This window comes from Shewanella sp. SM87, from assembly GCF_025653705.1.
Classification (GTDB): domain Bacteria; phylum Pseudomonadota; class Gammaproteobacteria; order Enterobacterales; family Shewanellaceae; genus Shewanella; species Shewanella oncorhynchi.
The window spans coordinates 1-57,671 of record NZ_JAKKSC010000010.1; the positions used below are offsets into that span (position 1 = coordinate 1).

The window sequence follows — 57,671 nt, forward strand, 5'->3', positions numbered from 1 at the left end:
TGAAAAAGTATGATGATGGTCATCACTTCGCTCATCGTCATACGGCCAGGGCGTTGACGCTTGCGTGTACCATCGGTTAACAGCGTTTTTTCCCATTCTGGAATGAAAACAGCGCAAAAATCATCGACATCGCAAAACACTTCCACTAATTTATGCATAGGCCCTCCGGTGTGATGGGGTTTCTCTTGGTCGAAAGATCCGATCACTTGGAGGGCTATTAGTTCAACATTTCTTATCCCGAGTTCAGGTAACCTATGCCGAAGGTGCACTTTATCTTCAGGTATTAAGTCGACGGCCTTCTTGCTGGCAGTGAGGTTTTTATGGGCGTAAATTCAGTTAATAACGGAATTTTTTAATCATATTTTCATAAATAGGCCTCAAGATTGAAAATAGCTAGCATGCCATATTCCATTCGACAGAAAGTATGCTAGATTCTGGCGAATTGTTGCTGATCGCTGTATTGTTACCTCTGTCATCAACAGTTCTCCACAGGGCCATCGCTGCAATTGAGTCAGATTTGCAGGGAAGTGTCAGGAAGTTACACCAATTCAGAGTCTGCTTATGCAACCCAATTTATTTCCCGAACAAAGAAACGTTTATCAAGAATCGAGGGCGACACTACCCTCGATTGAAGCCCAATCTTCCTCTCGTCGCGGCCGTTTGCAGCGTATGGTTGGCGGCGTATTGTTAACCTGTAGCGTATTGCTGAGTCTTTCAGCATGTGCGGCAGGTAAGCAGGCGTCACCACAAGAAGGTGAAGAGTTTAGTTACGCTTGGCTTAAGGGTTATGCCCGTACTATGGCTGCACAACCCTATGAGAGTCATAAAGGCGAATTACCTAAAAGTCTTCAGGGCATGAGTTGGGATGATTACCAACAATTCCACTTCAAGAAGAAAGCCGCACTATGGCGTGATCAAGATTCGGAGTTTCGTGCCGAACTGTTCCATCTTGGGCTGTTTTTCGATACCCCTATTCATATTTATGAGCTAAATGAGGGTAAGGCTAAGTTAATCGAATATTCACCTTCAATGTTCGATTACGGCAAGTCAAAGGTTAAAGGTAGTCAGTTGCCTAAGGATCTTGGTTTTGCGGGTTTCCGTATGCAATTTAATACCGATTGGCAGCGTGACATTGTTGCCTTCCTTGGCGCTAGTTATTTCCGCGCAGTGGGTCAAGAAATGCAGTACGGTTTGTCGGCTCGTGGCTTAGCGGTTGATACTGCACTGCCAAAACCCGAAGAGTTTCCAATGTTCACCAATTTCTGGTTAGAAAAACCTAAACCAGGATCGAATATCACCACTGTGTATGCCTTGCTAGACTCTCCGAGTGTCACTGGGGCTTATCGTTTTGATATCGAACCGGGTGAACGTTTAAAAATGAAGGTGGATGTGGCAGTTTATCCACGTAAAGCGATTGAACGTTTAGGCGTTGCGCCACTGACCAGTATGTTTATGGTGGGTGAGAACGATCGCCGCACCGGTTATGACTGGCGTCCAGAAATCCATGATACCGATGGTTTAGCCATGCACACGGGGAATGGTGAATGGATTTGGCGTCCGCTAGGTAACCCTGAAAACTTGCGATTCAACGCCTATAGCGATGAAAATCCAAAAGGTTTTGGTTTACTGCAACGTGATCGTAACTTCGATCATTATCAGGACGACGGCGTGTTTTATGATAAACGCCCAAGCCTATGGATTGAACCAACCAGCAGTTGGGGTAAAGGTTCCGTGCAGTTGGTTGAAATTCCAACACTGGATGAAACCTTTGATAATATAGTGGCTTTCTGGAATCCTGCTGAGCCGATTGTTCCTGGTCAAGAGCTGCTGTACAGCTACAATATGTACTGGGGTGGCATTCCACCGGTTCAATCACCCCGTGCTCGGGTTGTCGATACCTTCACCGGGATTGGCGGCGTAGTTGGCCAGAAACGCAAATACTACAGTAAGCGTTTTGTGGTTGATTTCGCGGGCGGAACTTTACCTATGATAGGTAAAGACACCCAAGTTAAAGCCGTGATCACAGCATCTGAAGGCAAAGTGGAAATTGAATCTGCCCGTCCTTTAGCCTCGATTAATGGTTACCGCGCTATGTTTGACGTAGTGCCCCCCGGAGACGGTACTGAGCCGATTAACCTGAGGGTCTATTTGGAGGTCGATGGTCAGCCATTGTCTGAGACTTGGATGTATCAGTGGAATCCGCCTGCTAAGGATGATCGTGAATTGCACAATGCAGGTCATCTGCAATAAGCGATTAGTGAGTCATTAATCTAAAACGCCAGCTAACTTAGCTGGCGTTTTTGTTTTGATGATTAACAAGATGCGGGGAATGCCGCTCATTTGACATCTAAAAAATCAAGCCAGTTGTAATTGCAAGCATGCTACTGAGTTATTGGGGGCTAATTCACTTTTTGACAATCTAAACAATTTTTCACTGTAAAAGACCCCAAACTTGGGCGTAACCTGTGGGCGTTCTCGCCATGGGTAAATATTTTATGTTTGAAATGTTCACAACGTTAGGCTTTGCGTGGTCGGTGGGTTTAGTCCTTGCCGTACTTTTTGTACTGGCATACGAATTTATTAATGGCTTCCACGACACAGCAAATGCGGTAGCGACGGTGATCTATACCAAGGCAATGCCGGCAAATCTGGCGGTCGTTACCTCCGCACTATTTAATTTTGCGGGTGTGCTGTTAGGGGGGTTAGGGGTGGCCTATGCGATAGTGCATTTATTACCCGTAGACTCCTTGCTAGGTATGGACTCAATCCAAGGCTTGTTGATGGTGTTTTCCCTGCTATTTTCGGCAATTATCTGGAACTTAGGCACTTGGTATTTTGGTATTCCGGCATCGAGTTCCCATACCTTGATTGGTTCGATAATGGGCGTGGGTGGCGCGTTCGCTTGGATAAATCATCAGCCTATCTTGCAGGGCATTAATGTCTCTAAAGCAACGCAGATCATGCTGTCCTTGATTATTTCGCCGACCTTAGGGTTTGTGATGGCAGGGATTTTTTTGCTCATCATGAAATACGTTTGGCAGAAACATAAAATTCACCGTACCCCAGATGAGCAGATGCAGATTAATGGTAAAAAACACCCTCCATTTTGGGCAAGGGCGAGTTTAATTATCTCTGCTATGGGGGTGAGTTTCGCCCATGGTTCTAACGATGGACAGAAGGGGATAGGTTTAGTGATGCTAGTGCTGATTTGTATGGCACCGGCTTATTTTGCCTTGGACATGGGCAGTCAACCCTATGATTTAGAAAGAACTCAAGATGCTAATCGTCGCATTATGGCGATTTATGACCGTAACCAAGCCGTTATCGCGGATGTTATCGACTTTAAAGCCTTAGTCAACGTTCCCGAATATATGCTGGCCCATTGCTCATCTGCCAATGTATTACCGGCGATGTCGTTGCTTGACCGTCGCTTAGCAAAAGTCTCGACTTACAAAGATATGGATGTAGAAGAGCGACGCGAGGTGCGACGTTTATTGTTGTGCATCGATGATACTGCTCGCCAAGTGGCTAAATTGGATCTTCCTGCTAAGGATTTGAGTTCATTGGCTAAATGGCGAAAAGATCTCACTAGAACTACTGAGTATGCGCCCATTTGGGTGATTATTGCCATTGCTACTGCGCTGGGGTGCGGCACGTTGGTGGGTTGGCGGCGGATTGTATATACCGTGGGGGAAAAAATTGGTTCATCGAGTATGACTTACAGCCAAGGCATTGCCGCGCAGGTCACCGCTGCCGTCTCTATTGGGATTGCCAGTATGACGGGGATGCCGGTATCGACGACTCATATTTTGTCTTCCGCTGTAGCGGGCACTATGGTGGCTAATCGTTCAGGGCTTCAGATCCAAACCATTAAGCAGATCATGCTTGCTTGGCTGCTGACACTACCTATTACTATGTTGCTCTCCGCGAGTGTGTTTATCCTTGCCAATGCACTTTGGGGTTAGCCAAGAATACTCAAGTTGAATGCTCACATAGCCAAGCCTTGAGGGCTTGGTTTTTCGGTTCAGTGCCGTTTCCCGCGATAATTACCTAAGCCATCTTGTTAGAGTTGAGCCTTCAACACCAACAAGGACATAAGATGGCTGAGCTATCTAGAATACTTTTCAAAGCATTACATCAACAATCAGAGCCGCTGATATTAACTAACGCTTGGGATGCCGCCAGTGCGGCCATCATCCAAGCATCGGGCGCCCGTGCGATTGCGACCAGTAGCGCGGCATTGGCTTGGTCGCTCGGTTATCCCGATGGCCAAGCGCTACCTAAAGCGGCTTTATTGGACGCAGTGAACCATATCCTACGGTTGAGCCGAGTGCCTGTGACGATAGATATTGAATCTGGTTATAGCCAAGATCCCGATGAAGTTGCTGCTTTTGTTGCGCAGCTCGCTGAGCTTGGCGTAGCAGGGATTAATATTGAGGATGGCAGTGCAGGTGTTGCTGAGATGGTGGCAAAAATTCAGGCTATTCGCACACATCCTCGTTGCCAAGGATTATTTATTAATGCGCGAACCGATGTGTATTTACTGGGCTTAGCCAGTGGTGATGCCGCGGTCGCTATGACAATCGATAGGTTAACTCAATATCAGGCTGCGGGCGCTGATGGCGGCTTTATCCCTGGCGCTAATCAGGTCGAGACCGCTAAGCGCTTGTCTGCCGCTGTGGATATGCCACTGAATTTTATGCTATTGAATGAGCAGATGGATATCGGCGAGTTATTTGCCGCAGGTGTGCAGCGTTTTTCCACCGGTCCGGCTTCATTTTTACAAGCCTATGACACTTTGTTTAATCCAATTTTGTTAAATTCAATTAAGGCAAAGCCGTTTCAGCTGCAGCCAAAAGATGCGGTTATTGCCGTTGATAACGGTTCAATACCTAAAGCCATTGCCCTTGATTTTGAGCAAATGAATAACTTATTTATCCCGAGTTAAAGCTGTTTTTAATCTATACCCAAGCTACCTGAAGATACGAGTTTCAGAGCGCCCAGGGTGCTTCAATTCAAGGTGCATTAATGACAGAATGTCGGCCACCTTTTGAATTGATGCAACACGGAAGTGGAGTGCCCTGGGCGCTCCGTCCCGGCGGGTTTTAACGCACGTTATGCTGCGTTGGTTATTTTTAACTTAGCCCGCTAGGCCTGCAAATAACCGCAATCGCCATGGATGGCGTGAATGCCATTTATGCAGGAGCAATAAATGGCCTTGCCTAAAGTGCGTTAAATTCCCGCTGAATCCTGCATCTTCAGGTTGTTTGGGTATATACCCACGGCGAGTTTGCCGTGGGTTTCTTCTTACGTCCATTTTACTTAGCGTCCGTTTTACCAAGAAAGTCCCATCTGCGTGCTTGTCTCCTCAGGTTTCTTATCAAGCAGGCGTAGCTCGGCGAGTTGAATGTGCGCTGCAATTTGGCTGCGCATTTTTTGATAGAGACGGATGGCTAGTTCAGGCGCGGCTTCATTGTCGGGAGTATGGATAAACAGATAGGGTTCACGACCTTCTGCGAGCCACTGCGGGAGTTGGGTGAGCCAATTATCAAAAAAGGTATCGTTATCCTTAGGTAAAACAGCAACGCCTTGCTGTGCGAGTTGTGCGACGGCATCGTCTGGTTGGCCGATAAAGCGCACCACTGGATTATTGGCGGTGGCAATTGCATGCACTGGCACTCGAGGTTTTTTCTTGTGAGCGTCGATAATCGCGACATTGCAGGGCGGCAGTGCAAACAAGGGCCTGCTGTCCATGATGATGCGATTCACTTTTTTATCGATGAGTAATCGATTAAGCGCACGCTCGGCATCTCCCTTAGCAAAAAACGCAGCATGCCTGACTTCGACGCCATAGGTTAACCCTTGGGGGATTTGATCTAGAAATTGCGCTAACGCAAGCAAGTTTTCTGGGCCGAAATGGGCGGGCAGTTGAATTTTCCAGATCCCTGTTTTATCGATTAATGGTGTCATTATCTGGAAAAAATCTTTCAATTCTTGGCCGCAGTGTTGCAATAATCTTTGGTGAGTGATGGTTTGCGGTAGTTTGAAGGTAAAACGAAAGCTCTCTGGCGTGGCACTGTGCCAATTCATTACCGTTTGCTGTGCAGGCGTTGCGTAGAAGCTGGTGTTCCCTTCGACAGTATTGAATATTGTCGCGTAACGGGCGAGTCGCTCCGCTTGTTTAGTTCCGTGACCATACACACTTTCTTGCCAATTCGAGTGCGACCACATGGCAAGCCCAAGGCGAAAATGGTTGGGTTGATGTAACGGAGAGCACAATCGGTCCAAAAATAAATTCCTTTAATGCGATTTGCGCGTACCAAAGCAGCGCCCTGATGTTGACCAACATTTTAGGGCATTGTGCCGATATCTGTCGTCCATAGTCAAATAGTGCCACCGATGGCCTTAAGTATTGTGTTTGATTTTGTTTGAATTTAACTCTGTAAAAGTCGGACTTAACTGAGCCAACTCTGGAATGACATTGAAAATTAACCTACTCTAATAGTGCGTTATTATTATTTTTATGCTTATGATCAAACTTAGGACTTAGCCAAAGACGGACGTTTATTGGAGAATTACGTGAATAATGATGGCTACACTTCCTTAAGCAATTTTATCGACCTTCTCTTGGATGCTATTTGTGTCGTCGATAAAACGGGGAGGTTTGAATTTGTGAGTGCTGGGGCAGAACGTATTTTTGGCTATACCCCAGAAGAAATGATGGGTATGCAGATGCTAGATCTTGTCATTCCAGAGGATAGGGAACGCACTCTCGCAACGGCCAATGAAATTATGGCTGGTCGCTTTAAAGTCGATTTTGAAAACCGTTATGTGCGTAAAGATGGTGTTATCGTCGATATTCTTTGGTCTGCACGTTGGTCCGATGCTTATCAACAACGTGTCGCAGTCGCTAGAGATATTTCTAAGAGCAAAAATGCCGAACGTAGACAAGCAGCCTTATATGAGATTTCAGAGGCTGTGCATGTCGCTGAGGACTTGCTAGCCCTATATCGTAGAATTCATGAAATTATTGCTAAATTATTGCCTGCAGCAAACTTTGCTATTGCATTGTACGATCAAGATTTAAATGAATTAAGTTTTCCTTATAAAGCCGCTACTGGCGAGGATTCGCTTATTGATATTGCAAGTTTCAGTGTGTTCACTGACCAAGTGATCCGCAGTGCTGAGTCTTTACTCCTGTGTCCCGTGACCTTAACTGATTATCCCCAAGCGATTCGTGAAGATTTGGGTAATGGCTGTTTAAGTTGGCTGGGTGTGCCGCTAAAGCTACAGAAAGGCGTTATCGGCGCTTTGATTATGCATAGCTTGCCCACTTCGGCTTCATATACACATCAAGACCGTGAGTTATTGGAGTTTGTTTCTACGCAAATAGCCTTTGCGATTGAGCGTCGACAAATGCTCGCGCGATTAGAGCATATTGCACTTTATGATCAGTTAACCTTGTTACCCAATCGTGAGCTTTTTTACGATAGATTTCAAAAGGCGCTATCTCGAGCCCATAGGGAATCAAGTTATTTCTCTTTGCTTTATTTAGACTTAGATAAATTTAAGTGGGTTAACGATACTTTTGGTCATAGCGTGGGCGATTTATTACTGCAAGTGACAGCGCAGCGAATAGTCAGTTGTGTGAGGGGCTCAGATACCGTTGCGCGTTTTGGGGGGGATGAGTTTGTCATCTTACTTGAGCGAGTTGATTCAGCACATAATACCCTGCTGGCCGCGCAAAAAATATTGCAAGTATTCGAGCACCCCTTCGAGCTTGCCGAACAGCAGATCCATATTCTGCCGAGTATCGGTATTGCTCTGTATCCAGAGCACGGTGAAAATGAGAAACAGCTTATTTCCTGTGCCGATGCCGCTATGTATAAAGCTAAAAAGAATGGCGGAAATCGAATTGAAATGGGTTATCAAGGATTAAGAAACGTACATGCTGAGCTTCGACCTGAGGCCAATATTCCTGAAAATAAAGCGATGAAGATCATTTAAGCTTGCTTTAGGTAAGCCATTGTAAGTCTATAAAGAAATAATATGTAAAGAAATGCCCGCAAATGTCACTGACACTTGCGGGCATTATTGTATGGAACTGTTGATGTAATCTTTATATAAAATAAGGCTTTTGATTACAGTTTGAAGCGATTAACTTCCTGCTGCAATGATGCGGCTAAATGGGCGAGCTCTTGAGCTTGGACCATAGACGTTTGTGCCTCAATCGAGAGATTCTCTGACACTTCACGAATCGACTCTGTATTACGGTTGATTTCGCTGGTGACTGAGGTTTGCTCCTCGGCTGCAGTGGCAATTTGGCTCGCCATATCTGAAATATCATTAATGGCTTTGCTGATTTGCAACAGACTTTCACTGGCTGAATTAGCATCGGCCACACTGGTTTCTGCCATTTCATGACTTTGAGTCATAGACTTAACGGCTTTGCCTGCGGTTTGTTGTAGGGTTTCGATCATCGCTTGAATTTCTTGTGTCGATGAATGCGTACGTTGTGACAGTACACGCACCTCATCAGCAACTACAGCGAAGCCACGACCTTGTTCTCCTGCACGTGCCGCCTCAATGGCTGCATTGAGTGCAAGTAAGTTGGTTTGCTCTGCGATGCCACTAATTGTCAACAAAATGCTGTTGATCTTTTGTGAGTGCTCGTTCAGTTCACCGATAATTCGCCCTGCAGTTTCGACTTCACTGGCTAAATTACGGATAGATTGCTGGCTTTGCATTACCTGTTTATGGCCATGGTTTGAAAGTCCGACCGCATTTTGAGCGGTCTGCGCTGTATGCTCAGCATTACTGGCAATTTCCTCGGTGGCGCTGGCCATTTCGGTCACCGCAGTGGCAACCATAGTCACTTCATCTTGCTGTACTTCAATGCGCTGACTGTTATCCGTTGCCGACGCACTACTTCCTTTGGCTTGATATTCCAATTGACCCGCAATCTTGTGCATGCGGGAAATCATACCGTGTAGACGTTCTACAAAGCGGTTAAAACCCGAAGCTAACATACCAATTTCATCGTGACTGTTGGCAGTATGAATGCGCACAGTGAGATCGCCATCGCCTTCGGCAATATCATTGAGTGCTTGGGCAACGCGTTCGAGATCTTTAAATTGGATTTTAAAGATGGCGATTAAAATCAAACCAAACAGCACCAATAGTGCAACACCTACGGCTGACATCCACCAAGCAAGATCGGTTGCCTGTGACATGATTTCTTGCTTATCCATCACGAAAATCAGTGCCCAGTCAGTTGATGGAATTGCCGAAACGTAAACTAATTTAGTGGCACCATCGAGGTTTCGCTCTTCCATCGTATTGGCATTAGTGCGCTGTGATAACCAGCTATTACTAAAATCACTATCAATTTTAGTGAGTTGTTGAGTATTTAGCTGGCTATTGGGATGACTAATAATGAGCCCTGCATTATCGACCATCAGAGTATAACCTTCGCCCGGCACTACGAGGCGCTGCACCGCATCGGTTAGCTGATCTATGGTTAAGTTCGCTGCGGCAACGCCTATCAATCGGCCAGAACTCATTACAGGTTCGGCAATGGTCACGACTTGTTTTTTCAGTGTGGCGCTGACGTAGGGCGCCGTCATGATCATTTTACCGGCAGCTTTAGCGTCCATATACCAAGGGCGAACGCGGGGATCATAATTCGCGGTATTTAGCGACGGATCTTGGCGATACATGTTGCCTTGTTCGTCGCCATAGTAAGTGAGGGCAAAGTCAACCGCAGTATGCGCCTGCAGCAAATGAGGGGTAACGTTTGTACTCGGATCGGCTTCAACGACTTGTTTTAGGCTGGTAATGGCCATTTTTCTGTCTTGCATCCACTGACCTATGCCGGATGAAAAGGTAATCGCTAGTTGGTCAATTTCATGTTGAGTGTTTTCTAACGCATTATTTCTAATGAAATAACTAGAGATACTTACGAGTACAGCAATAGTGATCAGTACAGCGGAAAGACTGCTGAACAGCAGCCGTGTTTTGAGTGTCGATCGCATAATCTATATCCTTTATATTCCGTTAGCTCTCTAACGTTGTTTTAGTATAGCGGCAGTACGGGGCAAAACATTAAATCATTGAAGAATTATAGTAATAAATTTAGAAGTGACGCCCATAATTTATGAATTTAATAATTACATGATTTTTATATCAATAACGATTGCGTCAGCGGTTGTTTATTTGATGAGCTGATGGAACTTAGTAGACTAAACTGAAGAGATGAATAATATTTTACAGGTGATAAATAACATTGGTTATCGTCAGTAAGCCGTTAAAACACATAAGCTCAAGCTAACAATTTAATTAAATATGTCACTGGTTGTGAGTGTGATTAATTCATTATTCAGAATGCTGGCTTGTTTATATCAAAGGTTAGTGAGCATAATTTCGCGCGGGTAGCATCTTGTGTGCTGGTTCAAGTTTAAGACTCATCTGTAACAGAACATAAAAAAGGGACTCCTAGGAGCCCCTTGTTAATTTTAAAATGACCTTAATATTAGTGAGTCATCTTATTTTTGATCAGCACACAACGCTGCTCTATTTGACGGGTTTCCAGTAGATTACGGCGGGTAAGGTTAGATAGCCCAGTTTGGCGATCAAGTACTTTGTCCAATGCCGCTATGCTAGTGTAATTACAATCGGTTGGGATGAGGAAATGGCTATAATTACGCATAAATACTGGCCCTTTTTTGTCCATATCCATTAAGCTCGCCAGACGCTCTTCCGCTGTAGCTGCGCTTAATAGTTTTTGCTCAGCAGGATAAAGATTTTGCATAATAATCCGCTGTTTGGAGAAAGGCAGGCTGTCTAGATGGACTTTACTTAACCAACGACGTTTTGCGGCCGCTTCAGGGCGGATCACTTGTGCCGCAAGTGCCGCTTTTTCACCAGAGTCTGAATTATCCTTGGTGGCCTCTTTGGTTAAGCGCTGCAGCGCGTTAGGAAAATCATAGCGATTAAGCTGGGTGATGATTGCCCATCGTAAATCTTGGTCTAAGGTTAATCCCTTTATTTTTGTTTCACCGTCAATGAGTTGTGCTAAATGACGCAGTGAATCTCTGTCGCTTGCTAAACTGACATACGCATTGAACCAGATCCGTTGGAAGTCATTATCGCCTTTATTTTCCATTGCTTTTCTCAGACTCATTTGGCTTAAGCCTTTAATTGCATTTTCAGCGTAGTTTTGCTGAATAGGGGCGATCTGCGCGAGATATTCCTTTGAGCGCAACATGCTATCGATGATCTGACCAACAATCGTGTAGTCCGTCTCAGCAGGCGCGTTAACAAACACTGTGCTTAGGTATTGATCTAAGCTCAATTTACCTTCGCGGACGCTGTCCCACAGACTTTGCCACAGCATAGATCGCAGTAGTGGATCGGAAATATTACTCAGTTGTTGTTTTGCGGTATTAAATGACTTGTCATCAAGCTCGACTTTCACAAAGCCCCAATCATCAAAGTTTGGATAGACTAGGTCTGGGCAGCGCTCACCAATCAGTTGTTTAACTTCAGTACGCTCGCCTTTGTAAGTCACTGGCACTGTAATGTCATTTCGCAGATCAAAGCGACCTTGGGTAAATAAAGCCACTTGGACTTTTTGTTCACGTAATGTGGGTAGCTCTGCGCTTGCAGGGAGCTGTCGTAGGCTAAATTCGCTGATTCGGTTGCCCTCACAACGATATTCCGCCTTGATGGTGTTAACGCCCGCGCTGTAGAGCCATTCTTGAGTCCATGCACTTAAATCGCGGCCAGCGGCTTTCCCTAGGCTATTGATAAAATCGTCTAACTCAGCGTTTTGATAACTGTATTGTTTTAAATAGTTACTGACGCCACGACGAAACACCATGTCGCCGAGTAAATGGCGTAATTGTTTCAGCGTTGATGCGCCTTTTTGGTAAGTGATAGCATCGATATTGTCGAAGGCGTTCTGGGTTGTTGCTACGGGTACTTCAATGGGGTGCGTGGTGACTAAGCTGTCTTGCTCATAGGCTTTTTGCTTGCCTTTAGCGTAGAAGGTACGCCAAGCATTAGTGAACTCTGTGGCTTCTTGAGTCGCAAGTGTACCCATAAATGAAGCAAAACTTTCATTTAACCACAAGCCGTTCCACCATTTCATGGTGACGAGATCGCCAAACCACTGGTGCGCCATTTCGTGCATGATCACGCCCGCAAGATTTTGCTTCTGATCCGCTGTCATAGCCGCTTTATGAAGGAAGATATCTTCGGAAAAGGTCACTGCGCCCGCGTTTTCCATCGCGCCATAAAGGAAGTCTGGCACTAGAATTTGATCGTATTTCTTAAAAGGGTAAGGAATACCAAAGTAATTATCGAAAAAAGTTAACCCTTGTTTCGTATAGGTAAACCAATCTTGCTCCGTGACTTGATTTGCAACGGATTGACGGGCGAACAGGCGCATAGGATAGCGGCCTGAGTTGTCTTGCCACATGTGATAAGGGCCCGCGTGCATCGAAAAGTTATATGGGCTTAGCTTAGGTGTTTGTGGGAAAGTCCAACGATTGTAAGCACCTGCTGGGGTGATTTGGCTTTCACGCATTGAGCTAATGACTTGCCAGTCTTTGGGTGCTGTTACCGTAATTTGATAGTTAGCCTTGAGATCCGGTTGGTCGAATACTGCGAACATCTGCTGAGCTGCAGCGGGTTCAAAATGAGAGTAGAGGTAGACCTTGCCATCGATTGGATCTTTAAAACGGTGTAAACCTTCACCATTGGTGCTGTGGGCACGGCTAAATTGCACTTCAATGGTATTTTCACCTGAGGTGAGCAAACGCGTATTTAAGCTGATGTAAGCGCCATTGTAATTGGGGTATACGGCGGTACCGTTGATGATAAAGCGTTTTATCTGCGCCTTGTTTAAATCTAAGCTCAGTTGTTTTGGCACTTCACTTAATTGAAATGTCACTTTGGAGGTGGCGGAAAACTCGGCATCCCCTGTGAGCTGAAAATCCAAGTCATAGTGAATATCGGAGATGACCTGCGAGCGAAGCGCAGCCTGATATTGGCTAATATAAGCGCTAGCATCACGTGGACCCGTATTGAGTGTACTTTGGGTTGCACACGACATTAATGTGCCGCAGGTAAGGGCAACGAGACTGGCTTTAAACAAGTTCACAACTTAAATCCTTCAACGATTTGTTTTGTTTTCTGCTTGGATGTTTGCATTCAATATCGTGTGTGTAGGTTTGCCTTTGTGGCAAATTATCCCTCGCGCCAGCGCCAATTTTGAGCATCATCATCGCAGTGTATTTTGGCCGAGTACACTACCTTATTTACCTTGGATTACCAATGTTAAAAATGTAAAAAAAAGCCAGCGTTAACGCTGGCTTCTTGAGATTACTGTTTGGCAGAATTAAGTGCCAATAGGACAATTACATGCCTAAGAAAGACTTAGACTTCATCTTACGGATTTCTTTTTCATCAGACCATTCGATAAGGCCTGTTTCTAAATCCATTAAACGCATTGTCATCTTATAGTAGACGTCTTTAGTGCTACCGTCTTGCTTCACTATGCTAGATAAATTGCCATATAACATGTATTGAGCGCCAATTTGACGACCAAACTTGATGGCGGTTGATGGGTCAACCATGCCAGTGTTGTTTTGGTAATCCAGTTGTTTACGGACTGAATCTACTTTAGTCATGTCGATAAAACGGAACTTGCCTGAGCGCAATAATTTGTTACTGATAGAGTCAGTGACAGACTCAGTGTCGATATGTTCTGAGGTTTTGTTTTTGATGCTGTCAACAAATAAAATCGGGCGGTCATTGGCTGTTATTGCCACGATAGGAGGGAAAGTCATCATGCTATCCACCATCTTGGCTGCAATAGCTTGTAGATCCGTCGAGCCAAAGTTCTCATTGACGGTTTCAACTTCTGTGGCATCGCCATATTCGACTTTAGATTGACATGCAGCTAGACCCATAACGGCAGCCAGTACAAAAATCAGTTTAAATTGTTTCATAGTCAGTTCCATTTTGTGATTGTATAAACTTAATGACACACGTCTTATTCAAATACCACAACCGCTAGGCTAAATGATTATTGAATAAATTCGGGTGTAATTACCAGTATCAATTGCCCAGACTAAGGTGGTTTTGCCTGCTGCAACATCAATTTTAGCCGGTGGCGCTTTGTCTAACTGCAAAGTGTATTCACCTGCACTCAAATAACGCCGCCCGATCTGTGCTTGTTTAGGGAGCGTCAGCCAACTACGACGATCTGCTTGTTCTGTTACTACGTTAAAAATCTGCATAGCAATGCTGCCAATATCGGCAGCATTGTTCCCTGGTTTACCACTCTTCTCAATCTGATAGGCCATCTCAGATTTAGCATAGACCCTAGCGACTTGACGAACTAGCGTCGCGGGCAGATCTTCCTTGAGTGCTGTGATGGCTAAGGCATCGATATTGGCAATAGGTTCAGTTTTCAGCACTGTACCTAAACCTTGCACTTGCGTCTCTGGCACAAAAGTATTGTTTGGCATGTAGGTAGCGAGTGACACTGTCTGCCAGTTACCATGGATAGTAAAAGGTACAGTGAGAGCTTGTTTTGCAGGCACAAAGCCGCGCTCGACCATCAAAATCACTTGACCATCTTTGGGATTGGGCAACTTAGCATCGCCCCAACGGCGCTTAAACTCATCATATTGTGGCATGCCGAGTTGCTTGGCGAGGCGGACCAGATCTTGCTGTAAATAGGTGTTATCTGGAGTGATTTGTGCTGCTTTACGATAATCGATATAGGCATCGTTCGGCTCACCCAGCACTTCGTGCAGTACGCCAGTCGTGTAATAACTGTAAGCGTTTAAGAAAGAACTGGTGACTGTGCCCGCAGCTTGTCCTAGTTTGTTAACCTCGGCATCTATGGTGCCGTTTGCCATGGCTTGAACTGACTTTTGTGATTTTTGATAGCGTTCTTGCTCGCTGCTCTGTAGTTCGTTACTGCGACGAACTTCGACTAGAGCCCCCTGATAGTCGCCACTAAACAAATAGTTAAGAGCTTGGTATTGGTGCAGCATAATGCGTTCATACCCAGGGCCTCGGTACGGAATCGCATTGTCGTTTAACACTAAGCTGCTGGCTGTTGCGCCAATGTCACTAACGCTGACTTTGGCCTTATCATCAAAGGCGGTATAAGCATCTACTGCTTGCTGATAATATGTTTTACTGGCAGCAAAATCGCCGGCGACTTGAGCAATTCGTCCCGCTTCTTGGGCATAGAGTAAGCCGTCATTGCCATTGATATTGCTGGCAAGTTTGTCGATATCGGCCATGGGAGTCGCACTATTAAGCTCTTGTTTGAGTGGTTCAATCTGCGCAGGATAATTAATGAAAATACTGTTATAAGCGCAGCCCGATAAGTTTAAAACCAATCCCATTGCCAAGGTTGGTGCAATAAATGCGCGAGAAAAAGGTGTAACGAAGGACAGTTTCATTATTGCGCTTCACCTTTTTTGATGGATTGGGCTGAAATCGCCTGAGTCTGTTCTGGCATAAGTGAACGCTCGAGTAATGTGATCCCTTGAAGGTGATCAAATTCATGTTGAAAAATCCGTGCAATAAAGCCCGTTAATTCGGTTTGTTGCCACTCGCCTTGTAAATTTTGATAGCGTACTTCAATGGCTTGATGTCTTTGTATCGTAAATCTTTGCCCCGGTACAGATAAGCAGCCTTCTTCTCCGCTGACCAACTCGCTTGATGCATTAATGATTTGCGGATTAACCACGACCACAGGCGCCATATTAGGCGCGTCGGGATAACGCTCATTAGGGCGAGAAGCCATAATAAATAAGGCTAAAGGGCTGTGAACTTGGGGGGCTGCGATACCAACGCCATTGGCAGCGTCCATGCTGGCAGACATTTGCTCGGCAAGATGCGCGAGCTCTGCATCGAAATGGTGCACTGTGATTGCAGTCTGCCTTAGAATGGGTTCACCCACTAACGCTATGGGTAATAGAGTTGGGGTTTCTTTTGGCATTAAATGTTTAAACATCGCATTCCCTGGATATTTTGCAGTAACTGTTTTTTTAATCAAAGTTAACATCTAAAGCGTCAGTGTTAATAATGTGGTGGTGGCGTTTCTTCAGCCTGAGTCGCCATATTACTCGGTTCCATGTCCTGCAACTTACCAATTAACATGTGAATTTGGTGTTGCTGGTGAGCCACCAGTCGATTCAATTTGATGACTTCTTGGTTTAATTCTTCGACTGTGAGCTCTTGAAAAGCCAATTTGGTTTCTAGATCTTCAATCTGTGCTTGTACGCCTTGCATGGCTAACCTCTATTTCTGCCAAGTTTCAACTAAGCCTTGGCTACTGATACTAACGACTTTATTGGTATCTCGAATTGCCACAGAGTATACAACGGCTCCTCGATTTTGGCTGTTTTTAGTGAGTGCAACCTGCCATTTTTCAATTTGTTTACCCGAGTCACGTTGCCAGAGTATAACTTCCCGCGCTGGCGTACCTGTTAATATCTGGCTGTCTTGTTTGATAAACCTCACCGCTGAAAAGTTCATTTGACGACGGGTAATATCCAGCTTGTTTAATAGCTTACCGCTTGTGTTATCCCAGATTTTTGCTTCATCTGTGCTGCCATTGGTAAAACTTAAACTACCACTGTCGTTGAGTGCCACTTTGGTTATACGGCTGCCGAGTGTCCACGTATGAAGCGGTTGGCCAGTTTGTGCCTGCCAGAGAATCGCCTGCATATCATTTGACCCCGTTAATGCTAATCGGCCATCAGCAGAGAGGGCTACACTATTGACGCGCTCTTTATGTCCAAGAAACTTGATTAAGGCAGATTTTTCGGCATTAAGCGACATGACTGAACCATCATTTAAACCAATAAGTAGTGCGCCATTATCTGCTACCGCGACACTTTCACCGGATGAAGGTAAGGACCACCAGCCCAAAGGCTTACCGTCGGCTATTTTCCACATAGCAACTGAATCTCGGCTTAACGATGCTGCAAATATCCCGTTGGGAGAAATCGCTGTACCTGTGACGCCAGTATTAATATCGCCATGTATCCATTGGTATTTGAGGGTGTGGGTACTGAGATCCCAGCATTGAACTCCACTACTTTGAGTGGCAACTAAGGCGAATTGCCCATTACTTGATAGGCTCGCGCTATAGCTGGGTTCTGTCGTGAGAACACTGATATCTTCTGCTTTGGGGTGGCAAGCGATTAGAAAAACTGTGCAAATTACCAGCAGTAGATTTTTCTTCATGAACTTGCTCCCTAAGTTGTTGTCTTTAGACTTGATCAAGTGACATTAATCACTGTTAACCCATAAAGAATCTAGTTGGTATAACCGAGATAACTAGTATAAAGTTGTCACGCTTAGGTTATTGTAACCGCTTGAGGATGCTGAGGAAGCTTTAATGAAATCGATTTATAAATTATCGTTAGTTGCATTGGCTATTATTGGCCTATCTGCTTGTAATCAAGAAGAAAAAGCAGCTACGAGTACAAATGTTGAATTAACGACTGAAGCTCAAAAAGAAGCTTACAGTGTAGGCGCTTCAATCGGTCGTTATATGTCTGGCCATATCAAAGAGCAAGAAGAATTAGGCCTGCCAGTTGATCGCACTCTGATCGTCACTGGTTTCACTAATGGTCTGAATGACCAATTAAGTTTAACCGAAGAAGAAATGCAAACCATTCTTCAAGGTCTAGATAAAAAGTTAAACGATAAACGTCAGGAACAAGCAACAGCGATTTCTGCGAAAAATATCGAAGATGGTAAAAAATTCCTTGAAGAAAACAAGGTTAAGCCTGGTGTAGTGACAACTGAGTCTGGCTTACAATATGAAGTATTAACTCCAGGCACGGGTGAAAAGCCTGCCGCAGAAGACACTGTAGAAGTGGATTATGTCGGTACTTTACTTGATGGTACTGAGTTTGATAGTTCTTATAAACGCGGCGAAGCAGCTAAGTTCCCTTTGAATCGCGTTATTCCAGGTTGGACTGAAGGCGTGCAATTAATGCCTGTTGGCGCTAAGTACAAGTTTGTGATCCCATCGGAATTAGCCTATGGCGTACGTGATACTGGTACTATTCCACCAAACTCTACGTTGATTTTCGAAGTTGAGTTGAAATCAATCGAGAAAGCTTCTGCGGCGCCAGTAGCTGAACCTGCTAAAAAGTAATTGATTAGCTGCGACGTGTAATACGCCGCCATTGAAAATACCGCTCCTAAATGAGCGGTATTTTTTTGTCTGTAAAATTCGCATTATTGTTTTAATATTTAGCTCACTATCTTACAGCCGTTGGTTCTCAGGCTGGCTCTATGTTTCATTTTTATACCCATCATCAACATTAATCTGTTGCAATAACCAAGGGTATAAATCATCCACTTTAGCAGTTTGACTGTTATGTTTATTTCAAAATAATGAATGCTAAATTAAGTTTTAATTATATCCATTACCTTTTAAGGACCCGTGTTCCTTATATTTTATTGGGTATTGCATACCGAATAATATCATCAAAATATCACATTAAAATATTGATTGTTATTTAAGCAGGATGCCAAATGCTTTGAGCTTATGTGTATTGCTCTTACTGTTTGTTTTTACATGGCTAATACTTTTGATTTACCATCCTGTTCTGTTAGGTGAACAGTGAAGTGTCTATAATTAGTTACTCATCAATGTGTTACATTGGCAATGTGCGATCTTGCCCTCTTTTTTTACGCATTCAACTCTGAAATAATCCGCTCGCACGTTAATAGAAGTTAGCGGCAATATTATAATAATGGGGTTGATGATATGGATAATGTTAATAAATTAACGGCTATTTCTTTAGCTGTAGCAGCGGCTTTGCCTATGATGGCAAGCGCAGATGTGATGATCACCGAATATGTTGAAGGTAGCTCAAATAATAAAGCGATTGAACTGTATAACAGCGGCGATACGGCAATTGATCTCGCGGGTTATAAACTGGTTCGTTATAAAGATGGTGCTACTGTTGCGTCGGATATGGTGGCTTTAGGTGGTCAAACTATTGCGGCAAAATCGACAAAAGTTATTTTAAATACTAGCGGTACTATTACTGTTGCTCAAGGAGTTGATAGTTACTCTGGTAGTTTAAGTTTTAATGGCGGTGATGCGGTTGCCTTAATGAAAGATGATGCCGTCATCGATATTATTGGTGATGTGCCGACTCCAACGGGTTGGGGATTAGACGTTACCTTAAAACGTAAATTAGATGCGTTAGTGGCGAATACTGTATTTAATGCCGCCCAGTGGGAACAATTACCTAAAGATACCTTCTCTGGTTTAGGTTCACTAGAAACGCCTGCTGAGCCAGAAGTGCCGCTCTTTAGCTGTACTGGCGCTACAATTGTGCCTATTTATCAAGTACAAGGTGCGGGCGAGTCGAGCCCATTTGTACCAGCAGGGGCATTCGAATCTGAAGCCGAAGTGACAGTGCGTGGCGTAGTGACTGCCCGTGGTGAAAGCTTGTTTAAAGGTTTTTACTTACAAGAAGTTAAGGGTGATAACTCACCGTATACCTCTGATGGTGTATTTGTATTCTTAGGTGAAGCGGCACCTGAAGCGATTCAACCTGGGGTTGAAGTTTGTGTGCAGGGTAAAGTGAAAGAATACTTTGGCTTAACTCAAATCGATATTAAAGCCGATAAGAAATTTGATGTTGGCGCTAAGGGTGAAGTCCCTGTTGCCGCGCCTTTCTATGTGGCCGATGGTGAAACCTTAGCGCAAGCATTAGAGCGCTATGAAGGCATGAATGTGGCCTTAGATGCGGGCAGTGATCTTAAAATCAGCCGTACCTTCAGCTTTGACTATGCGGGTAGTCGCAATAACATGCTAGTGTCATATCAAGCGCCTTTAATGAAGCCTACACAGCTGTATCCAGCGCTTTCTGCTGAAGCAACGGCATTAGTTAAATCTAACCGCGAAAACCAACTCTTTATCGAATCCGATTACAAGCCTGCCAATGGTGTTATTCCATACTTCCCTGATTTCAATGTGGAAACGGGTTACATCCGTGTTGGCGATCAACTGACTAACCTGCAAGGTGTGATTGGTTACAGCTACGGCGCTTATCGTTTAGTAGCGACTAATACTATTACAGCGGGTGATTTTATCCGTGGTGATGACAGAACCGAAGCCCCAAGTGTCGCAACTAAGGGAGATCTGCGCGTGGCTAGCTTTAACGTGCTGAACTTCTTTAACGATGTTGATGGTGGCGATACCAATCCATCAGGCAGTAACCGTGGCGCTCTAACGCTGGAAGAAATGGTGCTACAACGTACTAAAATCGTTAGCGCTATTACCGCCATGAATGCCGATATCGTCGGTTTGATGGAAATTGCTAACAACGGTTTTGGTGAGAAGAGTGCGATTAAGGATTTAGTCGATGCACTAAATGACAAGCAGACGCCTGAAAACGCCTATAGCTTTGTTGAAATCACCGATGCTGATAAGTATGACGGCAAGTACTTTGGCACAGATGCGATTACTGTCGGCATGTTATACCGTGGTGGTAAAGTGGCTTTAGCGGGGGCAGCACAAGTTATCGGTACTCCAGAACAGCACGCCAGTGCTGGCAGCGTGACTCGCACAAAAGATGGCAAAACTGAGACTAACCCTGGCAATGATGCTTATCAACGTCATAGCTTAGCGCAAACCTTTAAAATCCATGATGAGTCTCTGACCGTAGTCGTTAACCATTTGAAATCTAAAGGCTCAGGTTGTTTAGAAGATTGGGTTAACTTCGAAGAGTCAGTTGATCCTGCCGATCAACAGGGCAAGTGTAATGCTTTCCGCGTATCTGCAGCGAAAGTCTTGGGTGAAACGCTAAAAGACGTGAAAGGCGACTTACTGATCATCGGTGATATGAATGCCTATGGTATGGAGGATCCTATCCGTGTACTAACCGACTTCGATGCGAGCAAGTCAGAGCGTGACATCCTGACCGCTTCGTGGACGACGCTCGACGGCAAAGTGTTTGAACGCCAAGGCAGCAAGATTGAAAAAGGTTATGGCTTTATCAACTTGAACACGAAAGCCCACGGTGCAAGCACTTTCTCTTATAGCTATAACGGCGAGTTAGGTAACTTAGATCATGCTTTAGCCAATGCTAACTTAGCCAAACGTTTAGTGGATATTGAAGATTGGCATATCAACTCAGTGGAATCTAGCCTGTTTGAATACGGTAAAAAGTTCTCTGGTGATCTGGTTAAATCTGAAAATGCTTTTTCTGCATCGGATCATGATCCTGTGATTGTTGCTTTAAGTTATCCTGCGCCAGTAGTGCCGCCAAAACCTGAGCCAAAGCCTAAAGATGATGGCGGTGCTTTAGGTTATTTAGGTTTAGCACTGATGTCCTTGTTTGGTTTGCAGCGTCGTCGCCGTTAACCTGTATATGGGGTTAACTCACAAGTGCAATTTGTGAGCTAGACTGAAACAAAGGGATGGTTAACCATCCCTTTTTTATCTCTTTTTTTCAGTTTTTATTAGGAGTGAGTATGGATACCACCTCAAATCCGCTGAAAACCATGAATATCAAGGCGCCACTGTGGTTTTACTTTGTCGCAACGCTCAGTTTGTTGTGGAATATCATGGGGCTGATGGCTTTTGTGATGCAAATGACTATGACGCCAGATGCACTCGCACAGATGAGCCCAGATCAAATTAAACTCTATGAAACGACGCCAATTTGGGTTGATGCTGTGTTTGGCTTTGCCGTGGTTTCAGGGGTTCTAGGATGCCTATTATTGTTATTCAGAAAATTAATTGCTTATAAAGTGTTGGTCGCCTCGCTTATCGCTATTTTGTTGCAAATGACCTATGTATTTTGCATTCAGCAAGCGGCTGTGGTGCTAGGAGCTGACGCGTTAATTATGCCAAGTGTAGTCGTGGTGTGGGGATTATTTCTTGTCTGGTTTAGTCAGCTAAGTACCGTTAAATCTTGGTTAGTTTGAGCCTTATTTTTGCTGATATTGATGTGACCAGCTGAGAGTAAACTAGTTGAACTTCATCCACTTCACAGTAAACTGCTGATTGGTTTTATTGACTAGGAAGTTGCAATGAGTATTTGGTTTAGAGCTGTAACGTTAGAGGATTGCGCGCGTTTAGACGCCGGTATGGGTGGCAAAGGCACCTTGATGCAGACTTTAGGAATTGAGATCAGTGAGATTGGCGACGATTACATGAAGGCCACTATGCCAGCCAGTCCGGCGGTGCATAACCCTTTGGGCATAGTGCATGGTGGCGCGAATGTCGCGCTTGCTGAAACCGTTGCCAGCTATGCGGCAAATTTCGCGGTGGATTTTGAGCAGTACTATTGTGTCGGTCAAGAAATTAACGCTAACCACTTACGGGCTTCCCGTAATGGGGTATTAACCGCCACGGCTAAGCCTATCCACTTAGGGAAGCGCAGCTCTGTATGGGAGATTTTAATCCACAACAGCGCGGGTGAACTGACTTGTATTTCACGGATGACTGCGGCTGTCGTTAAACGCTAAATGCAATGAGCCAGCTTATTACCTGTGGTGTGAATGGCGTATCAATCGTTTGATTTAAATAATATATAGATAAGGATTGGATATGGATAACGCTACAATTTGGGAATGGGTTGGTTATTTAGCTTCAGTGGTCGTTGCAATATCACTGATGATGTCAAACATTAAGAAACTGCGCTGGTGGAATCTCATTGGTGCGGCTTTATTTGTGGCCTACGGTGTGGCAATTGGGGCTTATCCTGTTGCCTTAGTTAACTTTTTTATCGTGCTGATTGACACTTATTATTTGGTTAAGCTTTATCGTGAAGCCGACTTATCCAGCAGTTAATGGCAGTGTATCAGCTTAACTCCGCTTTCTCGCACCGCACTTCGCTCCATTGTCCTGAGCAGCTATTTGGTTTTTCAACAGCATCTTAAGTGATGTGAGCGGACCATTGGCTGTGAGTCCGTGTAATTCATTAACTGTCTTGCCAAACTCATTCTTAATCTTTTTTTTAGATTATATAAATCTAGTTTAATCGTTTTGTTCTCAAGTGGTAATTCTCTATTCTTGCTCTATCGACAACACGTCGCCAGCCAAGGAGATAAACCATGGCCACCATTTACGATTTAATTGAAACCTGGTTAACCAGCAATCAAGACTAAGGAGCAGGGCATGAGTCAACAACATCAAATAAGTCAGTACTTAACGAGCCAAAACGGCGCCCCAGTGGCCGACGATCAAAACTCACTGTCGGCGGGTGAGCGTGGTCCTCTGCTATTACAAGATTGGCATTTAATTGAAAAGTTAGCCCATTTCAACCGTGAGCGTATTCCTGAGCGTATCGTGCATGCTAAAGGTACTGGGGTTTACGGCACATTTACGCTGACTAAAGATTTAAGCGATTACACCATTGCTGACCATTTCAATGGTGTTGGTAAGCAAACCGAAACCTTTATTCGTTTCTCAACCGTAGGTGGAGAAATGGGTTCTGCCGACGCAGAGCGCGATCCACGCGGCTTTGGTTTACGTTTTTATACTACCCGTGGTAATCACGATATCGTGGGTAACAATACGCCGACCTTTTTCTTACGAGATGGGATTAAGTTTCCAGACTTTATCCATACGCAAAAGCGTAATCCTAAGACAAACTTAAAAGATCCGCAGGCTATGTGGGACTTTTGGTCATTGAATCCTGAAGCTATGCATCAAGTGACCATTTTGATGTCGGATCGTGGTATTCCTGCGAACTACCGTCAAATGCACGGTTATGGTTCACACACTTTCTCGCTGTGGAATGCCAAGGGCGAGCGTTTCTGGGTGAAGTTCCACTTTAAATCGCAACAAGGTGTGGTCAACTTAACCAATGAACAGGCTGATAAATTAAAAGGGATTGATCCCGATTCATCGCAGCGCGATATGGTGGTTGCTATTACTGATGGTAACTTCCCGCGTTGGACGGTTAATGTGCAGATTATGCCTGAGGCAGATGCCAATACTTACCATATCAATCCATTTGATTTAACTAAGGTTTGGCCGCATAGCGACTATCCATTACTTGAGATTGGTGTATTAGAACTGAATCGTCTACCACAAAACTACTTTGCTGAAGTTGAGCAAGTGGCATTAGCACCGAGTAATTTGGTCCCAGGGGTTGGGGCTTCACCTGACAAGATGTTACAAGCGCGTTTATTTGCCTATGCCGATGCGCAGCGTTACCGCATTGGTACTAACTACAACCAATTGCCAGTGAACTGCCCGCATGCCGCTAAGGCAAATCACCATCAACGTGCAGGTGCGATGGCGGGCACACAATGCCCTTACCATGGCAGTCAAACGAGTGGCGACGCTTCGGCAAACTATGGCCCGAACAGCACTGCTGATGCCTTGGTTGAGCCAGTAAACTTTAGCGAACCACCATTGCGTTTAGAAGGTGAAGCGGCGCGTTATAGCCGTTATAACCAAGACGATTACACCCAAGCGGGTAATTTGTATCGCATCTTCTCTGAAGCGGAGAAAGCGCGCCTAGTGGCAACAATTTCGGGTTCATTAAGTCAAGCGAGTTTAGATGTGCAGCAACGTATGGTGGCGCATTTTACTCAAGCCGATGCGGATTACGGACAACGTATTAAACTGGCATTAGGTCTTTAAACTGTTGCTGTTGCGAATGTTTGAATAATAGTAGAAACGATAAAACTGAGTAGGAAGCCTCTACTCAGTTTTTATTATCAGCGACAACAATATTAACATTCTCGTTAATGTGCTCTTAGGCTGCAATGAGTGCTGCGTTAGGGCTATTTAGTTGCTTTAACAATCCAAATGCTTGCTGCATTTTATCCTCGGTTACGATAAATCCTATAAATGTTTCATCCACGTCGAATGCTTTAATACAGCTTCCTTGAGCATCAATATCGACTTGCCAGCGATGGACGCCATTCACTGTTATACCGCTGAGCTGCATAGGTAACAGTGGCGTTTTCACTTTAATTAGCATGGCGGGAAAATTCACTGCTGTCGGTTGGTTCAGTAATGTGTTCGCTAGCGCATTGGCGCTCAGTAACGCAGGTTGCAAATAGGCCCTATTTTGGCCGTTGATTTGGGCGCAATCACCTAGCGCATAAATATGGGCATCGTTGGTTTGTAAGCATTCGTTAACGACGATACCTTTATTGACCTCTAGCCCCGCATGCTGGGCAAGTTGACTGTTAGGGAGAAGTCCCGCTGCACAGATAACCGCATCACAAATAAACCGCTGGTCATTATCTAGGCACACAGAGATACTGCCATCTTGGTGTTGCAGTTGGCTGACTCGGGTTTGCAATTGCACTGTGACGTTATACTGCTTTAGTACAGCGGTCAGTTTGTGGCTTAACATTTCGGGTAGCATATTCGGCATTAAGCTCGCTTGTGGATCGACCAAAAACACTTGCTTACCTGCAGTTGCTAAGTCCATTGCCAGTTCAACTCCGACCAAACCAGCACCGATAACCAGTACTCTCCTCGCGCCATGGATGTCTGCTTCGCAGGCCTGATACTCCATTAAGCTGTTAACTGTGTGGATGATATCGACGCCATCCCCCTCTATAGGTGGAATAAAGGGTCGTGCACCCGTGGCAAGCACTAATTTTTTGTACGCAATTTCGCGTCCTTGATGGCAACAGACTACCTGACGAACTTTATCTATTTTTATGACTTCACAGTGATTTATTACATCAATTTGTTGCTCATGTGCAAATTCAGTCGCGGTCAATTTTATGAGGTCTGACGCCATTTTTTTAAGGCTAAACACATGGCTTAAATCTGGTTTATGGTATTCGTCACCAGAGTCGGCTGTGATAACTGTAATCGGTTGTTCGCGGTTTAAACGTCGCAGTGTTTTGACTAGCTGATATGCCGCGAATCCACTGCCGATAATGACGATAGGTTTAGACATTAGTCACCTCATTTTTTATGATAGCGAAAACGCTTTTACCTAGGCCACATTCGGGACAGAGGAAGTCTTCGGCCACTTGAGTCCAAGGTGTGCCAGCAATGACATCTTGATTAGGCTCTCCTTTTTCAGGGTCGTAAACCCATTGGCAAACGGTGCAAATCATTGATTGTGTATCATTTAATTCGCACGCTTTTGTTGCAATCGGTGCCGTCACAGGGACGTTATTAGTAGCAGTATTTTCAGCTATTTGACTGGCTGTGGTGGCTTGGTTAGGTTTTGACATGACTTGATTAATGATAGAGCGACTATTAGCACTATCGAGGGGACGCAATGCCCATTCTCGCGCGATTCGCTGGCCGTGCTGACGGCATTCTTGCATCGCATCTCGATCGGGACGCCATTTGACTTTTAATCCCACTGAGGTTTCAAAACCAGCATCCATCAAACGAGTGTGAATTCTATCGACTGCGCCGCCATTCCAGCCATAACTACCAAAAGCTGCCGCCTTTTTATTGCGAAAACGCAGGCCCGTAATTTCTTCAAGCATGGCGGCAATTTTAGGCATCATCACATTATTCATGGTGGATGAGCCGACTAAAATACCTTTTGACCTAAATGCCTGTGCAAGGATTTCGTTTTTATCATGACGTGCGACGTTATACACTTTTACCGCTACATTGGGGTCAACATCATGGATACCTTGAGCAATACCGTCGGCCATCATGCGAGTATTATTGGACATAGAGTCGTAGAAAATCGTGATGCGGTCTTCTTGATAAGCGTCGGCCCAAGCTAAATATTGGTGAATAATTTGGGCTGGATTATCACGCCACACAATGCCATGTGAAGTTGCGATCATATCTACAGGTAAATTAAAGCTTAATACTTCGTGAATTTTAGCCGTCACTAGGCTGCTAAAGGGCGTTAAAATGTTTGAGTAGTACCGTAGGCATTGTTCCATTAATTCATTTTGATCAACCTCATCATTGAATAAATGTTCGTCGCAATAGTGTTGGCCAAAGGCATCGTTACTGAATAAAACCGCATCTTCGGTGAGGTATGTCATCATGCTATCTGGCCAATGCAACATAGGTGCTTCGATAAATATCAGTTGCTTACCATTGCCTATCGCTAAACTATCCCCTGTTTTTACGGTAATGAAATTCCATTCTGGGTGGTGGTGATGTCCTACAATGGAGTCGACCGCATTTTCACTGCAGTAAATTGGAGTGTTAGGAATTTTGGCCATTAATGCAGTCAGGGCGCCTGAGTGGTCTTCCTCTGCATGGTTCATCACAATATAGTCTATGTCGGTTAGATTAATTTCAGCTTCAAGATTTTGTAAGAATTGCTGGCTAAACCGATGATCAACTGTATCAATTAACACGGTTTTTTCTTCACGGATAAGGTAGCTATTGTAGCTTGTGCCTTTAGTTATCTTGTACTCAGTACCATGAAAATCTTGCACTTCCCAATCGCGTTGGCCCACCCAGTGGATATTGTTTTTTACATGAATAGTCATAAATACACCTGTGATAATTAATAATGAATGCGCTACGTAAATCTTGCTTATTTAGTTAAATCTCTTATTGCACTCACTATGCCAACATTATAAGGTGTTGATTTTTATTGGTATTAACGTATTTCAACATTTGAAATTACTTGCTGGTGTCATAATGACAATTTGATATTTGTCAAATTGACATTACACTGTTGTCAATATGACTTTATTTGACTGTGGATGTGCTATGAGTGCCCATGCTGATTTAACTCAGTTAGCCTTAGATTTAACTGTCGGCGTGTCGACGCAAGACAGATTTGAGCGTTTGTTGGCAGTGGTCAGGCGGCGTGTCAATTGTGATGCTGCGGCATTATTGGCATTTCGGGAGCAGCAATTTGTCCCCTTGGCGATAGATGGGCTCTTTGCCGAAGTGTTAGGGCGGCGCTTTCAAATTAGTGAACATCCGAGATTAGAGGCTATCGCCCGTGCTGGCGATGTGGTTCGTTTCCCGGCCGACAGTGAACTTCCCGATCCGTATGATGGTTTAATTCCACATCATAGTGCGAACTTACATGTACATGCTTGCATTGGTTTACCACTAATCGCGAACGATCGCTTAATTGGGGCGCTCACCATTGATGGTTTCAACCCTCATCAGTTTGATGGTTTTAGTGATAGCGAGTTGCGTGTGATCAGTGCACTGGCCGCAGCCAGTCTTAATACTGCGTTATTGATGCAACAGCTAGAATCCCAAGTTGTTGAAGTTTCCAATGGCACTGAGGTGCTCAATCGTCCTGCTAGTCAGCAGGAGATCATAGGGCAATCCACACAGATCCAATCGCTAAAGCAGCAGATAAGTGCCGTGGCAGGCACGGATTTATCGGTATTAATTACCGGCGAAACTGGCGTGGGTAAGGAGTTAGTGGCCGCGGCGATACATAATCAATCGACCAGAGCCGATAAATCACTTATCTATTTGAACTGCGCTGCATTGCCGGAGTCCGTCGCCGAAAGCGAGTTATTTGGACATGTAAAAGGGGCATTTACGGGGGCAATCAGTCATAGGCAAGGCAAGTTTGAACTCGCTGACAAGGGGACCTTGTTTTTAGATGAAATCGGGGAGCTTCCCTTGGGGCTGCAAGCTAAGTTATTGAGGGTTTTACAATACGGTGAATTACAGCGAGTGGGCAGTGATAAGAGCCTAAAAGTGAATACTCGGATTATTGCCGCCACTAATCGAATTTTGCACCAAGAGGCAACGGAAGGGCGCTTTCGTTTCGATCTTTACCATAGGTTGAGCGTGTTTCCTATCCACGTAGCACCATTAAGAGAGCGTGGGCAAGATATTGTCATGCTGACAGGTTTTTTTCTTGAACGTTGTAAAGCGAAGTTAGGACTCACCCATATCAATATCACACCCGCAGCGCAGCAGTTATTAGAGCAATACACATGGCCGGGTAATGTGCGTGAGCTAGAGCATGCGATACACAGGGCTGCGGTGTTGGCGAAAGCCGAGCTAAAAACGACTTACATCAGCTTAAGTAATAAACATTTTCAGCTCGATTCTTTGATGAATCAAGCACACAGAACAGTCGACGAAGATAGGCCATCAGATGCCGCAACGCCAGCCAGTGAATTAGCATTTAGGTCTGAGTCGGCCTGTCGTGAGGGACAATCGCAAGATAATTCCAGTGTTATGCTGGGGCTTAAGGCTGCGACTGAGAGATATCAGCGTCAACTTATTCGCCAAGTTTTAGCCGCGAATCAACAAAATTGGGCTGCGTGTGCAAGAATATTGCAAATCGATACAGGTAATTTGCACCGACTTGCAAAACGGTTAGGTTTAAAAGAATAAAATATTGCGTGAAGAAATTTTATTCTGCAGCAAAACCACAGCCTCGATTCTTAGAAGAACAGTGTTGCTACGCCTAAGAGTGCGAACAATACGGCGCAGCCACGGTGTATCCACAACATAGGTAATTTTTCGGCGCTGAAGTGGCCTGCGATCACTACGGGTACGTTAGCAAGCAGCATGCCTAAGGTTGTGCCTGCAACCACCATAGTTAATGAATCGTATTTTGCGGCTAATACCACAGTTGCGATTTGTGTTTTATCCCCCATTTCGGCGATAAAAAACAGGATAAAGGTGGCGAGAAAGGGGCCCATTTTATAGAAACGGCTCTCTTCTGCATCGACTTTATCGGGGATTAACACCCAAAGAGCGATTGCAAAGAAGGACGCGGCCACTAAATAACGTGCAAGATCTGGGCTTACCCAGTTAATGGCCCATTGGCCAATCCAAGCTGCGGCAAAATGGTTAAATAATGTCGACAGCAAAATACCTAAAATAATGGCGGTTTTATTTTTAAATCTTGCGGCGAGGATTAGTGCAAGTAATTGAGTTTTATCACCAATTTCGGCGATAGCAACCGTAAAGGTTGAGGCAAGTAGGGCTTCCAAGTGTGATCCTTTAGGGGTGGTTATGACATAAGCACAATAAACCGTCCACCCCTAGGTGCGGTCATTGTGCTCAGGTCTTGCTGGGCAAATCTATGATTTGCTGTGAACACCATGGCATGTTGCCAAGTATGTTGATGTTCACCCTAGATGACGATGGCTCGAAATCCAGTTAGCTACTCCCCCGAAGCGAGGTGGGCATTATACCTAGGTAAGATTTAGTTTCAAGCACGAGTTTATAACAGTAGGTGCTGATAAATGTTTGACGGGTGTCAGAAAAATACCGATTCACATTCTGTAACTTAATGAATATAAATGAATTATTTTTTGACAACGTTGTCTTTTGTTGCTAATTTAGCCAAGTCATTTCTACTTGGTTACATACTGTTAACTCGTAGTGACTCAATGATAACGACTGTATTTGGCAAACTAATTGAAAAGTTAGGACGCAAAGCTTCCGGTCTAAGGTTGTAAATGGATTTTTTAGTGAACTAAGATAGCGGAGTTGCCGCAGAATTCGATTTCTGTGAAAGATAAACGACTGCTGTTTAATGCTGTTGTTTGCCCAAATACCACTTTTATATCTAAGCCTATCATTATGTTTAGGATGATAGGCAATCAATGGAGTGCATTAAAGTGGCAAATCCTACTGTTTTTTCCCCTATTTCTAAATTGAGTTTATTGGCCGCGGCAGTAATGGCGACGAATGCGTTTGTGAGTATCTCTGCGCAGGCGCACGGTTATGTTGTGGCACCTGAATCGCGTTCATATGCCTGTAAAACAGGTAAAAATGCCAATTGTGGTGCGGTGCAATGGGAGCCACAAAGTGTTGAGGGGCCATCGGGTTTTCCTGAATCAGGTCCTGCTGATGGCAAACTGGCGAGTGCTGGCAATGGTGCTTTTTCACCTTTGGATGAACAAAGCCCGAGCCGTTGGGCAAAGACGGATATTAAAGCGGGCTGGAATAAATTCAGTTGGCAGTTCACAGCAAATCATGTCACCCGTAATTGGCGTTACTATTTAACTCGCCAAGATTGGAACCCAAACCAAGCTTTGAGCCGAGCGAGCTTTGACTTAGCCCCCTTTTGCGTAGTTGATGGTGGCATGGAACAGCCGCCTAAGTTAGTGACCCATGACTGTTACGTGCCAGAAGGTCGCAGTGGTTATCAAGTGATCTTGGCCGTGTGGGAAGTGGGAGATACGACGAATAGTTTCTACAATGCTATCGATGTGAACTTGGGCTCGGGTCCTATTGTGCCGAGTGAATGGCAAGATGTGGGGGATATCAATCCGTCACTCGATCTAAAAGCAGGCGATAAAGTGATGACCCGGGTGTTTGACGCCAATGGTGAGCAAACGGCTAAGCAAACAGTCATTACCATTAGTGATGCGACTCAAGGTGATAAACAAAATTGGCCTTTCCTATTAGCAAGCGCGATTAATGCCCAGCAGGCCCAGTTAAAAGCGGGACAAAAAAATGCATCGGGTGTGATTGAGCCTGTGTATGGCAAAAACGACATTTTTACAGCGAAAAACTCAGGTATTGAGCGTGTCGAAGTAGGATTTGATTTAGCTCCTGCTCCGGGCAACAGCTTAGAGGTCACTTCACTTGCCGACGATTATCAAATTATCGACGGTGCGGCGAAGGTCAGCTTTGATGTGACCAGTAACGCCGAGATGCTAGTGTCAGCGTATTTGTTTAGCCATGATGGCACCGCGGCAGGTTTTGTGAGCCAAACTGTTAACAATACCAGTGCGAGCTTAGTGTTAGACGTCGTTGAGCCTAAAGCTGGGCATTATCATTTGCAGGTAAAAGCTGAGCCTAAACAAGGTGATGTTATTCAGCAGAACTTTGATCTCTTCTTAAAGGATCAAGCTCCTGCACCAGAAGCTGATTTTGTATTCCCAGCAGGCGTGAAAGGTTACGTTGCAGGTACTACAGTGTTACAGCCTAAAAATGGCAAAGTGTATCAATGTAAGCCATTCCCTTATAGCGGCTATTGCGTGCAGTGGTCGGCTTCTGCCACAGGATTTGAGCCAGGTGTTGGCGCTTCTTGGGCTATGGCGTGGACTGAGCTGTAAATTAACATTTTGAGTTAATCAATTCTCAACATGATGTGATTGGGCTTAAACATATTCGCTGTGTTTAAGCCCTTTTTGTCTGCATCGGATGGAAAAAGACCGGCTTTATTTTGATTCGAGCCTAATACAAGATTACAGGTATTCTCAACAAAGGTAGCGATTTTGTTGGCTTGTTTATTTTCGTTTATCACAGCGCTATTAAGTTGTTACCGTACCGTTTGCTACCCTTCTTTGTTCACAACTGGCTTGCCCACTGGGTTTGGCTCTGTTAATGTCCCAAACTATCTATTTAATCGATGCTTATATCGGTACATTCATTTGGGCTATCACAATTGAAAGTCATGCCATTTTTCAATAATCGATTTAGTTAGCCTCAATGGCTACTGGGTTGAAACATTCAAAAGCTATTGGGGCCAATTGATCTGCTAGGTCGAGATCTGATTGGATGCTTTAAGTGATGTGTCGCTTATTTCGATTTAAGACGCAAGGCTTTATCGGTTCAAATCTTACTCAAATAAAATAATAATTAATTATTGAACAGGACTATTGTGTGAATTCAAAAATGTTAGGCTCGATCGCCATCGTTGCCGGGACGGCCATTGGCGCAGGTATGTTAGCGTTACCTTTAGCCACAGCGGCTTTAGGTATTATCCCTGCTTTAGTGTTACTCGTCGTTATTTGGGGCGTGTCCGCCTATACCTCATTACTTATGCTCGAAATTAACTTACGCACTGGCGTGGGGGATAACGTGCATGCTATTACGGGTAAGTTACTGGGTAAAAAAGGTCAAATAATTCAAGGTGCTTCTTTCCTGAGTTTATTATTTGCTTTGACCGCGGCTTATCTCACCGGCGGCTCTTCGTTATTAGTGCTTAAAGCGAAGAACATGTTCGATATCGTGCTCGATAATCAAGTCGCAGTGTTGTTATTTACACTCGTGCTCGGTGGCTTTGCGGCGCTAGGTGTTGCTTGGGTCGATAAAGTGTCACGTTTCCTATTTTCGTTAATGATTCTATTGCTCGTGGTGGTGGTATTATTTTTATTGCCCGAAGTCAGTATTGCTAGCATGGCAACTGGCGCGATTGCCGAGTCTATGACCAGCAATTGGATGGCGGCAATTCCCGTAGTGTTTACTTCGTTTGGTTTCCACGTCTGTATCGCCACTTTAGTGCGTTATCTCGATGGCGATGCGGTATCACTGCGTAAGGTGTTGTTAATCGGCTCGACTATCCCACTTGCTTGTTATGTTCTGTGGTTATTGGTGACTTTAGGCACAGTAGGCGGATATGAGGTGAATAGTTTTGAAGGTTCACTACCTTCACTCGTCACGGCATTACAGGATATTGCTCATACACCTTGGATCAGCAAATGTATTTCATTATTCGCTGATTTAGCCTTAGTGACCTCATTCCTCGGTGTGACCTTAAGTTTATATGACTTTATCGCTGAATTAACTCGCGCCAAAGAAACGTTTGCCGGCCGTATTCAAACTTGGTTACTGACCTTTATTCCGCCTGTTTTGTGTGCCTTGTATTTGCCTGAAGGCTTTGTGGCGGTACTGGGATTTGCGGCCGTACCATTGGTCGTGATGATCATCTTTTTGCCAATTGTTATGGCACTGCGTCAACGTCAGTCGCAGCTTGGGGGTTATCAAGTGTCTGGCGGATCTGTTGCGTTAGTCATTACAGGTTTGTTAGGTGCCGTGATTGTGGGTGCCCAACTATTTGTTGGGATCTAATTCATTGCGATAGGTGTGGCTTTTTAGCCAACGCGGCTGAGTAACTTTGATTAAATGTATTTGCTTTGTAAGCGAGTTTTTCAAAGTCTGTTATAGAGAGTGTCGCATGTGATAAAGTCAGGCCCCGGCCTGACTTTTTGCTTTTTAGGTTTTAAAGCGAGTGATGCTGGGTTTTAGCACAGTTATTTAAAATTAAAACAACGCTATTAAAACGATAAAATGGCCCAGCTTGCGCGTGGCTTCATTCACATAAAACGGACTTAACACAATGAAAAAATGGTTACTCACAGTTGCCGTGGCCGCTAGTTTTGGCGCACAGGCTGACGAAGGTATGTGGCAGCCCCATCAACTGCCTGCTATGGCTGATGAGCTGAAAGCAAAAGGCCTTGAAATTGATGCAAAATCGATTTCTAAACTCACCGAATTCCCGATGAATGCCGTGATAAGCCTTGGCGGTTGCACTGCATCATTTGTATCGCCAAAGGGCCTAGTCGTGACTAACCATCACTGTGCATATGGGGCAATTCAATACAATTCCACTCCTGAGAAAAATCTGCTGCAGGATGGTTTTTTAGCTAAGACCTTCGCCGATGAATTACCTGCGACCCCTGGCTCACGTGTCTATGTGACTGAAGATGTCACTAATGTCACTGAGCGAGTTAAAAACGGGCTTGAAGGTAAAGTGGGCAGCGCCTTCTATCAAGGCGTTGAAAGCCAAGAAAAAGCGTTAGTTGCTGAATGTGAAAAAGAAGATGGTTACCGTTGCCAAGTGTATAGCTTTCACGGCGGCCTCGAATATTATCTGGTTAAGCAATTGGAAATCCGTGATGTGCGTTTAGTCTATAACCCAGCCGCGAGCGTGGGTAAATACGGCGGCGACGTAGACAACTGGATGTGGCCACGTCACACAGGCGATTTTTCTTTCTACCGTGCTTATGTATCTAAAGCGGGTAAACCAGCAGAATTTAGCAGCGACAACGTGCCATACGAGCCAAAAAGTTTCTTAAAAGTCTCGGCTAAAGGCGTGAGTGAGGGTGATTTTGTGATGGTTGCAGGCTACCCAGGTCGTACCAACAGATATCGCACAGCTACTGAAGTTCAAAATGAGTTTGAGTGGGCTTATCCCGAAGGCAAAATGCTGCGTGAACGCTTTATAGAGATCATTAAAGAAACCGCGCCAGAGGGCAGCGACGAGCGTATTAAGTACGAGAGTCAAATTGCTGGCCTTGCAAATTACGCGAAAAACTTCACTTCTATGATCGAGTTTTACGGCAAATCAACCATGTTGGCTGACCGTAAAGCCCTCGAAGCTAAGCTTGCGGCGTGGATAGCCAAAGACAGCAGTCGTGAAGCGAAATACGGTAAAACCTTAGCGGAATTAGATGCCTTGATTGCCAAAGGCAAAACGCATCAAGAGCGTGACATGATCTTAAGCTATATAGGCAGCACGACTATGTTGCCGACGGCGCGTAGCTTATATCGCCTCGCGAACGAGAAACAACTGCCAGATATGCAGCGTGAACCGGGCTTCCAAGATCGTGATATGACACGTCTAAAAGCCAGCATGGAGCGTATCGACCGTCGTTATGCGCCGAGCGTTGATAAAGCGGTATTGCTCGACATGCTAAAACGCTACGCCGCACTGCCAGAAGATCAGCGCCTACCCGCATTGGATAAAGCCTTTGGTATCGATAAAAAGTTTAGTGAAGCTAAGCTTTCGAAAACCTTAGATAAAATGTACGCCAAAACTGAGTTAGGTAAGAAAGACGTTCGTCTGGCGTGGATGGATAAATCCGTTGCCGATTTTAAAGCCTCTAAAGATCCTTTCATTCAATTCGCTGTCGCTATGTATGACACTGATATGGCTAAAGAAAAGAAAGAAAAAGAATTAGCGGGTGAACTAATGAAGGTGCGTCCGCAATATATGGATGCCATTATTGCTTACAACCTAGAGCAAGGTAAGCCAGTGTATGCCGATGCTAACTCAAGCTTACGTGTCACGGTTGGTCATGTGAAAGGCTATTCGCCAAAAGACGGTTTAGTGGCCGTGCCATTCACTCGCCTTGAAGGCATAGTGCAAAAGGACACGGGTGTTGACCCATTCGATGCACCGAAGAAAGAGTTAGAGCTGATTAAGCAGAAGCAATATGGTGATTTCTATATGAAATCAATAGATTCTGTACCAGTAAACTTTTTATCAACTTTAGATACTACTGGCGGAAATTCTGGCTCACCGACCTTAAACGGCCGCGCTGAACTCGTCGGCCTATTGTTCGACGGTGTATATGAAAGCATTATTGGCGGTTGGGCATTTGATAATGAAATTAACCGTTCTATTCATGTCGACAGCCGTTATATGCTGTGGGTCATGAAGTATTTAGATCATGCCGACAATTTATTAGCTGAGATGGAAATCGTTAAGTAATCCATTGCCGCACCAGCAATGGTGCGGCCTATAGTGGCATAGTGAATTTGGATTATCAGCATTCAAGTGCGATTTAGTGCTTTAAAAATACTGAAATAACAAGACAACAAAATAGCGATAAACTCACTGGGTTTATCGCTTTTTTTGTAGCTGTAATGGCCTGCTGACGGCGTTAAGATAGCTTCCGTGATAGGGGCGCTAGGGCATTAGCTCACCTTTTTAGCATTAACGTAACCAGTGGATTGAAAATATATACGCAACACACTTTTGGACAAAAGCGTGCTGGGTTTTACGCGAAATTATTTTCATTTTGGATAAACAAACATAATCCGTTGAGCAGAATCGTAGTTAGTGATGCGCTTAAGGATGTAACGCTTGGCTTGAGGCTTTACCTTTACACCATTTGCCGCTGCTGTGCTGCTTTTTAAACGCGCACATAGCATCCCAACGACCACTTATACCACTGTATTGACGACGAAACTCTTTAGCTGACGTGAGCCAAGCATCGGAGGCTATGCTTAACTCATTAAGCAGTTTCGGCCGTTGATTATCGATAAAGCCTTTTTTATCATGGCGAATCGCGCGCCCTGTCCAATCAATCAGTTCAAGATAATCAGCAAAATGAAACGCAATGCCTGTTTGCTCACCAAGGTGTGCGGCACCATCGAATTGGGCGAGGGATTTGTGCCTTGGTTGATGAAGATTATCGACATGATTAGAGGGGATTAAGTCGTTGTTGGGTGAATTAAGCTCGTTAATCCTTTCTTGAATTGATGTGAAATCAGATTGTTGCAAAGAGTCGGCAATCCCTGCTCGAATAGGGTTTAAATCGACGTACATCATACAGGCCAGTAATGCTTGCTCATCTAACAGCGCTTGCGACTTAAACCGCCCCTCCCAAAAGGCGCCTTTACACTCATCTTCACGATTAGCCTTGCGAGCAATTTCTTCATTTAAACAGCGCATAAACCAAGAAATATTGCTCAGTCGCTCATGCCATTCGGTCAGTAAGCCATCGAGCAACATGGTTTCACCGTCAATTAAGGTGTCACCCTTCATATACTTAGTCGCAACGGCATGGCCTTTGGTTATTTTGCACCAGCGACTGATAATATCTTTGTGCGTTAACGATTTAGCTTTTTCGACATCAATTTTAAGCACCAGATGATAATGGTTACTCATCACCGCATAAGCACAAATATCGATACAAAAAATTGCAGACAATACTTTGATTTTATCTACAATCCAGCCACGTCTATGCCCATAACTGCGCCCGGTGATTTTATCCTCACCGCACAAAAAAGTTCTGCGAACACAACGATTTATTACATGATGATAAGGCGTTGAATTCGCATCAATTAACTGTCTTCTGGTCGAGGTTATTACAAGTCACCGCACTGGCTAAATTAGGATGATTTAAAGCTTAGTTTAGAGTGCAAGAAAATACAAAAAGATATGGCTGTCCCCGCTTTTCCGCTTTTATTGTGCGTTAACGATTTAGCTTTTTCGACATCAATTTTAAGCACCAGATGATAGTGGTTACTCATCACTGCATAAGCACAAATATCGATACAAAAAATTGCAGACAAGACTTTGATTTTATCTACAATCCAGCCACGTCTATGCCCATAACTGCGCCCGGTGAATTTATCCTCACCGCACAAAAAAGTTCTGCGAACACAACGATTTATTACATGATAATAAGGCGTTGAATTCGCATCGATTAATTGTCTTCTGGCCGAGGTCATCACAAGTCACCGCATTGGCTAAATTAGGATGATTTAAAGCTTGGTTTAGAGTGCAAGAAAAAACAAAAAGATCTGGCTGTCCCCGCTTTTTTTGATTGGCAACCATGGCCCGATTGGTAATGGCGATAACATTCATATCGCGGGTAATCATGGTGGCGGTGCTGTAGGCAACGTTGTCGGCCGTGTTCTGTAATCGCACCCGCTCGGTCGCGACCACACCTGAGTCATACAAAGAAAATACCGCCAAACCAATTGCGGCAAATATCGCCAGAAAAAGGACGCTGGCGTATCCTGCCTGCCGGTGAGGGAATCGACTTAAATTAGCTTTTGCAGCGGCTCTGTATAACAGGTAGCGGTAGAACACTTGCATGGCTCAATCCTTGACCGTGGTTTCTGTCCTTCGAGTGGCGCACGCCGTGAACTCTTCCGATATTGAGAGCATGGAAAAGCCGACGGCGATGCTTGAATGCTCAGCCTTTATTCACATTAAATTTGTTGCTAGGGTGTGGGGACGCCTGCTATTGATACTCAGCCTTCCATAAAGTCAAAGGTTCGGCGGAGCACCATTGCCAGAATTTCTTCTCAACCAAGTCACTTGCCGCGGCAGCATCCCGCCCCTCAAACAAGCGCCAATTTTCCTCTGCAGATTTCAGGGCATACTGTCTCAAGTGACCGGTGACCCTTTCTAAATCAACCCCCTCCAACAGAACATCCCGGTAGAGCTCCCACGGTACTTGTGCATTGGGATCCAGTTGCTGGTTTCTGAAGAACCCCTCTGTGTAAACGCTGGCCGAACTGCCTGCCGACACACACTCGTCCCAACGTTTGCAGCGAAAGAAATACTCGTCCTCCGCCTCAGTCGTTCCTGTTAGCTCTCGATAGGGGCAAGCTCGTTCCCAAGCCTTATCGATATTGGTTTCGGCTATACCTTTGCGCGCCAGTTCAATCTCATAAGGCTTAGGAAACATCTCCAATAACAAGTCATAGCCGGATTTTTCCTCTGCAATGGAAAAAGCTGCTGCGCTGAACAGCGAGACACAAAGTAAAAGTTTTGTCTGAAATAACCTTATTCTGAATCGCATTTTTACACCTTAGTCACTGTTGATATGAAATTGAAATACATGCCAATCCTAATCATCGAGTTTACTTTTCCAAATCGACAAAGGTTCGACAGCGCACCATTGCCAGAATTGCTTTTTAACGAGTTTGTCAGCTTCACTAGCACTTCGCCCTTCAAACAAGCGCCAGTTTTCTTCAGCAAACTTCAAGGCGTAGTTATAAGAGTGCCCCGAACCGCCACCAAATTCTGCGTCATTTTTGGCCAAGTCTTCGCCATCTTTTTTCCACTGCTGAGGAATTTCCTCCCCAGTTTTATGGTGCTTGAAAAAACCTTCAGTAAACCGACTCGCATCAGCGCCCGCTGTTTTACAATCTTGCCAGCGGCGACAACGCAGGGGAGCTTTGTCTACATCGAAATCGCCCGAACCTTCAGTAAGCAAACGAGAGCTGTTATATGGACATGGCCGCTCCCAAGCATTATCTATGCTTGTTTCTGCCACGCTTTTACGAGCAAATTCAACCTCATGCTGTTTTGGTGCATTCGCAAGGATGCTTTGCACTGTTAGTACTTTTTCTTCCGCTATAGAAGTAGGTGTAGCGCTGAGCAGTGATATACAAAGTAAAAGTTTTACGTGAGATAACATTATTCTGAATCGCATTTTTGCAAAGTCCTTTGAGCATGAGTTTAGCTAGCTAAAAATGGGAAAAACCAACTGAAGTTATAGCCTTAGTTCCATTATGTCTTCGTTATTGACGATTCGTTTTCGGCGTCGTCTTTGTATCCGTTAATGTCTTCGTGTTTACTGAATGAGTAAACATTTTCTATTTATAATTTCATCAGCATATAAAAATATGGCTTTCGGAAAAAATTAATTGCCCTTTTATAAGGAGATGTATTGCTGATGGCTATAACACTAAAGAAGGATTTCTGACTAATTAGCTGTATAACTCAGCGCATCTTAATGTAATTTTGATTTGGTTATTAAGCTGCTTATATGTCATAGATTTTTTGAGCGCAACGCTAGTAAGGGAGGTGGCTTTTAAAGTTTGAAAATATGTCTCAAGCTTTGAAGTAATATCTAGGCTGAATTATTTTGCATTTTATCGTAATATCGTTCGCGCTTATGTTTTTAAGCTATGAGTTAAATTTCTATTTACCCACAGAAAAGGATTTTTTATGGGACATAAGACGTTATTGAGTGTTGTACTTTTGACCGCGACCTGCGGTGTCGCCACTTTTGCGGTGAATGCTGAATCGCTGTTTACTCCCTTTCCTGACGCCAAATCGCCTGAAGAAAAGCGCATCCACTTTACGCCCTTTGAACTTATCACCGCAGTGAATGGTGACAAGTTCACTCTGTTGCCTGTATCGGGGAAATTGACTCGACAAAGCATTGAGCTTCCCGAGAGTTATAGTCCTGAGCATGTTATCAATAATTATTTGGCACAGCTAAAAAAGCTGAATGCTGAAGTGTTATTTAGTTGTCAGGCCGTCACCTGCGGTGATGGTCAAGTCATGCAAACTCAGCTAAAGCCGCTTAAAAGCGTGAATGCCGACTATCACAGTGCTTACGTGGCGGCAAAACTGAAAGGTACTCGCGGTGAGGTTTACACCAGTATCTATGTCGTCAATCGCGAGGACAGATATACCTATCTGCAAGTCGATATTCTCGACGCTATCCCTGAGCCGCTGGACTTAATCCAAGCGAATAGTGACTTTTTACAGCAGGCGCCGAAGAACATTGAGATTAAAGATAGGCGTAGTGACGATGCTCAAGGCTCGACAGACCATCCTTTGCTGGGACGTATGCCCGGCAGTTATATTACAAGTTACAAACAAACTAACTTTACCCAAGTGCCTGTATTGGTGGGGATCTCGGGCGCAAATTATCAAACCAAATCGCTGGACGCCAAGCTTACCCAAATAAGTTATCAGATGCCTGAAAGCTATTCCCTGTTTGAAATTAACAGCAATTATGCCGCAGCCGCACAAAAGCTTGCAGCAGAGCGGGTATTCCATTGCAAAGGCACGGCTTGCGGCGACGATGATAGCCTGATTAATGTCATCAAATTAATCAAGGACGATAAAGAGGACGAATGGCAGGAGTATCAGCTGTTTAAGCTTAGTCACGCAAAGGGCGATGTTTACTTCGATATCTATTCCCAAGGATATTTCGATGGCACACCTGCCGATACTACCCTCAGGGTAATGGAACTCTCTACTCTGAAGGATGATCGAGTGGCGATTGACCTCAATGCTTTGACCGATGCGATTAGCCAAACTGGCAAGGCGACGTTGGAGGGATTGCTGTTTGATTATGACAGTGAGCGCATGTTGCCTGAGTCCAAACCTGTACTGGAGGTGCTGGCAAGCTATCTTAAGCAGCATCCGGCGATGAGTTTTTATGTGGTTGGACATACCGATGACAAGGGCGAGCGGAGTTACAATCAAAGCCTGTCGGAGCGCCGCGCCGCAGCTGTGATTAAGCAGTTGAGTGACGGGTTTCAAATTCCGTCGGCCCAATTAACCGCCCACGGTAACGGGGAATATAGCCCTGTCGCCAGCAATACTAATGACGCCGGACAAAAACTGAATCGCAGAGTGGAGTTAGTACTTCGTTCCGATAAAAAGTAGCTCATATTAATAAGCTTGAAAGGGGAGCTTCGTTTTATAGAAACGCCTGAGTCATCTCAGGCGTTTCTATCTTCATTGGAGTTCATTGGAAGATATTGTTCGCGCGGGCATTTGTCTAAAATTGAGGTTAGTAGCTTGAGTGTATTCGCCACTTGTCTTTCTCTAAATTGTCACTGCGGCTTTAAGCACTGCAACTTCCTGTGGGGTGAGTGGCCGCATCGCTCCTTCGGCTAAGGATTCTAGCGTTAATGTCATTAATGCGACGCGCTGTAAGTCAATTACCTTATAGCCTAAGGCGCTGGACATACGCCGAATTTGTCGATTTAATCCCTGAGTCAGCACGATTTCAAAGCTGTCCGAACTGAGGCGGCGGACTTGGCAGGGCAGGGTTTGCAGGTCTTTATAACGCACTCCACTGGCCATTTGTTCAATAAAATCATCTGCGAATGGCCTATCGAGGCGCACATGGTAGGTTTTGCTGTGGGCAAAACTGGGGTGCATCAGTTTATGGGTCAGCTCACCATCGTTAGTTAACAGCAGTAGGCCGCGGGAGTCCTTATCGAGTCTGCCGACGGGGTAGAGTCTTGGTGCTTTGGGAAGTAGGTGTATGAGGCTCGTTTCATCCTGCTCAAGCAGACGGCAATCTGTGCCCACAGCTTTGTTAAATACCCAATAGGCGAATGTTTCGGCTTTAGTGATAGGTTTGCCATCAAACTCAATACTGTCGAGGCAGTGTAATGACTCGTCTAAACAGATGGGATCTGTGTGGCGGGCGATACCGCCATTGAGTGTGATGCGCCCGGCCTCAATCAAACGGCAGGCTTCACGGCGTGAGCCTATGCCACACTGGGCGAGGTATTTTGCTAAGCGCATGGATTACCCTAAAGTATTTGGCGTTCTTGGGCGCGATGATACAGTATTTTTGATAGGCGCCGCATTGCAAAGGCTAGGCTTAAACACCAAATGATACTCAAGTTAGTTTGGAGCCACATATTGGCTGAAACAGTACAAAAGTGTGTTTGGGGCACACAGGGAGGGAAATCCAATATTGTCCAATCTAATTGCAGGGTTAAACTCACTGCACTACAAAAGCTGATCAGGCTCAAATAGAACAGTGGCTTTGGGCAAATAAACCGAGGCACTATCCCCGCTATAATCACAAGGCTGTGTAAGATAAGGGTGCTTAATAGATAACTCGTTGAAACTATTCTGTGTATGCTCAAAAAATTAATGGGGAATATTCCCATCAAAATCACAGAGACTCCTACCCAAGCACCTGTAAGTGCTATGCATTGGCTGAACGTATCCAGTTTTAGTAAGTAGAGCCCGGTCATTGAAATGAGTATGCAGAGTCCTGCAGCCAATAAGCTTAAATTAAACACATAAGCGAGGGGTGAGTTGATATAGTTACCTAAAAAATCAGCTCGTATTTGTAAGACTTGAACTCCAATGTTTTGATATTCAGCATAAATAGCAATTAAAACTCCAGAAGCACTAATAAAGGCTGCGCCTACAATCAACCATGTAATAAGACGATGTAGATCGTAATAACTTGGTTCTTGGTGATAAAGAGGATTCATGGAGACTAAAAATATGCTGATGGGATATGACCACATTGAATGCGGTAACTTGCCTGAATTGTTTAATGAAGGCAAGCGAGTTGATGCTTTTTCGTCAAAAGAGGGCTTTAAAATGACAAGGAACGCCTAGTGCGTTCCTTGTCATAAACGTTAGATTTTACTCATGCGACTCAAATATCATTTAGTGTCGTTTGCGGAAAATTACAATCGCAACAGCCACTACGGCTAAAATCATACAGTACCAAGCGTGTGATACCGCTGCTAATGGCGTGATGCTAAAGGTCGAAGCAATCAAGAGTGCCTGTGCACCATACGGGATCAAACCTTGGATAATACAGGCGAAAATATCGAGTATGCTGGCGGCACGTTTTGGACTCACGCCATGCTTCTCTGCTAAGTCTTTTGCAATATCACCCGTCACCACGATAGAAACCGTGTTGTTAGCCACACAAGAGTTAGTCACTGCGACTATACCTGCCATACCTAGCTCAGCTGCACGGCATGAAGCTTCACCTTGCGCCTTAGAGAAACGAGTGATCAGCTTTTCAATCTGTTTACTCACAAAGGCAAGACCACCTTGCTGCTGCATGAGTGCGGCTAAACCACCCACTAGCATAGACAGAATGAAAATCTCCTGCATATTGCTAAAGCCAGCATAAATATCTTTACCGAATTGGATCACGCCGTAATCCATAGTAAACAGGCCGGTTGCGCCCGCTAATAAGATACCTAAGGTCAAGACCACAAATACGTTCAGACCCGCCACGGCTAAGATCAAAATGGTCAGATAAGGAATGACCTTAATAAGATCGATATTCTGCGTTGCTAATTCTGCTTGGCCTTGTCCGGCAAATACAAAGGCGATTAAGGTTAGCAGTGATGCGGGGATAGCGAAAATCAAATTTTCACGAAATTTATCTTTCATATCACAGCCTTGGGTGCGCGTAGCTGCAATTGTGGTATCGGAAATAATCGACAAGTTGTCACCAAATAGGGCGCCAGACATCACGGCTCCCGCCATCAGTGCATAGTCGATTTGCGCTTGGTCGGCTACGCCTAGGGCGATGGGAGCGACAGCCGCGATTGTCCCCATAGAGGTTCCCATGGCCGTTGCGATAAAAGCGGCAATCACGAAGAAACCAGGTAGTAACAGGTTCGATGGTATTAACGATAAACCAAGAGCAACAGTAGCATCGACGCCGCCAGTGGCTTTAGCGACTGCAGCGAAGGCGCCTGCAAGTAAGTAAATTAAACACATAGCAATAATATTGCTGTGACCAATACCGCCAATAAAGGTATCAATCGATTGATTTAATTTCTGTTTTGATAAAATCAACGCCAGAATGATTGCAGGTAAAATAGCGATAACGCTGGGTAATTGATAGAAGGCAAAGTCGACACCTTGGCTTTGGAAATACACACCCGCGCCAATGAAAAGACCAAGGAAAACAAATAATGGCAACAGGGCAATAAAAGATGCCGGGCTGTGCTGTGCTGCTGTTGGATTGCTCAAATGTTATCTCTCTTTCGCTTAGGGTTTTTCCGCAGGATCCTTGGCAGTCAAACTCGCTTAAATTCAGTGTTGCCTCGGCATCGTATCCTAGCAACTTGAGGCAAAGCATATTTGATCCCTGATAACCTGTCAATTTAGACGTCTAGATGTTTTTACTTCCGTTGTGATCGCTAGGTTATTAATAGGTTGTATAAGATGAAAATTAGTCTTTATTTTAATTACTAATCAATAATTTACCTGTTTTCATTTAGATTGAGTTAGAGGGTTTATATCTGATTTAGCGTGTATTTCAACTGAATGGAATAGCGTAAAATTTAAGCAGATGACTGGTGTGATGGAGTAAGCCGGCTATTTATTGCTCCATTTAGTTTGAGTTGTTGGTGGGTAAGCCAGCATAAATAGCGTAAATGATGAGTGGCATTAATCAATAGGGCTCATTTGGGGACGTATTGACTTAGTTCGCTTGTGCAGCGTTGTGATAGCAATGATAAGTCAAATAACTTTAATAAAACCTTAATAAGCAATCTATTGTTTTTAAATATAAAACAGTTTCAAGCATCTAAAATCCCCATAAAAACTAATGGCAACAATTTGTATTGAAGTAGAGACTTTAATAGAATCCGCACAAATTATGTTAATTGCTCTTAGTGCTTTGTTTAAATTTAACTGGATGAAGCGTTTATTGCTGATCCCTCAGATCTTCCTACTACAGTGGGTATTATCATGATACGTCGCGCTAAGCCATTACTCGGAACGCTGGTGGAAATCGCTGCCGAGTCACTGCCAAATCAAAGCGGTGAGGTACTACTTAAAGATAAAGCATTGGAAGCGGCTATTAGCGCGGCTTTTTCGCGTGTGACCCATATTGGGCGGTTGCTGAGCTTCCATCAACAGGACAGCGAGTTAAATCAGTTAAATCGGCAGCCGGGAATTTGGGTAACGTTAAGCCAAGATAGTTTACGAGTGCTCAAGTTGGCTAAGGGGCTGGGTAAGGCGAGCAACAACTTATTCAATTGTACCGTTGGCGGCGAAATGATGTCTCGCGGCGCTTTGCCTGCTTACCTTGGTATGCCATTGTTATTGCAAGGTGACTGGCAAGATATTGAAATAAAAGGTAATCAAGCGCGATTAGCTAGACCGCTAATTTTAACCTTAGATGGTATAGCTAAAGGTTATGCGGTTGATATGGCAGTGAGTGAGCTGCGTCGCGCTGGCGTGAGCGGAGGTTGGGTCAATGCGGGTGGCGATTTAAAAGTTTTTGGCAGTGCATCTTTAAATGTAGTGTGCCGCGGTCCATTAGGAGCGAGCCAAAAGCTTTGCGTTAGCAATATGGCGCTCGCCAGCTCAAGGGTCTCACAAACCTTAAGTCATGATTACCCTGCACTATTACTGCCAACTGGCAATGTTGCCGATACGAACATCGATGCTGAAAGCGAGCGTATTGTTAGTGTGAGAGCCTCTTTTGCTTGGCGCGCCGATGCGTTAACGAAAGTCGCTGGCTATCTTAATCCCGACTTGGCCGCTGAAAAAATTGCTCACTTGGGTGGGCAATTAGTCAGTTTTGATTGATGTATCTTTTGGTTGTTTTACAGCTTTTGCAGATGATTGAATTAGAAATTCAATCATTACTGTGAGTTAACGTTAAGCAGTTAGTACTGTTATTCGCACTTTAACGGGTGAATCGATACAACTTGGGTTTCGTTACCGTTATTTGCAACTTGCATACGGTTGTGGGCTTTTATTGTCTTCAAGCTTTGCTTGGTATTATTTCCATTAAAAAGAGTGCCTACATTGGGCACTCTTTTCGTTTCAATAGCTTATCGCTAACTATGTGTCGTTAGTCATTTATCTTAAGCGACTTTAAATCGCGCAACTTCTTTTTGTAGGTTGCTGCAAATGGCTTTAGTGTTGACGACTATTTGCTGAGTTTCTTGGATCACTAAGTTGCAGTATCTTGTTTTATCGGATAATTCGGTCAAGTTACGATTAATTTCTTCGGTCACATGGGTTTGCTCTTCGGTTGCAGTCGCCGTTTGAGTGGACATCTCACTGACCTTAGAGGTGGAGTTTAGAATTTCATCTAATGCATCTTGGGTCTGGCTGGCGAGGGTCACGGTTGATGTGGTCAGGCTAGCTCCCGATTCAATGCTTTTAACCGCATCATTTACTCCGCGTTGCAACTCTTCAATCATGCGCTGAATATCTTGGGTTGAGGTTTCGGTACGACTCGCCAGTGTACGTACTTCATCGGCAACTACGGCAAAGCCACGGCCCTGTTCGCCAGCGCGCGCCGCTTCAATGGCCGCGTTAAGGGCAAGGAGGTTAGTTTGCTCAGCGATTGAGCGGATCACATCAAGCACTGAGGCAATATTGGCAGAATTGACTGAAAGTTTTTCAATAACAGTCACGGCATTTTTAACTGATTCAGACAGTTGCTGAATATGATTAACGGACTGGGCGAGGATATTCTTACCCTCTACTGTTTGGTCATTCACCTTAGTGATTTCGGTGGCAGTATGAAGAGCGTTACTGGCGACTTCTCTTACGGCTGCACTCATTTCATTCACTGCTGTGACAATGGTATCGACAAACTGCTCTTGTTCATGGCTGATGTTGATTGTGGTAGCTGACTTAGTTGCAAGGCTTTCAACGGTTTGGCTCACATCTTTAGTTTGACCAATAATCGAGATGACCATTTGCTGTAGCTGCTCTACAAATAAGTTAAATGCATGGGCGAGCTCGCCGATTTCATCCTGACGTGTGATAGGGATCCTTTGGGTTAAGTTACCGTCACCATCGACAATGTCATTGATCCTGCTAGTGATATCTTCAATTGCATTGACTATAATTTTAGGGCCGAAGTAGGCAATCAACAGCGCCACAATGGCGACTAAGCTCGCTATCGTTAAGGATATTTGGGTTTGGGTGGTTGCCTGTTCCGTTGCTTGTAAATCTAGCTCTTTTACTCTGTTATCGGCGGCTTCGCCCGCGGCATTGTAGATATCTCTTAATGCCTTAAATTCTTGCTTGGATTTGGTTTCGTGGAGTTGTTTCGCGCGTTCAAAATCATTACTTTTAACGGCATTAATGACCTCTGATGAGGCTTGATACCAGAGCGAAAACTGCGCCTCAAAGCCATTGGTTGATTGCAGTACTTGCAGGTGATCTGTAAGGATTTTTTTAAATTCTCCCATTCTGTCACGGGCTTGATCGACATTCTCTTGCCAGTTATCAATCTCATTTTTGCGATTATCGGCAGATAATTCTTCCCTGAGTAACACTTCTTCACTTAGCTGCGCTTGATAAAGGTCGCGATCTGCATTGAGAATTGCCGAAATTGCGGGATTAAATAACTGACTAAATTCCTGCATCTGTTTCACAGTAGCACGGCTTTGCATAGCGTCGGTGACTGCCATGACAATGAGCGCTGTCGCCATAATGGCAAACATCAGTGAAAACTTAACGCGAATACTGTTAAACATAGGACGATCTCCATTAATAACTTAATAAATAGCTTAGCCGTTATTTATAGAATTGCCTTTGCGTGCAGCAGATTGCGATGGGATTTTGTACGCATTGAAATAAGCGAAACCGCCTTGGTCACTGTTACCAAGGCGTTGACGCATTACTTTGGATTATTCAGGACAAGCTAGGGTAGGGATGACTTTAGGCTTAGGTTTTATCTGCACTAGCATGACACCAATAATCACCATAGAACCGCCAATATAATGATAAATGGCTAAGGTTTCATCTAGGATGATGGCCGCCAGTATCGCCGCAATAATAGGCATTAAATTAAAGAATACGCTGGTGCGATCGGCGCCGAGTTTGCTTATGCCATTGATCCAAGCCCACGGCGCTAAAAGTGAGGCAGCGATAGCAGCGTAAAGTATCAGTGGTGCTGATTGGGCACTGATCGCTATGCTGGGACTCGTAAACAGCAGTGGCGTTAGCATGAATACGGCTATGAGTCCTTGAATATAAACCGATTCCCAAGTCGGTAGTGGCAGTTGCCAGCGTTTCAGTAATACGCCATAGAGCGCATACACAAAGGCGCTAAAGAGCAACAGTAAATCACCTTGGGTCACGCCGATGGCAAGGTTCATCATATCGCCGTGACTGAGCATAAAAATCAATCCAAATAGCGAGATTAAGGTGCCACCAAAGGCTAACGGTGATAATTTTTGCTTGAGTAATGGCACGGCTAAAAACAGACTGATCATAGGCACGAGAGAGGTGATTAATGCCATATTTGTTGCCGTGGTGGTAGCCGCCGCAAAATAGGCCAGACTTTGGTTTAGCACCATACCTAACAAAGCCAAAGTAGCGAACTTAGGTAACAAAGGTAGTATCACTTGGCGTTTTTGCCAGACGCGACTTGCGACAAAGGGGGTTAACAATAACATAGCGAAAAACCAACGGTAAAATGCTATGGCTTCAGGATCGATAATCCCAAATGAGAGCTTGTTGACTATCGAATTGCCTGCCCAAATTAATACGGCCAACAGGGGGAACAAATACAGCATGGTCTTGCCTTTAGGTACTGGCTAAAGTGACTGGCCTTAGCTTATGGCTTATCACTTGAGCATCCAGATAATAGATTAGTGGCTATTATCCATGGTCGGTTATGATATAAATATCGCTTATCAGACAAGGTCAGTTCCTCTACGGACAAGCGTAATCTGGGTTAGCGATTTCGTTTGAGTTTTTAGACCACCATAGCTTTGAGGGCATCAAAATGCGCACGGTTTACCATCCGCTCACGGCAGAGCAAGAGCCTGCTGCAGATATCTTCTTCAACTATGAAGCTTTCCTGCCAAATACGGTAACGCCAAAACATCAACATGTTTGGGGGCAACTGCAGTTAATCAGCGGTGGAATTATGGAGTTACATGCTGCAGGGCAACGGTTTTTATCGCCGTCACAATATGCGATTTGGGTTCCTGCGGGGATAGAACATGAAAGTTACACTCGGCGCAGTATTCATTATTGCTCGATGAATATAGTTGCCGAGCGGGCTGCGGCTTTTCCCATAGAGACCTGTCTTTTAGCCGTGACACCCATTGCCCAATCGATCGTGAACGATCTGCGGGAGCGGCAAGTCACTGTGGCAGACACTGCGGCGGATAAGCGACTGGTTGAGGTTTTGCTCGATCAGCTGACCTTGGGTAAAGCTCTACCGCAATTTCTGCCCACCGTTTCAGATAAACTGTTACAGCCGTTGTTGTTGGCACTTGAAGCCGACCCTGCGAGTTCGAAAACCTTTAAATCTTGGGCCAGTGAATTACATACCACTGAGCGTACTTTAGCTCGTCGTTGCCAAGAGGTTCTGGGGATGAGTTTTACTGAGCTAAGACAAAGGCATAAGTTTATCTATTCCTTACAACTATTACGTCAGGGACTTGCGATCAAAGAAGTGGCATTGACGCTCGGCTATAACCAAACTTCGCCTTATATCGTGATGTTTAAAAAATATGCTCAGTGCTCACCTGAGCAGTATCGCCGCCGATTGTGATTGAGTGGCTGAAGGAGCAAGGCTTAATAAAGGCGAGATAATGAGATCCTATGCGAAAGTCGCGCTAGATGATGCACTAAAAATATTGGGGGAAACTGTGAAATAAGATAGGGTGCTAAAGTATTAACACCCTATTTTCGGCCTATTTAAAGAGAGGATTTAAGGTTTTTACAGAGTTAGATAAGTTAGTCGGAAGCCTTTTGGCGGTTCCGTTTATCTTGACGCTTCTCTTTTAAGGTTTTCATTGGCGGTTTTTTGTTTTTTTCTTTACTCATAGATATAAACTCCAAAGTGAAGGTTACTATCCGAACCCGCGCCGCAAATCGGTTTCGATAGTTGGGCTCAATTTTTATTTCAGGCTTTAATTGAGACGGTTTATTTATAAAGAGTATAAAAATAAATTTAACGATTGAGGCGCCGTGCTAAACCTCTTAACCCCTTTGCTGTTTACTCTAAAGCGCTGCCATGACTTATACGTAAATAGTTGCAAAGAGTCGTTAATTGCAGTGTTAAACTTATTTAAAGTGTCTCTTTAATAAATATCGCGGCCAGTTAATGACTTCAAAATAACATTCCCTCTTATTATATTATGTTGAAAATGCCGCTATAAGCCGCTATAAGCCGCCGCTAATAGCGAGTTCAAAGCATGTTGCCACTGAATTGAACATGCTTTATTTTAAAATGCTTACAGCCTAATAATCATATCTTTAAAATTTTCTGAAATGTTGTCAAGTAGCAATACTCAATAGCTATTTACAAAAAGTATGCCCAAATGATTTTTCCTATACAGACTTTTTAGGTTGTTTTTTCGTTAAACTGACATCTTTAATCATAAACAGAACTGGTTTGCCTAAAATGCTCACCTCTGCCAATTCGCCCTTTGATAACCCAAGTAAGCTGACGCCTAAATCTGATATGACAGAGAAACGTCCTGCACTGGGTTTATGCCTTGGTGGATACACGAGTTCAATTTGGTACTCTTGCTGATCCTGCAGATTAACTAAGTGAATTTCTCGTCCCACAGTCACTTTATCACTCGTCGTATCATGCTTTAGCTGCTCAAGCTTACTAATCACGCCTGCCAAAGCCGTTGGGCGTAGAGAGGCATTAAAACTGTTTTGTAAATAATAGGTTTCAGTTTTTAGAATAAAATTCTGGAAAAGACCACTAAAAAAAGAATATGCCATTGCCGCCTCTGAAATAACAAAGTTAAAATATAAGCATAGAAATTAAAATGAGTATTACTCTGTGCTTATTTCACAAGAAGTTATAATTCTGCCGAGCGCGAGTGACGCTCGGCTTAGACTGGGAATTTGAGCGAGAGGCGGATTGAGCTTACTGAACTAGATGTGTTAGCTAACACATGGGAAAATAGTGATGAAAATGCAGTGCTAAACATAGTGTTACATCTCCAGTCAAAAGTTGATATTCGATTGATTATTTATTTTTTTGTATATCGATTTAGTATATCGGTCTTGCCATTAACTAAATAAGTAATTGCTTGGCTGATACCATAGGTCAAGTAAAAATATAAAGCAAGCCTAACTAAGCTAATCTTGCTGAATATACTGATAACAGTAAAGTTGGGTTTAACATTTTTTTAACTTTGCCACATTGGGGGCTAGTCTTCGTCAATTTAATGCTAGCACTCGTAAAGTAAACTGAGCACTTGTTAATTTGGCGCAAATTAATTCAACCATTGAATATTCTAGTGCATTGTTGCTAGATGCTATGGGCACTAACTGAATTAAGCCTTAATATAAGCTTCTAAAGTCAATATTTACTTAGGTTGTTAAGCCCGCACCTTTTAAAAGTATTTTGATACACATAGAGACGAGGAACAGACAGCTTACGCTCGTACACCAAATCAGCACTAACCAGCCGAGTCGATAGGCGAGGGATTTCGTTTGGGTCGTCATGTTGATCTCCTGCATATGTAAAGTCATCTAAGGTGAATCAGCGACCTAAGCCAAGTTAGCTTAGGTCGCGTTTTGGGAAGCCTCTTCTTTTATCTGAGTCATGGCTAGTGATAGCCTGCATCCTTGGTCACTTTGCCGCGGAACACGTAGTAGCTCCAAAAGGTATAAACCAAAATCAGCGGGATGATCATCAGGGCGCCGACGAGCATAAAGCTCAGGCTGCTGTCGGGGGCAGCTGCCTGCCAAAGGCTGATATTGGGCGGAATAATGTGCGGCCAGATGCTGATACCTAAGCCACTAAATCCTAAGAAAATCAGCCCTAGAGTGAGTAGGAATGGCTGATAGTTATCATCACGATTTAGGGATTTTATCAAGGCCCAACTGCAGGCTAATACCAGTATTGGCACTGGGGCGAAGTAGAATAAATTTGGTAAACTAAACCAGCGCAGGGCAATATTGGGTTGCACGAAGGGGGTCCATAAACTGACTAAACCTATGGTCATCAACAGGCATAAGGTCAGTGCTCTGCCGAGTTGTTGCATGGTCGTTTTAAGCTCGCCTTGGCATTTTTTTACTAACCAAGTTGCGCCGAGCAGAGCATAGGCCAGCATTAGGCCAAATCCACAGAAAAGTGAGAAAGGCGTTAACCAATCGAAACTACCGCCGCTAAATTGTTGGTTACTCACCGAAATGCCGGAGATAAACGCCCCCAGCACTACGCCCTGTGAAAAGGTGGCCGTGATAGAACCGAACATAAACGCTTTATCCCAGAATGGTTTAGCTTCTGCGCCCGACTTAAATCTAAACTCAAATGCCACGCCGCGAAAAATCAATGCCAGCAGCATGATGAGCAGCGGTATGGTTAGTGCTTCGAGTACTATTGCATATGCGAGGGGAAAGGCACCGAGCAGACTAGCGCCGCCGAGCACTAACCAAGTTTCGTTTCCATCCCAAACGGGGGCGACGGTATTGACCATAATATCCCTGTCGTCCTCATCGTGAATGAAGGGAAACAGTATGCCGATGCCGAGATCAAAGCCATCCATCATGATATACATTAAGGTGGCAAAAATGATGATCCCGAACCAAATCAAGGGTAGATCGAATTCCATGGTGAGCCCTTAAATATGCTTAAGATTGAATAAGTAAAACTAGATTAAAATTAATGGCTTGTTGCTGCGCTATCTGGCCCTTTGCGGATGAGTCGCATCATATAGCGATAACCAACGCCAAAGATGCCACAGTAACTGACGATAAAAATCCCTAGGCTGATACTTAGGTGGGTAACGCTGTGGGAAGACACTGCATCCTGAGTGCGCATCAATCCTTGGATCACCCAAGGTTGACGGCCAAGTTCGGTAGTGAACCAGCCCGCTAGTGTGGCGAGCAATCCGGCGGGGCCGAGCACCAATACAAATCGCAGAAAGTGTTTGTTGCTGTAGAGGCTGCCTTTGCGCCTGAGATAAGCACTCCACAGTCCAGCAAAAATCATCAATAAGCCAAAGCCGACCATGAGCCTAAAACTCCAGAACACTAACAACACATTGGGTCTGTCCTCGGCGGGATACTCAGTCAAGGCTGGCACTTGTTTGCTTAAATCATGCTTTAAGATCAGGCTCGCGAGCCCTGGGATTTCGAGACTGAAGTGGTTTTTCTCTGCGTCCATATCGGGAATCGCAAACAAGATAAGCGGTGTGGGTTTGTCACCCTCATTACGCCAATGGCCTTCCATCGCCGCGACTTTTACAGGTTGATATTCAAGGGTATTTAAACCATGAAAATCACCAATTACAGCTTGCAGCGGCGCGACAATTAACGCCATCCACATCGCCATAGACAACATCTTACGGATCGCGGGCGTGTCGTTTCCTTTGAGTAAATGCCAAGCCGCCGATGCGCCCACAAAGAAAGCCGATGAAATAAAGGCCGCCACTGTCATATGGGCTAAACGATAGGGAAATGAAGGGTTAAACACTATCTGAAACCAATCCACAGGAATGACGCGATTGTTCACGATTTCAAAACCTTGGGGCGTCTGCATCCAGCTGTTTGAAGCTAAGATCCAGAAGGTTGAGATAATCGTGCCCGTGGCGACCATACAAGTGGCAAAGAAATGCAGGTTTTTGCCTACCTTCTGCTGACCAAATAGCATGACCCCCAGAAAACCCGCTTCGAGGAAGAAGGCGGTAAGCACTTCATAGGTGAGTAGCGGCCCAGTCACGCTGCCCGCGAAGGCGGAAAACGCGCTCCAATGGGTACCAAATTGGTAGGCCATCACTATGCCTGAGACCACGCCCATGCCGAAGTTAATCGCAAAAATCTTCGACCAAAATTGATAGAGTTGTTGGTACACCTCATTCGCTGTTTTCAGCCATAAACCTTCTAATACTGCTAGATAGGTGGCGAGGCCGATAGTGATGGCAGGGAAAATAATGTGAAAAGAGATGGTAAAAGCAAATTGGATTCTAGCGAGTACTGTGGCATCAAAATCAAACATAATTTCCTCGAGCGATAGGCATTTCTCGTTACAAAGGCATTGATCTAGTCGCGTGCACTGAGCCCTAAATTGGCTCGACGGTGAAAGCTTGTGTGCTATTAGACCATGGGATATGCTAGCTATAACAGACACAGAATATCTTGGCTTGGCTATAACAGATGACGAAGTACGAGCAGTTAGCGCAGGAATTAAAGACACGAATAGCCCAAGGTGTCTGGCAGGCGGGGGACAAGTTGCCGTCGCTGCGCCAAACTGTGGCCGATTCGGGCTTGAGTCTGATGACAGTGCTCAATGCCTATCAGTTATTGGAAAGCCAAGGCGTGATTTCGGCGCAGGCTAAGTCTGGCTATTTAGTGGCGCCAAAGCCGGAATTAATCGCGCGCCAGGGAGAAGCCTTTCGTTATCCCGAGCGGCAAAAGCCGATTTATCTTTCCGATAGTGTGGATATTAATGAGTTTGTCTTCAATGTGCTGCAGGCTTCAAAGCAGGCGGACATAGTGCCCTTTGGCTCAGGATTTCCCGATCCTAGTTTATTCCCACAACAAGCACTGGCGCGATCTTTGGTTAAGGTGACTCGGCACATGTCACCTTCTTTTGCCGCCGATAATTTACCGCCAGGCAATGCGGGATTGCGTAAGGCTATTTCCCAACGTTATGCCAAATTGGGCATGAGCATTTCGCCCGACGAAATCATCATTACCTCGGGTGCCATGGAGGCGCTCAACTTGAGCTTAGCGACGCTGACTCAAGCGGGTGATTGGGTTGTCATTGAATCACCGACCTTTTATGGCGCGATGCAAGCCATTGAACGGCTTAAACTCAGGGCGATTGCGGTTGCTACCGATCCACAACAGGGGATTGATCTTGAGGCGCTGGCAGAAGTGTTAAATACCTATCCAGTGAAAGCCTGCTGGTTGATGAGCCAACATCAAAATCCCTTAGGTTGCAGCTTATCGGATGCTAAAAAACAGGCGCTTTATCAGCTACTAAATGAGCATAAAGTCAGTTTGATTGAGGATGATGTTTATCAAGAACTCTATGTCGACTCTAGCGCGCCAAGGCCAGTAAAAGCCTTCGATACCGAAGGACGGGTGTTGCACTGTGGCTCATTTTCTAAGTCTTTGATTGCTGGTTATCGTGTCGGCTGGGTATCGGCAGGATGCCATGCACCGCAGTTACAACGTTTACAAGTCATGTCGACGTTATCGACCAGTGCGCCGATGCAGCTCGCCATCGCCGATTTTATTCAGTCGGCGCAATATGAACGGCATTTGAAACAGTTACGTAAAAAGTTAGCCAGCCGTAAATTGGCCATGTATCAATTATTGTGCGCGCATCTGCCCGAATCTGTGGGGGTCAACTTCGCCCAGGGCGGCTATTTTCTCTGGTTAGCGCTGCCATCACACATGGACGCTACACAAATTTATTATCAGGCGATTGAGCGTGGGATCAGTATTGCACCCGGAAATCTCTTTAGTAATCAGGTCGAATTCCGCCATTTTATGCGTTTGAATGCCTCATACGAGTGCTCGCCAGAGATAGTCTCTGCGGTCGTGGTGCTGGCCGAACTTATCCGTAACTATTCGCGCCGAAGTTAAAGGCTGTGGCTAAAAAGTTTTAGACTTCTAGATGTCTATCTGTTAGCTTGTTGAGCATGCACAAATCTTGTGCAATTCTAAATGTCGATTGAATACTGGGCTGCTACGGATAAGGAAGGGAAAATGAAATTAGAGTCACTGGCATTACACCACGGTTATGAGTCAGAAGCGACCACGAAGGCGGCCGCAGTACCTATCTATCAAACGACCTCTTATACCTTCGATGATACCCAGCATGGTGCTGATTTATTTGACTTAAAAGTCGCTGGTAATATTTATACACGGATAATGAATCCTACGACTAGCGTGCTAGAGCAACGTCTGGCAGCCATTGAAGGCGGCATAGGTGCGCTGGCCGTGGCATCAGGTATGGCGGCGATTACCTATGCGATCCAAGCCCTGACTCAAGTTGGCGATAACATTGTCAGCACCAGTCAGCTCTATGGCGGCACCTATAATCTGTTTGCCCATACGCTGCCGCGCCAAGGCGTTGAAGTGCGTATGGCGGCTTTCGATGATTTTGAAGGCCTCGATGAGCTGATCGATGACAAAACTAAGGCCTTGTTCTGCGAATCGATTGGTAATCCAGCCGGCAATATTGTCGATTTACAGCGTTTAGCCGAGATTGCCCATAAACATGGCGTGCCTTTAATTGTCGATAATACGGTCGCGACTCCAGTGTTATGTCGCCCCTTTGAGCATGGCGCCGATATCGTTATCCACTCTTTAACTAAATACATTGGTGGCCATGGAACAACGATTGGCGGGGTGATTATCGATTCAGGCAAGTTCGATTGGGTGGCGAATAAGGAAAGATTTGCCTTACTCAATCAAGCCGATCCTTCCTACCACGGCGTGGTTTACACCGAAGCCTTTGGTCCTGCTGCATTTATTGGTCGTTGCCGTGTAGTACCGCTGCGTAATACTGGCGCCGCACTGTCACCGCACAGTGCATTTTTACTGTTGCAAGGCCTTGAAACCTTAAGCCTTAGAATGGAGCGCCATTGCTCGAATGCGCTAGCATTAGCCGAGTATTTAGTGTTGCATCCTGCGGTCAGTTGGGTGAACTACGGCGCCTTGCCGAGCAGCCCTTATCAGGATAATTGCCACAAGATCACTGGCGGAAAAGCTTCTGGGATCATCAGCTTTGGGATTAAAGCGGTCACAGCAGAAGAAGGTAAGCTTGCTGGCGGACGTTTTATCGATGCACTGCAGATGATCCTGCGTTTAGTGAACATTGGGGATGCTAAATCCTTGGCCTGTCACCCTGCGAGCACTACGCACAGACAGCTCGATGCCGATGAACTCGCAAGGGCGGGTGTGTCAGAGGATCTTATCCGTATCTCGGTTGGGATTGAGCATATCGACGACATCATTAACGATGTGGCGCAGGCGCTTGATAAGGCACTGGTTAGCAAATAGTTCTTATTGAGTAGCCCATATCGAATA

Annotated in this window: 42 protein-coding genes, 2 pseudogenes and 1 riboswitch; of the genes and pseudogenes, 19 read left to right on the top strand and 25 right to left on the bottom strand. The window is 44.7% G+C overall.

What is annotated here, in order from left to right:
- Positions 1-158 (bottom strand): annotated as a pseudogene (locus L5M11_RS09880) (IS982 family transposase); the annotation flags it as partial.
- 403 nt (positions 159-561) lie between these two features.
- On the opposite strand from L5M11_RS09880, the gene L5M11_RS09885 reads away from it, so the two are divergent.
- From L5M11_RS09885 to L5M11_RS09895, 3 genes are all read left to right on the top strand, one after another.
- On the top strand, positions 562-2,250 hold the full coding sequence (locus tag L5M11_RS09885) for a glucan biosynthesis protein (RefSeq protein WP_113939843.1): 1,689 nt from the start codon (positions 562-564) through the stop codon (positions 2,248-2,250).
- A gap of 245 nt (positions 2,251-2,495) precedes the next feature.
- Complete coding sequence (locus L5M11_RS09890) at positions 2,496-3,965, top strand: inorganic phosphate transporter (RefSeq protein WP_105252986.1); 1,470 nt, start codon at positions 2,496-2,498, stop codon at positions 3,963-3,965.
- A 134-nt stretch (positions 3,966-4,099) separates the two neighbouring features.
- Positions 4,100-4,948 carry an isocitrate lyase/phosphoenolpyruvate mutase family protein gene (locus L5M11_RS09895; protein ID WP_263141766.1) on the top strand — a complete coding sequence of 283 codons (849 nt, stop codon included), beginning with the start codon at positions 4,100-4,102 and terminating at the stop codon, positions 4,946-4,948.
- Between the two features lie 386 nt (positions 4,949-5,334).
- On the opposite strand, the gene L5M11_RS09900 is transcribed toward L5M11_RS09895, so the two are convergent.
- Positions 5,335-6,288 carry a DUF72 domain-containing protein gene (locus L5M11_RS09900; RefSeq protein WP_263192007.1) on the bottom strand — a complete coding sequence of 318 codons (954 nt, stop codon included), beginning with the start codon at positions 6,286-6,288 and terminating at the stop codon, positions 5,335-5,337.
- A 291-nt stretch (positions 6,289-6,579) separates the two neighbouring features.
- On the opposite strand from L5M11_RS09900, the gene L5M11_RS09905 reads away from it, so the two are divergent.
- The gene (locus L5M11_RS09905) at positions 6,580-8,007 is read left to right on the top strand and encodes a GGDEF domain-containing protein (protein WP_212601310.1); all 1,428 of its coding nucleotides are present in this window, start codon (positions 6,580-6,582) and stop codon (positions 8,005-8,007) included.
- 134 nt (positions 8,008-8,141) lie between these two features.
- On the opposite strand, the gene L5M11_RS09910 is transcribed toward L5M11_RS09905, so the two are convergent.
- From L5M11_RS09910 to L5M11_RS09940, 7 genes are all read right to left on the bottom strand, one after another.
- Entirely contained in the window at positions 8,142-10,034 is a 1,893-nt protein-coding gene (locus L5M11_RS09910; RefSeq protein WP_263192008.1) for a methyl-accepting chemotaxis protein, read from the bottom strand.
- 497 nt (positions 10,035-10,531) lie between these two features.
- Positions 10,532-13,165, bottom strand: coding sequence for an aminopeptidase N (gene pepN / locus L5M11_RS09915; protein ID WP_173497345.1), 2,634 nt, complete (start codon positions 13,163-13,165; stop codon positions 10,532-10,534).
- Positions 13,166-13,421: 256 nt separating this feature from the next.
- Complete coding sequence (gene lpoB / locus L5M11_RS09920; protein WP_173246506.1) at positions 13,422-14,015, bottom strand: penicillin-binding protein activator LpoB; 594 nt, start codon at positions 14,013-14,015, stop codon at positions 13,422-13,424.
- A gap of 69 nt (positions 14,016-14,084) precedes the next feature.
- Complete coding sequence (locus L5M11_RS09925) at positions 14,085-15,488, bottom strand: COG3014 family protein (RefSeq protein WP_263141758.1); 1,404 nt, start codon at positions 15,486-15,488, stop codon at positions 14,085-14,087.
- On the bottom strand, positions 15,488-16,045 hold the full coding sequence (gene def / locus L5M11_RS09930; RefSeq protein WP_263163753.1) for a peptide deformylase: 558 nt from the start codon (positions 16,043-16,045) through the stop codon (positions 15,488-15,490). Before def ends, L5M11_RS09925 begins: the two co-directional genes overlap by 1 nt.
- 65 nt (positions 16,046-16,110) lie before the next feature.
- Positions 16,111-16,323 carry a SlyX family protein gene (locus L5M11_RS09935; protein WP_006080410.1) on the bottom strand — a complete coding sequence of 71 codons (213 nt, stop codon included), beginning with the start codon at positions 16,321-16,323 and terminating at the stop codon, positions 16,111-16,113.
- 9 nt (positions 16,324-16,332) lie between these two features.
- Positions 16,333-17,283 (bottom strand): WD40 repeat domain-containing protein, encoded by a 951-nt coding sequence (locus tag L5M11_RS09940; protein WP_028761597.1) that lies wholly within the window; start codon positions 17,281-17,283, stop codon positions 16,333-16,335.
- Positions 17,284-17,437: 154 nt separating this feature from the next.
- Here L5M11_RS09940 and fkpA point away from each other — a divergent pair, with 154 nt between their 5' ends.
- The 6 genes from fkpA (at position 17,438) to katB (ending at position 24,673) form a co-directional block, all read left to right on the top strand.
- Complete coding sequence (gene fkpA / locus L5M11_RS09945; protein WP_105250047.1) at positions 17,438-18,205, top strand: FKBP-type peptidyl-prolyl cis-trans isomerase; 768 nt, start codon at positions 17,438-17,440, stop codon at positions 18,203-18,205.
- A gap of 618 nt (positions 18,206-18,823) precedes the next feature.
- The gene (exeM, locus tag L5M11_RS09950) at positions 18,824-21,436 is read left to right on the top strand and encodes an extracellular exonuclease ExeM (RefSeq protein WP_263186739.1); all 2,613 of its coding nucleotides are present in this window, start codon (positions 18,824-18,826) and stop codon (positions 21,434-21,436) included.
- Positions 21,437-21,546: 110 nt separating this feature from the next.
- The gene (locus L5M11_RS09955) at positions 21,547-22,002 is read left to right on the top strand and encodes a hypothetical protein (RefSeq protein ID WP_263163751.1); all 456 of its coding nucleotides are present in this window, start codon (positions 21,547-21,549) and stop codon (positions 22,000-22,002) included.
- Positions 22,003-22,107: 105 nt separating this feature from the next.
- On the top strand, positions 22,108-22,545 hold the full coding sequence (locus tag L5M11_RS09960) for a PaaI family thioesterase (RefSeq protein WP_028761594.1): 438 nt from the start codon (positions 22,108-22,110) through the stop codon (positions 22,543-22,545).
- A gap of 82 nt (positions 22,546-22,627) precedes the next feature.
- Positions 22,628-22,870 carry a YgjV family protein gene (locus tag L5M11_RS09965; protein ID WP_028761593.1) on the top strand — a complete coding sequence of 81 codons (243 nt, stop codon included), beginning with the start codon at positions 22,628-22,630 and terminating at the stop codon, positions 22,868-22,870.
- 327 nt (positions 22,871-23,197) lie between these two features.
- Complete coding sequence (gene katB / locus L5M11_RS09970; protein ID WP_263192010.1) at positions 23,198-24,673, top strand: catalase KatB; 1,476 nt, start codon at positions 23,198-23,200, stop codon at positions 24,671-24,673.
- A 115-nt stretch (positions 24,674-24,788) separates the two neighbouring features.
- Here katB and norW read toward each other — a convergent pair whose 3' ends face one another.
- Together norW and norV are read right to left on the bottom strand one after the other, a co-directional pair.
- Complete coding sequence (norW, locus tag L5M11_RS09975; RefSeq protein ID WP_263186741.1) at positions 24,789-25,955, bottom strand: NADH:flavorubredoxin reductase NorW; 1,167 nt, start codon at positions 25,953-25,955, stop codon at positions 24,789-24,791.
- Positions 25,948-27,477, bottom strand: a complete 1,530-nt coding sequence (gene norV, locus L5M11_RS09980) for an anaerobic nitric oxide reductase flavorubredoxin (protein ID WP_263186742.1) — start codon at positions 27,475-27,477, stop codon at positions 25,948-25,950. The genes norW and norV overlap by 8 nt, the downstream gene beginning before the upstream one ends.
- A 226-nt stretch (positions 27,478-27,703) precedes the next feature.
- Between norV and norR the strand changes: the two genes are divergently transcribed.
- Positions 27,704-29,311 (top strand): nitric oxide reductase transcriptional regulator NorR, encoded by a 1,608-nt coding sequence (gene norR / locus L5M11_RS09985; protein WP_263192011.1) that lies wholly within the window; start codon positions 27,704-27,706, stop codon positions 29,309-29,311.
- Positions 29,312-29,361: 50 nt separating this feature from the next.
- Here the strand turns inward: norR and L5M11_RS09990 are convergent, their stop codons facing one another.
- A complete protein-coding gene (locus L5M11_RS09990; protein WP_131524629.1) occupies positions 29,362-29,916 on the bottom strand; it encodes a TMEM165/GDT1 family protein in 555 nt (184 codons plus the stop codon).
- A 410-nt stretch (positions 29,917-30,326) separates the two neighbouring features.
- A riboswitch (cyclic di-GMP riboswitch) is annotated at positions 30,327-30,426 on the top strand.
- A 123-nt stretch (positions 30,427-30,549) separates the two neighbouring features.
- On the opposite strand from L5M11_RS09990, the gene gbpA reads away from it, so the two are divergent.
- From gbpA to L5M11_RS10005, 3 genes are all read left to right on the top strand, one after another.
- Positions 30,550-31,995, top strand: coding sequence for an N-acetylglucosamine-binding protein GbpA (gene gbpA / locus L5M11_RS09995; RefSeq protein ID WP_263192013.1), 1,446 nt, complete (start codon positions 30,550-30,552; stop codon positions 31,993-31,995).
- 562 nt (positions 31,996-32,557) lie between these two features.
- The gene (locus tag L5M11_RS10000; RefSeq protein ID WP_263163872.1) at positions 32,558-33,733 is read left to right on the top strand and encodes an aromatic amino acid transport family protein; all 1,176 of its coding nucleotides are present in this window, start codon (positions 32,558-32,560) and stop codon (positions 33,731-33,733) included.
- A 268-nt stretch (positions 33,734-34,001) separates the two neighbouring features.
- Positions 34,002-36,158 (top strand): S46 family peptidase, encoded by a 2,157-nt coding sequence (locus tag L5M11_RS10005; protein ID WP_263192014.1) that lies wholly within the window; start codon positions 34,002-34,004, stop codon positions 36,156-36,158.
- A gap of 360 nt (positions 36,159-36,518) precedes the next feature.
- Here the strand turns inward: L5M11_RS10005 and L5M11_RS10010 are convergent, their stop codons facing one another.
- The 5 genes and pseudogenes from L5M11_RS10010 to L5M11_RS10030 all read right to left on the bottom strand — a co-directional run bounded on the left by L5M11_RS10010 (position 36,519) and on the right by L5M11_RS10030 (position 39,525).
- Positions 36,519-37,541, bottom strand: a complete 1,023-nt coding sequence (locus L5M11_RS10010) for a transposase (protein ID WP_263192060.1) — start codon at positions 37,539-37,541, stop codon at positions 36,519-36,521.
- A gap of 104 nt (positions 37,542-37,645) precedes the next feature.
- A pseudogene (locus tag L5M11_RS10015) lies at positions 37,646-37,906 on the bottom strand (alpha-amylase family glycosyl hydrolase); the annotation flags it as partial.
- Entirely contained in the window at positions 37,812-38,276 is a 465-nt protein-coding gene (locus L5M11_RS10020; RefSeq protein ID WP_263185476.1) for a TadE/TadG family type IV pilus assembly protein, read from the bottom strand. The gene L5M11_RS10020 and the pseudogene L5M11_RS10015, both read right to left, overlap by 95 nt.
- A 148-nt stretch (positions 38,277-38,424) precedes the next feature.
- Positions 38,425-38,988 (bottom strand): hypothetical protein, encoded by a 564-nt coding sequence (locus tag L5M11_RS10025; RefSeq protein WP_263185477.1) that lies wholly within the window; start codon positions 38,986-38,988, stop codon positions 38,425-38,427.
- 48 nt (positions 38,989-39,036) lie between these two features.
- Positions 39,037-39,525, bottom strand: coding sequence for a hypothetical protein (locus L5M11_RS10030; RefSeq protein WP_263185479.1), 489 nt, complete (start codon positions 39,523-39,525; stop codon positions 39,037-39,039).
- 617 nt (positions 39,526-40,142) lie between these two features.
- On the opposite strand from L5M11_RS10030, the gene L5M11_RS10035 reads away from it, so the two are divergent.
- The gene (locus tag L5M11_RS10035) at positions 40,143-41,600 is read left to right on the top strand and encodes an OmpA family protein (RefSeq protein ID WP_263192015.1); all 1,458 of its coding nucleotides are present in this window, start codon (positions 40,143-40,145) and stop codon (positions 41,598-41,600) included.
- A 162-nt stretch (positions 41,601-41,762) separates the two neighbouring features.
- On the opposite strand, the gene L5M11_RS10040 is transcribed toward L5M11_RS10035, so the two are convergent.
- Positions 41,763-42,473 carry a 23S rRNA pseudouridine(2604) synthase RluF gene (locus L5M11_RS10040; RefSeq protein ID WP_263185481.1) on the bottom strand — a complete coding sequence of 237 codons (711 nt, stop codon included), beginning with the start codon at positions 42,471-42,473 and terminating at the stop codon, positions 41,763-41,765.
- Between the two features lie 888 nt (positions 42,474-43,361).
- Positions 43,362-44,693: a Na+/H+ antiporter NhaC family protein gene (locus L5M11_RS10045; RefSeq protein ID WP_105250033.1), complete on the bottom strand. Its 1,332-nt coding sequence runs from the start codon at positions 44,691-44,693 to the stop codon at positions 43,362-43,364.
- A gap of 723 nt (positions 44,694-45,416) precedes the next feature.
- Here L5M11_RS10045 and L5M11_RS10050 point away from each other — a divergent pair.
- Positions 45,417-46,262: an FAD:protein FMN transferase gene (locus tag L5M11_RS10050; protein ID WP_263175751.1), complete on the top strand. Its 846-nt coding sequence runs from the start codon at positions 45,417-45,419 to the stop codon at positions 46,260-46,262.
- A gap of 281 nt (positions 46,263-46,543) precedes the next feature.
- On the opposite strand, the gene L5M11_RS10055 is transcribed toward L5M11_RS10050, so the two are convergent.
- Both L5M11_RS10055 and L5M11_RS10060 read right to left on the bottom strand, forming a co-directional pair.
- Positions 46,544-48,175, bottom strand: coding sequence for a methyl-accepting chemotaxis protein (locus L5M11_RS10055; protein ID WP_212600405.1), 1,632 nt, complete (start codon positions 48,173-48,175; stop codon positions 46,544-46,546).
- A 153-nt stretch (positions 48,176-48,328) separates the two neighbouring features.
- On the bottom strand, positions 48,329-49,219 hold the full coding sequence (locus tag L5M11_RS10060) for a DMT family transporter (RefSeq protein WP_113939865.1): 891 nt from the start codon (positions 49,217-49,219) through the stop codon (positions 48,329-48,331).
- A 212-nt stretch (positions 49,220-49,431) separates the two neighbouring features.
- Between L5M11_RS10060 and L5M11_RS10065 the strand changes: the two genes are divergently transcribed.
- Complete coding sequence (locus tag L5M11_RS10065) at positions 49,432-50,208, top strand: AraC family transcriptional regulator (protein ID WP_263185482.1); 777 nt, start codon at positions 49,432-49,434, stop codon at positions 50,206-50,208.
- Between the two features lie 782 nt (positions 50,209-50,990).
- Here L5M11_RS10065 and L5M11_RS10070 read toward each other — a convergent pair.
- From L5M11_RS10070 to L5M11_RS10085, 4 genes are all read right to left on the bottom strand, one after another.
- Positions 50,991-51,395 carry a GreA/GreB family elongation factor gene (locus tag L5M11_RS10070; protein ID WP_028759523.1) on the bottom strand — a complete coding sequence of 135 codons (405 nt, stop codon included), beginning with the start codon at positions 51,393-51,395 and terminating at the stop codon, positions 50,991-50,993.
- Positions 51,396-51,992: 597 nt separating this feature from the next.
- The gene (locus tag L5M11_RS10075) at positions 51,993-52,127 is read right to left on the bottom strand and encodes a DUF2474 domain-containing protein (RefSeq protein WP_105250029.1); all 135 of its coding nucleotides are present in this window, start codon (positions 52,125-52,127) and stop codon (positions 51,993-51,995) included.
- A gap of 104 nt (positions 52,128-52,231) precedes the next feature.
- Positions 52,232-53,239, bottom strand: a complete 1,008-nt coding sequence (cydB, locus tag L5M11_RS10080; protein WP_263185483.1) for a cytochrome d ubiquinol oxidase subunit II — start codon at positions 53,237-53,239, stop codon at positions 52,232-52,234.
- 50 nt (positions 53,240-53,289) lie between these two features.
- Complete coding sequence (locus L5M11_RS10085; RefSeq protein WP_263192016.1) at positions 53,290-54,624, bottom strand: cytochrome ubiquinol oxidase subunit I; 1,335 nt, start codon at positions 54,622-54,624, stop codon at positions 53,290-53,292.
- Positions 54,625-54,782: 158 nt separating this feature from the next.
- Here L5M11_RS10085 and L5M11_RS10090 point away from each other — a divergent pair, with 158 nt between their 5' ends.
- Both L5M11_RS10090 and L5M11_RS10095 read left to right on the top strand, forming a co-directional pair.
- Positions 54,783-56,222, top strand: a complete 1,440-nt coding sequence (locus L5M11_RS10090) for a PLP-dependent aminotransferase family protein (RefSeq protein WP_263185486.1) — start codon at positions 54,783-54,785, stop codon at positions 56,220-56,222.
- 123 nt (positions 56,223-56,345) lie between these two features.
- Entirely contained in the window at positions 56,346-57,644 is a 1,299-nt protein-coding gene (locus L5M11_RS10095) for an O-acetylhomoserine aminocarboxypropyltransferase/cysteine synthase family protein (protein ID WP_263185488.1), read from the top strand.
- Positions 57,645-57,671 lie beyond the last annotated feature (27 nt).

Excerpts from the sequence above, each read along its gene's own strand:
- exeM (WP_263186739.1), top strand. The coding sequence starts at position 18,824 with ATGGATAATGTTAATAAATTAACGGCTATTTCTTTAGCTGTAGCAGCG.
- norR (WP_263192011.1), top strand. The coding sequence starts at position 27,704 with ATGAGTGCCCATGCTGATTTAACTCAGTTAGCCTTAGATTTAACTGTC.
- katB (WP_263192010.1), top strand. The coding sequence starts at position 23,198 with ATGAGTCAACAACATCAAATAAGTCAGTACTTAACGAGCCAAAACGGC.
- L5M11_RS10075 (WP_105250029.1), bottom strand. The coding sequence starts at position 52,127 with ATGACGACCCAAACGAAATCCCTCGCCTATCGACTCGGCTGGTTAGTG.
- L5M11_RS09940 (WP_028761597.1), bottom strand. The coding sequence starts at position 17,283 with ATGAAGAAAAATCTACTGCTGGTAATTTGCACAGTTTTTCTAATCGCT.
- norW (WP_263186741.1), bottom strand. The coding sequence starts at position 25,955 with ATGTCTAAACCTATCGTCATTATCGGCAGTGGATTCGCGGCATATCAG.
- L5M11_RS09925 (WP_263141758.1), bottom strand. The coding sequence starts at position 15,488 with ATGAAACTGTCCTTCGTTACACCTTTTTCTCGCGCATTTATTGCACCA.
- L5M11_RS09890 (WP_105252986.1), top strand. The coding sequence starts at position 2,496 with ATGTTTGAAATGTTCACAACGTTAGGCTTTGCGTGGTCGGTGGGTTTA.
- L5M11_RS09885 (WP_113939843.1), top strand. The coding sequence starts at position 562 with ATGCAACCCAATTTATTTCCCGAACAAAGAAACGTTTATCAAGAATCG.
- L5M11_RS10085 (WP_263192016.1), bottom strand. The coding sequence starts at position 54,624 with ATGTTTGATTTTGATGCCACAGTACTCGCTAGAATCCAATTTGCTTTT.
- L5M11_RS10095 (WP_263185488.1), top strand. The coding sequence starts at position 56,346 with ATGAAATTAGAGTCACTGGCATTACACCACGGTTATGAGTCAGAAGCG.
- L5M11_RS10000 (WP_263163872.1), top strand. The coding sequence starts at position 32,558 with ATGTTAGGCTCGATCGCCATCGTTGCCGGGACGGCCATTGGCGCAGGT.
- def (WP_263163753.1), bottom strand. The coding sequence starts at position 16,045 with ATGTTTAAACATTTAATGCCAAAAGAAACCCCAACTCTATTACCCATA.
- L5M11_RS10050 (WP_263175751.1), top strand. The coding sequence starts at position 45,417 with ATGATACGTCGCGCTAAGCCATTACTCGGAACGCTGGTGGAAATCGCT.
- L5M11_RS10055 (WP_212600405.1), bottom strand. The coding sequence starts at position 48,175 with ATGTTTAACAGTATTCGCGTTAAGTTTTCACTGATGTTTGCCATTATG.
- L5M11_RS09910 (WP_263192008.1), bottom strand. The coding sequence starts at position 10,034 with ATGCGATCGACACTCAAAACACGGCTGCTGTTCAGCAGTCTTTCCGCT.
- L5M11_RS10040 (WP_263185481.1), bottom strand. The coding sequence starts at position 42,473 with ATGCGCTTAGCAAAATACCTCGCCCAGTGTGGCATAGGCTCACGCCGT.
- L5M11_RS10070 (WP_028759523.1), bottom strand. The coding sequence starts at position 51,395 with ATGGCATATTCTTTTTTTAGTGGTCTTTTCCAGAATTTTATTCTAAAA.
- L5M11_RS10005 (WP_263192014.1), top strand. The coding sequence starts at position 34,002 with ATGAAAAAATGGTTACTCACAGTTGCCGTGGCCGCTAGTTTTGGCGCA.
- norV (WP_263186742.1), bottom strand. The coding sequence starts at position 27,477 with ATGACTATTCATGTAAAAAACAATATCCACTGGGTGGGCCAACGCGAT.
- L5M11_RS10065 (WP_263185482.1), top strand. The coding sequence starts at position 49,432 with ATGCGCACGGTTTACCATCCGCTCACGGCAGAGCAAGAGCCTGCTGCA.
- lpoB (WP_173246506.1), bottom strand. The coding sequence starts at position 14,015 with ATGAAACAATTTAAACTGATTTTTGTACTGGCTGCCGTTATGGGTCTA.
- cydB (WP_263185483.1), bottom strand. The coding sequence starts at position 53,239 with ATGGAATTCGATCTACCCTTGATTTGGTTCGGGATCATCATTTTTGCC.
- L5M11_RS10020 (WP_263185476.1), bottom strand. The coding sequence starts at position 38,276 with ATGCAAGTGTTCTACCGCTACCTGTTATACAGAGCCGCTGCAAAAGCT.
- L5M11_RS10060 (WP_113939865.1), bottom strand. The coding sequence starts at position 49,219 with ATGCTGTATTTGTTCCCCCTGTTGGCCGTATTAATTTGGGCAGGCAAT.
- L5M11_RS09935 (WP_006080410.1), bottom strand. The coding sequence starts at position 16,323 with ATGCAAGGCGTACAAGCACAGATTGAAGATCTAGAAACCAAATTGGCT.
- fkpA (WP_105250047.1), top strand. The coding sequence starts at position 17,438 with ATGAAATCGATTTATAAATTATCGTTAGTTGCATTGGCTATTATTGGC.
- L5M11_RS10025 (WP_263185477.1), bottom strand. The coding sequence starts at position 38,988 with ATGCGATTCAGAATAAGGTTATTTCAGACAAAACTTTTACTTTGTGTC.
- L5M11_RS09955 (WP_263163751.1), top strand. The coding sequence starts at position 21,547 with ATGGATACCACCTCAAATCCGCTGAAAACCATGAATATCAAGGCGCCA.
- L5M11_RS09895 (WP_263141766.1), top strand. The coding sequence starts at position 4,100 with ATGGCTGAGCTATCTAGAATACTTTTCAAAGCATTACATCAACAATCA.
- L5M11_RS10090 (WP_263185486.1), top strand. The coding sequence starts at position 54,783 with ATGACGAAGTACGAGCAGTTAGCGCAGGAATTAAAGACACGAATAGCC.
- L5M11_RS09960 (WP_028761594.1), top strand. The coding sequence starts at position 22,108 with ATGAGTATTTGGTTTAGAGCTGTAACGTTAGAGGATTGCGCGCGTTTA.
- L5M11_RS09965 (WP_028761593.1), top strand. The coding sequence starts at position 22,628 with ATGGATAACGCTACAATTTGGGAATGGGTTGGTTATTTAGCTTCAGTG.
- L5M11_RS10035 (WP_263192015.1), top strand. The coding sequence starts at position 40,143 with ATGGGACATAAGACGTTATTGAGTGTTGTACTTTTGACCGCGACCTGC.